The sequence below is a fragment of the Microbacterium sp. genome (genome assembly GCF_036566905.1).
In the GTDB taxonomy this organism is placed as follows: domain Bacteria; phylum Actinomycetota; class Actinomycetes; order Actinomycetales; family Microbacteriaceae; genus Microbacterium.
This window is the reverse complement of sequence record NZ_DATCVK010000114.1, coordinates 1-41,024: the sequence shown is the minus strand read 5'-3', so window position 1 is coordinate 41,024 and position 41,024 is coordinate 1. Positions and strand designations below refer to the sequence as shown.

The 41,024-nt window shown below is 71.0% G+C and carries 42 protein-coding genes and 3 tRNA genes; 17 read left to right on the top strand and 28 right to left on the bottom strand.

Going from position 1 to position 41,024, the window contains the following annotated elements:
* A partial coding sequence (locus tag VIP82_RS08620) for a chromosome segregation SMC family protein (protein WP_331907631.1) occupies positions 1–2,451 on the bottom strand: 2,451 nt, incomplete at its 3' end.
* A gap of 485 nt (positions 2,452–2,936) precedes the next feature.
* Here VIP82_RS08620 and VIP82_RS08615 point away from each other — a divergent pair.
* From VIP82_RS08615 to VIP82_RS08600, 4 genes are all read left to right on the top strand, one after another.
* Positions 2,937–3,191 (top strand): hypothetical protein, encoded by a 255-nt coding sequence (locus VIP82_RS08615; RefSeq protein WP_331907629.1) that lies wholly within the window; start codon positions 2,937–2,939, stop codon positions 3,189–3,191.
* Positions 3,192–3,274: 83 nt separating this feature from the next.
* The gene (locus tag VIP82_RS08610; RefSeq protein ID WP_331907627.1) at positions 3,275–3,931 is read left to right on the top strand and encodes a GNAT family N-acetyltransferase; all 657 of its coding nucleotides are present in this window, start codon (positions 3,275–3,277) and stop codon (positions 3,929–3,931) included.
* Positions 3,932–3,939: 8 nt separating this feature from the next.
* Positions 3,940–4,356 (top strand): hypothetical protein, encoded by a 417-nt coding sequence (locus VIP82_RS08605; RefSeq protein WP_331907625.1) that lies wholly within the window; start codon positions 3,940–3,942, stop codon positions 4,354–4,356.
* Positions 4,349–5,449 carry a GNAT family N-acetyltransferase gene (locus VIP82_RS08600; RefSeq protein WP_331907623.1) on the top strand — a complete coding sequence of 367 codons (1,101 nt, stop codon included), beginning with the start codon at positions 4,349–4,351 and terminating at the stop codon, positions 5,447–5,449. The genes VIP82_RS08605 and VIP82_RS08600 overlap by 8 nt, the downstream gene beginning before the upstream one ends.
* 36 nt (positions 5,450–5,485) lie before the next feature.
* Here VIP82_RS08600 and mutM read toward each other — a convergent pair whose 3' ends face one another.
* From mutM to VIP82_RS08570, 6 genes are all read right to left on the bottom strand, one after another.
* Positions 5,486–6,418, bottom strand: coding sequence for a bifunctional DNA-formamidopyrimidine glycosylase/DNA-(apurinic or apyrimidinic site) lyase (gene mutM / locus VIP82_RS08595; RefSeq protein WP_331907621.1), 933 nt, complete (start codon positions 6,416–6,418; stop codon positions 5,486–5,488).
* Complete coding sequence (gene rnc / locus VIP82_RS08590; protein WP_331907619.1) at positions 6,411–7,112, bottom strand: ribonuclease III; 702 nt, start codon at positions 7,110–7,112, stop codon at positions 6,411–6,413. The genes mutM and rnc overlap by 8 nt, the downstream gene beginning before the upstream one ends.
* A 16-nt stretch (positions 7,113–7,128) precedes the next feature.
* Positions 7,129–7,338, bottom strand: coding sequence for a 50S ribosomal protein L32 (rpmF, locus tag VIP82_RS08585; RefSeq protein ID WP_163617368.1), 210 nt, complete (start codon positions 7,336–7,338; stop codon positions 7,129–7,131).
* 32 nt (positions 7,339–7,370) lie between these two features.
* Complete coding sequence (locus tag VIP82_RS08580; protein ID WP_331907617.1) at positions 7,371–7,853, bottom strand: YceD family protein; 483 nt, start codon at positions 7,851–7,853, stop codon at positions 7,371–7,373.
* Positions 7,854–7,978: 125 nt separating this feature from the next.
* Positions 7,979–8,476, bottom strand: coding sequence for a pantetheine-phosphate adenylyltransferase (gene coaD, locus VIP82_RS08575; RefSeq protein ID WP_331907615.1), 498 nt, complete (start codon positions 8,474–8,476; stop codon positions 7,979–7,981).
* Between the two features lie 40 nt (positions 8,477–8,516).
* The gene (locus VIP82_RS08570; protein ID WP_331907613.1) at positions 8,517–10,679 is read right to left on the bottom strand and encodes an ATP-dependent DNA helicase RecG; all 2,163 of its coding nucleotides are present in this window, start codon (positions 10,677–10,679) and stop codon (positions 8,517–8,519) included.
* Between the two features lie 70 nt (positions 10,680–10,749).
* On the opposite strand from VIP82_RS08570, the gene VIP82_RS08565 reads away from it, so the two are divergent.
* A complete protein-coding gene (locus VIP82_RS08565) occupies positions 10,750–11,337 on the top strand; it encodes a 1-acyl-sn-glycerol-3-phosphate acyltransferase (protein ID WP_331907611.1) in 588 nt (195 codons plus the stop codon).
* A complete protein-coding gene (rsmD, locus tag VIP82_RS08560) occupies positions 11,334–11,894 on the top strand; it encodes a 16S rRNA (guanine(966)-N(2))-methyltransferase RsmD (RefSeq protein ID WP_331907609.1) in 561 nt (186 codons plus the stop codon). The genes VIP82_RS08565 and rsmD overlap by 4 nt, the downstream gene beginning before the upstream one ends.
* Here the strand turns inward: rsmD and VIP82_RS08555 are convergent.
* Both VIP82_RS08555 and thiL read right to left on the bottom strand, forming a co-directional pair.
* A complete protein-coding gene (locus tag VIP82_RS08555; RefSeq protein ID WP_331907607.1) occupies positions 11,852–13,222 on the bottom strand; it encodes a serine hydrolase domain-containing protein in 1,371 nt (456 codons plus the stop codon). The two genes, rsmD and VIP82_RS08555, sit on opposite strands and share 43 nt — an antisense overlap.
* Positions 13,223–13,257: 35 nt before the next feature.
* The gene (gene thiL, locus VIP82_RS08550; protein WP_331907605.1) at positions 13,258–14,253 is read right to left on the bottom strand and encodes a thiamine-phosphate kinase; all 996 of its coding nucleotides are present in this window, start codon (positions 14,251–14,253) and stop codon (positions 13,258–13,260) included.
* A 57-nt stretch (positions 14,254–14,310) separates the two neighbouring features.
* Here thiL and VIP82_RS08545 point away from each other — a divergent pair, with 57 nt between their 5' ends.
* Positions 14,311–14,808, top strand: coding sequence for a DUF3515 family protein (locus tag VIP82_RS08545; RefSeq protein ID WP_331907603.1), 498 nt, complete (start codon positions 14,311–14,313; stop codon positions 14,806–14,808).
* Between the two features lie 49 nt (positions 14,809–14,857).
* On the opposite strand, the gene VIP82_RS08540 is transcribed toward VIP82_RS08545, so the two are convergent.
* From VIP82_RS08540 to VIP82_RS08505, 8 genes are all read right to left on the bottom strand, one after another.
* On the bottom strand, positions 14,858–15,976 hold the full coding sequence (locus VIP82_RS08540) for a D-alanine--D-alanine ligase family protein (RefSeq protein WP_331907601.1): 1,119 nt from the start codon (positions 15,974–15,976) through the stop codon (positions 14,858–14,860).
* Positions 15,876–17,012: an NAD(P)H-dependent glycerol-3-phosphate dehydrogenase gene (locus tag VIP82_RS08535; protein WP_331907599.1), complete on the bottom strand. Its 1,137-nt coding sequence runs from the start codon at positions 17,010–17,012 to the stop codon at positions 15,876–15,878. Before VIP82_RS08535 ends, VIP82_RS08540 begins: the two co-directional genes overlap by 101 nt.
* Complete coding sequence (locus VIP82_RS08530) at positions 17,002–17,766, bottom strand: lysophospholipid acyltransferase family protein (RefSeq protein ID WP_331907597.1); 765 nt, start codon at positions 17,764–17,766, stop codon at positions 17,002–17,004. Before VIP82_RS08530 ends, VIP82_RS08535 begins: the two co-directional genes overlap by 11 nt.
* 4 nt (positions 17,767–17,770) lie before the next feature.
* Positions 17,771–19,153: a UDP-N-acetylglucosamine 1-carboxyvinyltransferase gene (gene murA, locus VIP82_RS08525; RefSeq protein WP_331907595.1), complete on the bottom strand. Its 1,383-nt coding sequence runs from the start codon at positions 19,151–19,153 to the stop codon at positions 17,771–17,773.
* Positions 19,154–19,228: 75 nt separating this feature from the next.
* The gene (leuD, locus tag VIP82_RS08520; RefSeq protein ID WP_331907593.1) at positions 19,229–19,849 is read right to left on the bottom strand and encodes a 3-isopropylmalate dehydratase small subunit; all 621 of its coding nucleotides are present in this window, start codon (positions 19,847–19,849) and stop codon (positions 19,229–19,231) included.
* Position 19,850: 1 nt separating this feature from the next.
* Positions 19,851–21,323 carry a 3-isopropylmalate dehydratase large subunit gene (leuC, locus tag VIP82_RS08515; protein ID WP_331907591.1) on the bottom strand — a complete coding sequence of 491 codons (1,473 nt, stop codon included), beginning with the start codon at positions 21,321–21,323 and terminating at the stop codon, positions 19,851–19,853.
* Between the two features lie 201 nt (positions 21,324–21,524).
* Positions 21,525–22,244, bottom strand: a complete 720-nt coding sequence (locus VIP82_RS08510) for a hypothetical protein (RefSeq protein ID WP_331907589.1) — start codon at positions 22,242–22,244, stop codon at positions 21,525–21,527.
* A gap of 51 nt (positions 22,245–22,295) precedes the next feature.
* A complete protein-coding gene (locus tag VIP82_RS08505; RefSeq protein ID WP_331907587.1) occupies positions 22,296–23,327 on the bottom strand; it encodes a TerC family protein in 1,032 nt (343 codons plus the stop codon).
* A 246-nt stretch (positions 23,328–23,573) separates the two neighbouring features.
* Here VIP82_RS08505 and VIP82_RS08500 point away from each other — a divergent pair, with 246 nt between their 5' ends.
* The 4 genes from VIP82_RS08500 to VIP82_RS08485 are packed head-to-tail and all read left to right on the top strand — an operon-like array spanning position 23,574 to position 26,060.
* Positions 23,574–24,143, top strand: a complete 570-nt coding sequence (locus tag VIP82_RS08500; RefSeq protein WP_331907585.1) for an RNA polymerase sigma factor — start codon at positions 23,574–23,576, stop codon at positions 24,141–24,143.
* Complete coding sequence (locus VIP82_RS08495; RefSeq protein ID WP_331907583.1) at positions 24,140–25,312, top strand: DUF4349 domain-containing protein; 1,173 nt, start codon at positions 24,140–24,142, stop codon at positions 25,310–25,312. Before VIP82_RS08500 ends, VIP82_RS08495 begins: the two co-directional genes overlap by 4 nt.
* Before the next feature lie 32 nt (positions 25,313–25,344).
* Entirely contained in the window at positions 25,345–25,707 is a 363-nt protein-coding gene (locus VIP82_RS08490; RefSeq protein WP_331907581.1) for a YidH family protein, read from the top strand.
* Complete coding sequence (locus VIP82_RS08485) at positions 25,704–26,060, top strand: DUF202 domain-containing protein (RefSeq protein WP_331907579.1); 357 nt, start codon at positions 25,704–25,706, stop codon at positions 26,058–26,060. The genes VIP82_RS08490 and VIP82_RS08485 overlap by 4 nt, the downstream gene beginning before the upstream one ends.
* A gap of 52 nt (positions 26,061–26,112) precedes the next feature.
* Here VIP82_RS08485 and VIP82_RS08480 read toward each other — a convergent pair.
* Both VIP82_RS08480 and VIP82_RS08475 read right to left on the bottom strand, forming a co-directional pair.
* Positions 26,113–26,185 (bottom strand) — tRNA-Glu (locus VIP82_RS08480).
* A gap of 42 nt (positions 26,186–26,227) precedes the next feature.
* Positions 26,228–26,303, bottom strand: a tRNA-Glu gene (locus tag VIP82_RS08475).
* 118 nt (positions 26,304–26,421) lie between these two features.
* Between VIP82_RS08475 and VIP82_RS08470 the strand changes: the two genes are divergently transcribed.
* Positions 26,422–27,060 (top strand): MBL fold metallo-hydrolase, encoded by a 639-nt coding sequence (locus VIP82_RS08470; protein ID WP_331907577.1) that lies wholly within the window; start codon positions 26,422–26,424, stop codon positions 27,058–27,060.
* 112 nt (positions 27,061–27,172) lie between these two features.
* Here VIP82_RS08470 and VIP82_RS08465 read toward each other — a convergent pair whose 3' ends face one another.
* The 4 genes from VIP82_RS08465 to VIP82_RS08450 all read right to left on the bottom strand — a co-directional run bounded on the left by VIP82_RS08465 (position 27,173) and on the right by VIP82_RS08450 (position 31,315).
* Positions 27,173–27,442, bottom strand: coding sequence for an HPr family phosphocarrier protein (locus VIP82_RS08465; RefSeq protein WP_331907575.1), 270 nt, complete (start codon positions 27,440–27,442; stop codon positions 27,173–27,175).
* Between the two features lie 65 nt (positions 27,443–27,507).
* On the bottom strand, positions 27,508–29,568 hold the full coding sequence (locus tag VIP82_RS08460; protein ID WP_331907573.1) for a PTS fructose transporter subunit IIABC: 2,061 nt from the start codon (positions 29,566–29,568) through the stop codon (positions 27,508–27,510).
* Between the two features lie 29 nt (positions 29,569–29,597).
* Positions 29,598–30,539, bottom strand: coding sequence for a 1-phosphofructokinase (pfkB, locus tag VIP82_RS08455; protein ID WP_331907571.1), 942 nt, complete (start codon positions 30,537–30,539; stop codon positions 29,598–29,600).
* Positions 30,536–31,315, bottom strand: coding sequence for a DeoR/GlpR family DNA-binding transcription regulator (locus VIP82_RS08450; protein ID WP_331907569.1), 780 nt, complete (start codon positions 31,313–31,315; stop codon positions 30,536–30,538). The genes pfkB and VIP82_RS08450 overlap by 4 nt, the downstream gene beginning before the upstream one ends.
* A gap of 87 nt (positions 31,316–31,402) precedes the next feature.
* Here VIP82_RS08450 and VIP82_RS08445 point away from each other — a divergent pair, with 87 nt between their 5' ends.
* A complete protein-coding gene (locus tag VIP82_RS08445) occupies positions 31,403–32,329 on the top strand; it encodes an aminoglycoside phosphotransferase family protein (RefSeq protein WP_331907567.1) in 927 nt (308 codons plus the stop codon).
* A 39-nt stretch (positions 32,330–32,368) separates the two neighbouring features.
* Here the strand turns inward: VIP82_RS08445 and VIP82_RS08440 are convergent, their stop codons facing one another.
* The 5 genes from VIP82_RS08440 to VIP82_RS08420 form a co-directional block, all read right to left on the bottom strand.
* The gene (locus VIP82_RS08440) at positions 32,369–32,875 is read right to left on the bottom strand and encodes a hypothetical protein (RefSeq protein ID WP_331907565.1); all 507 of its coding nucleotides are present in this window, start codon (positions 32,873–32,875) and stop codon (positions 32,369–32,371) included.
* 29 nt (positions 32,876–32,904) lie between these two features.
* The gene (locus tag VIP82_RS08435) at positions 32,905–34,182 is read right to left on the bottom strand and encodes a serine/threonine-protein kinase (RefSeq protein WP_331907563.1); all 1,278 of its coding nucleotides are present in this window, start codon (positions 34,180–34,182) and stop codon (positions 32,905–32,907) included.
* 267 nt (positions 34,183–34,449) lie between these two features.
* Positions 34,450–34,524, bottom strand: a tRNA-Gln gene (locus tag VIP82_RS08430).
* 105 nt (positions 34,525–34,629) lie between these two features.
* Positions 34,630–36,162 (bottom strand): glutamate--tRNA ligase, encoded by a 1,533-nt coding sequence (gene gltX / locus VIP82_RS08425; protein ID WP_331907561.1) that lies wholly within the window; start codon positions 36,160–36,162, stop codon positions 34,630–34,632.
* A gap of 11 nt (positions 36,163–36,173) precedes the next feature.
* The gene (locus VIP82_RS08420) at positions 36,174–37,178 is read right to left on the bottom strand and encodes a LysR family transcriptional regulator (RefSeq protein ID WP_414684640.1); all 1,005 of its coding nucleotides are present in this window, start codon (positions 37,176–37,178) and stop codon (positions 36,174–36,176) included.
* Positions 37,179–37,259: 81 nt separating this feature from the next.
* Here VIP82_RS08420 and VIP82_RS08415 point away from each other — a divergent pair, with 81 nt between their 5' ends.
* From VIP82_RS08415 to VIP82_RS08400, 4 genes are all read left to right on the top strand, one after another.
* On the top strand, positions 37,260–38,327 hold the full coding sequence (locus tag VIP82_RS08415) for an aminotransferase class V-fold PLP-dependent enzyme (RefSeq protein ID WP_331907558.1): 1,068 nt from the start codon (positions 37,260–37,262) through the stop codon (positions 38,325–38,327).
* A 77-nt stretch (positions 38,328–38,404) separates the two neighbouring features.
* Positions 38,405–40,072: an N-acyl-D-amino-acid deacylase family protein gene (locus VIP82_RS08410; RefSeq protein ID WP_331907556.1), complete on the top strand. Its 1,668-nt coding sequence runs from the start codon at positions 38,405–38,407 to the stop codon at positions 40,070–40,072.
* Complete coding sequence (locus VIP82_RS08405) at positions 40,069–40,455, top strand: RidA family protein (RefSeq protein WP_331907554.1); 387 nt, start codon at positions 40,069–40,071, stop codon at positions 40,453–40,455. The genes VIP82_RS08410 and VIP82_RS08405 overlap by 4 nt, the downstream gene beginning before the upstream one ends.
* Positions 40,452–41,024: type III PLP-dependent enzyme domain-containing protein (locus tag VIP82_RS08400; RefSeq protein ID WP_527250128.1), on the top strand; the 573-nt coding region annotated here is incomplete at its 3' end. The genes VIP82_RS08405 and VIP82_RS08400, both read left to right, overlap by 4 nt.

Here is a 41,024-nt window from a genome sequence, read left to right as displayed (position 1 = left end):
GCGTTCGCGCTCCCGTTGGCGTTCGAGGGCGACAACCCTCGCCTCGCCGGCGCGGATGCGCTCGCGCAGCGTCTCGACGTCCAGCCGGGAGCCCATCTCGGCGTCGCGGGCGGCTTCGAGCGCGGCGAGCATGCCGTCGCGCGCCGACGCATCGAGGATGGGCCGGGGAGCTTCGAGCGCAGCCGTGAGCTGATCCTCCGCCGAGCGCGCAGAGCCCTCGGCCTCCTCGACCGCCGCGGCGGCCTGCGCCAGACCGGCGGCGAGTCGTTCGCACTCGGCGACGGCCGATTCGTGGCGCACTGTCGCGCGGTTCACCTGCTCCGCGTGTGCGGCGAGGGCCGCGTCGTGTTCACGGAGAGTCGCCAGCGCCGTCTTGGTGCGCAGGCGCGCGGAGTCCAGGTCGCGGGTGGCATCGCCGAGCGCTTCCCGCAGGGACTCGGCCACCACGGTGATCTCGTCGCGGCGCTCCGCCGCGGCATCCCGCTCCGCCGCCAGCTCCAGCCGGGAACGCGACGAGCCGGCACCTGCGCGGAGCGAGTACTCGGTGTACACCTCGCCACGGCGGGTCACGAGGGTGAGCGGTCCGCCGAGTTCGGCGCTCGCCAGCGCCGGTCCGGCTTCCCGGGCCGTCTCCAGGTCGTCGACGACCACGACGTACGCGAGCAGACCCAGCACTCCCTCGGGTGCCGTCACTACTTCGCGCGCAGGGACGACACCCCGAAGGTCGGGGAACTCCGGCCGCATCATGCCCGCCGAAGCGATCACGATGTCGACCATGCCGGCCTCGGCGTCACGCGCCGCGTCGGCCACGGCGAAAGCGCTCGCCCGATCGGCGACCAGGACGCCTTCGGCGATCGGACCCAGCACGGCCGCGATGGCAGCCTCGAACCCGGATCGCACCTGCACCGCGTCTCCGACGAGGCCGCGAACACCGTCGCGGCCTTGCGCGATCAGTGCGGACGCGCCGTTCTTGACGTCCAGCGCGCGGCTCAGCGCGGCCGTCTGCGCCGTCAGGGCCTCGCGCTCCCGCTCCGCCGCGTGCAGCCGCTCACGCAATGACGCCACCGATGCCTCCGCCTCGGCGGCATCGCGCTGAGCACGCTCGTAAGCGGCGGCATGGTCGGCCGTCGACGCGTCCGGCACGAGGTCGGGGTCGACACCGGCGAGGGTCTCTTCGGCCTCGGCGCGACGCGCGAGCGCGGCATCCAGCGCCTTCTGCTGTCGCTCGACCGCGGTCCGCACGGCGGCGAGGGCGGATGCCGCAGCCTCGGCGGTGCCCCGCAGCGCCGTGATCCTCATGTCGTGCTCGGAGACGAGGGCGCTCTGCGCGGCGATGTCGGAATCGAGGGCGTCGAGCTCGGCACGGGCGCGCACGACGTCGCGGGCGGCCGCGGCGGCGGCGTCCTGTGCGGCGCCCAAGCCGTCCGACACGTCGTCGATCTCGGCGCGGGCCTCATCGATCATCGCCTGCGACACGGTGGTGAGTTCGAGGCGCTCCTCGTCCTCGGCGTCCCCGAGCAGTGCGAGACGCTGGCCGGCGAGGGCGTACAGGCTGCGCAGGCGATCCTGCGCACGCTCGAGCCCGAAGGCGACGCGACGAGCACGGTCGACGCTCTCGGATCTCTGGTCGTTCTCCAGCTGCTCGATGCGCACCCGCACGTTGTCGAGCCGGTCCTGCAGCACCATCCGCTCGGCGTGACGCTCCTGCTCGCTCTGCGCATGCGACGCCAGCTCGGCGCGGAGGCCCGAGATCTCGTCCGCGAAGAGCCGCGCCTTGGCGTCGCGCACCACGGCGGCGATCGTGGCCGCCTCGCGGGCGATCTCGGCCTGCCGGCCCAGCGGCTTGAGCTGCCGGCGCAGTTCTCCCGCGAGATCGCTCAGGCGCGTGAGGTTGGCCTCCATCGCGTCGAGTTTGCGGAGGGTCTTCTCCTTGCGACGCCGGTGCTTGAGGATGCCGGCGGCCTCCTCGATGAAGCCTCGCCGATCTTCGGGCGTCGCCTGCAGCACACTGTCGAGCCGTCCCTGCCCCACGATCACATGCATCTCTCGGCCGAGTCCGGAGTCGCTCAGCAGCTCCTGCACGTCGAGCAGACGGCACGACTCGCCGTTGATGGCGTACTCGCTCGAGCCGTTGCGGAACAGCGTGCGGCTGATCGTGACCTCGGCGTACTCGATGGGGAGTGCGCCGTCGCTGTTGTCGATCGTGAGCTGCACCTCGGCACGACCGAGGGGGCCGCGTGTCGCCGTGCCGGCGAAGATGACGTCCTCCATCTTGCCGCCGCGCAGCGTCTTCGCGCCCTGCTCTCCCATCACCCAGGCGAGCGCGTCGACGACGTTGGACTTGCCGGAGCCGTTGGGGCCGACGATGCATGTCACCCCGGGCTCGAGGGCGAAGGTCGTGGGCTGGGCGAACGACTTGAACCCTTTGAGCGTCACGCTCTTCAGGTGCATGGATCCACCCCCGCCCCGGTCGATTACCCGCCTACGCTACCGGAGCGCGGCCCCGTCGCCCGGCAGACCGGCCGCACGAATCGGATGCCGCGACACGCCATGCGAACAGCGAATCTGCGAATTCGCTTGACGCGGACATCTCGCACCCGCTAGCGTGACTCTCCGCGTCTGAAGTCGAGAAAGGAGGTCCCCCGATGATGCTGATGAATCCCACTGGAATCGCCGCCCGTGATGGCGGAGCGATTCGTGCCGTCGCGTCGGGGACCCACTCCTTCGGCGCTGTGCTGAGCGGCCGCTTCCCCGCCGCCATCTGACCCCCGCAGGGGACGAGTCTGCCCGGTTTCGGGCGATACCCGTCTGTTGCGCCGCATCCGCTTCGCGGTGCTGAGCGCGCACCCCTGCCTTCGTCCCGTCGTGCTGCGGCATGACATCCCCCGCCTCCGGCGCCTGCCGAGGCATCCCTTTCACAATCGGAAAGAGCAATCATGAATACTCTCCTTGCGCCGCAGCGCCCGTCGGGGCTTCCCGATACGCTGCGGCTCCCGAGCCGCGACACCCGGACCTCGCTCCTGGACCGTCTCGCCCTCCACCTGGGTCTGAGGCTGCTGCTGTGGAGCACCCGCACCCCGCGACTCGCGGACGACCGCCGCCGGCACGCTCACACGTTCCGGCACCAGGAGGCCACCGCGCAGCGTGAACGCGCCTACCTCCGCGAGGCCAGCCTCGCACCCCGGCCGTGACGGCCACCGGGTCCGCCGCCCGCACCCGGGCGGCGGACCCCACCCCCTCAGCCACCGCATCGACCTCGCAAGGACGCGCTGACATGACCACCATCACGGGGCTGGAATTCCGCCCCCTCGTCGTACCCGCCTCGATCGACGCACCGGACGCCGCCGACTTCGTCGAGATGGTCCGGGTGCGCAACATCATCTACCGGGAGATCTCCGGACACGACGACCACCGCATCGCCGCCGACGAGCTGCTCCCCCACTATCGCCCCACCGAGTACGAGACCCGCCTCTCGTGGGTGATCGTCGACGACGGGGCCATCATCGGCCGCGTCGGCGTCGACATCCCTCACGAGGAAGGCTCGAACGCCGCGTTCTGGCTCATCGAGCTGCTGCGCGAGACCTGGGGACGCGGTATCGGCTCCGCCGCGTACGAGCTCGTCGAGAAGACCGCGCGTGAGCACGGCCGCACCGTGCTGCAGTCGTGGGCCGAGCATCCCGCGGCCCCTGGCCCGCAGCTGGCACCGCCGACGGGGTTCGGCGCGATCCCCGAGGACCACGTCGCGCGGTTCTACCTCCGTCACGGGTACGCGCTGGAGCAAGTGGAACGCAACAGCGCCTTCGATCTCACCGGCTCCTTCACCGGCGTCGAACGGCTGCTCGCCGAGGCGCAGGCCGCCTCACCCGACTACCGCGTCGTTCAGTGGTTCGCCCCGACCCCCGAGGAGTTCGTCGCGGGCTATGCCGGATGAAGTCCCGGATGTCGACCGACGCGCCCTCGGCAGCACTCGAGTTCGCTGAGGAGACGTGGGACGCCGCCCGCATCGCCGAGCACGACGGCCGCTACACATCATCGGGCCGCACCATCCAGGTGACCGCTGCACAGCACATCGAGACCGGTGAGCTGTGCGCCTTCAACGAGCTCGTGATCGGCAAGGACCGCACCGAGGCATCCCATCAGGAGGACACCCTCGTCCTCAAGGAGCACCGCGGCCACAAGCTCGGCACGCTCGTGAAATGCGCCGGGCTCCTGTCCTGGCGCGACGTGGCGCCCGCGTCCGCGCGCGTCATCACCTACAACGCAGAGGAGAACCGACCCATGCTGGACATCAACGAGGCGATCGGCTTCGAGCCGGTCGCGTACGAGGGCGCATGGAAGAAGGTGCTCGATGACTGATCTCGCCGAAACCACCGTCGTGACCGTCCAGCGGATCCCCGTCCCCGAGACGGCCGACGCCGCGGACGCACGCTTGTTCCTCGAGATGGTGCGGATCGCCAACGCGGTCTGCCTCGCGGACGCAGGCCACGACTACCTGCACGAGGAGCCCGACGAGATGCTCGGGTTCTGGCAGGACCAGTCCGACTGGACCCAGCTCGGGTTCGCCGCGCTCCGCGGCGAAGACGTGCTGGGCGCCGTGAAGCTCATGACCTCGAACCAGCCGGACGCGAGCACGGTCGAGTTCGACCTCATGGTCGACCCGCCGCATCGCGGCCGGGGCATCGAGGAGCTCCTCCTCGCCGAGGTCGAGCGCGAGGCCCGTGAACGCGGGCTCACCACGATCCAGACGTGGACGCTGCATCGCCCGCACACGGACGGTGCACGTCTCGAGCCGTCGACCGGGTGGGGTTCAGTCCCGGCAGAGGACCCGCAGACGCGGTTCCAGCTGACGAGCGGCTTCACGCTCGAGCAGGTGGAGCGCAACAGCGTGTTCGATCTGACCGGCGATTTCTCCCCCGTCGAGCGCATGCTCGCCGAGGCTCTGGCCGTCGCAGGTGAGGACTACCGGTCGATCCAGTGGACATCGCCCACACCGCCGGAGTACGTCGACGGGTTCGCCTACGCGATCTCGCGCATGTCGACCGACGTGCCAGCCGGCGGCCTCGTCATCGACGAGCAGCACTGGGATGCCGCACGCGTCGAGCGTCGTGACGCCCGATTGAAGGCGCAGGGGCTCACCGTCTCGGTGGCCGCCGTGCTGCACGTGCCCACTGGGCGGATCGCGGCGTACAACGAGCTCGCGATCGGCGAGGACCGTGCCGGGGCGACCCAGCAGTTCGGAACGCTCGTCGTCAAGGAGCACCGGGGCCACCGCCTCGGGACCATCGTGAAATGCGCGAACCTGCTGCGCTGGCGGCGGCTCGTGCCCGAGTCTCCGCGGGTATCGACGTTCAATGCCGAGGAGAACCGCCACATGCTCGACATCAACGAGACGATCGGGTTCGTACCCGCCTCGTATGCGGGTGCGTGGAAGAAGGTTCTGGCGGTGTGATCGCACCGGCGGCCGCCGCGTTCCCTCCCGACGCCGTCAGCGCGTCGCCGGCAGGGGGCGCGGCATCCGCTGGCAGTGCGGGCAGAAGTGACTCGAGCGATTCGTGAACGACACGCGCACGATCGGACGGCCGCATCGGGGGCAGGGCTCCCCGGTGCGGCCATACGCGTTCAGGGAATGCGCGAAGTAGCCGGCTTGGCCGTTGACGTTCACGTACTGCGCGTCGAAACTGGTGCCGCCCTCGGCCAGCGCCTTCTCGAGCACGTGCCGCACTTCCGCGAGAAGCCGATTCACCGCACGCGTGGACAAGGCGCGCGCGGGCGTCTCGGGATGGATGCGGGCAGCCCACAGCGACTCGTCGGCGTAGATGTTGCCGACGCCGCTCACGACCGTCTGATCGAGCAGCACGCGCTTGATCGCCGAGTCCTTGCGGCCGACGGTCCGCCGGAAGGCAGCATCCGAGAACGCCGGATCCAGCGGGTCCCGCGCGATGTGGGCGACCTGCGCGGGGACGGATGCCTCGGCCCACCCTTGTCCGCCGGGTGCGGCATCCGGAGTCGGGATCAGGTCGTCGATCGCCAGAGATCCGAACGTCCGCTGATCCGCGAAGACGACGGACAGCTCGCCGTGCACGGGGTGCGCCAGGTCGATGCGCACACGCTCGTGGCGTTCGACCGGTGCGCCGGGAGCCCGCAGCAGCATCTGACCGCTCATGCCCAGATGACCCACCACGGCCTCGGTCGCCGCGGTTCCGTCCGTCGCCGGCTGCAGCGGCAGCCACAGGAACTTGCCGCGCCGTGCGGCGGAGAGCACGACTCGTCCGGTGAGGCGTGCTTCGAACTCCGCGCCGTCGCCGGTGTTCCGGGTCAGCGCGCGCTCGTCGAGCACGGTGGTTCCCAGCACGAGGGCGCCGGTGACCGCAGGGGCGAGGCCCGCTCGGACGACCTCGACCTCGGGAAGCTCAGGCACGCCCGCTGAGTTCGCGCCATGCGGTGAGCGCCGCGGCCATCTCGGCGTGCTTCTTGCTGGTCCCGCCGCCCTCGGCGATGAGGTCGCCGACGGTGACGGCCGCGGTGAAGCGCCGGTCGTGGTCGGGTCCGGTGGAGGTCACGGCGTACATCGGGGGCTGCAGACCGCTGTGCGCGGCGAGCTCCTGCAGCGCCGTCTTGGGATCCATCGCCGCGCCGTAGCGCTCGGGGTCTGAGAGCAGCGGCTCGACGAGCCGCAGCACCAGGCCGGTCGCGGCATCCGCCCCCGCCGACAGGTAGGCGGCTCCGAAGATGGCCTCCATGGTGTCGGCGAGGATCGAGTCCTTGTCGCGACCACCGGTGAGGATCTCGCCCCGCCCCAGCATGAGGTACTCGCCGAGGCCGATGCCGCGTGCGATCTCCGCGAGGGCGACCGTCGACACCACGCCGGCGCGGCGCTTCGCGAGCGCGCCCTCTTCGAGATCGGGGTGACCGGTGAACAGTCGCACGGTCACCGCCAGACCCAGGACGGAGTCGCCCAGGAACTCCAGGCGCTCGTTGTTCGGCACCTGCCCGTTCTCGTACGCCCACGACCGGTGCGTGAGCGCCAGCGACAGAAGCTCGGGGTCGATGACGACTCCGAGCTTCTGCGTGAGGTCTGCGTGAGCGGTCCGCTCGGCAGCGACGTCTGTCACGTCAAGTGCACGACGATCAGACGTCGGCGACCTTGCGGCCCTTGTACTCGAGGAACAGCTCGGTGCCCTGCGAGTCGGTGACGACCTTCGCCTGGTGCGGACGGCTGTAGACCTTCTTGCCGTTCTCGATCGTGGTGGTCAGCGTGATGGGCGCCGCCTTCCACTGCGCGCGACGCGAGCGCGTGTTGGAACGGGAGACCTTCCGCTTCGGGGGGTTGCCTGCCATGGCTAGCTCTCTTCTGTGTTCTCGATGGCGTGTCAGCCGCGGGCGCGCGGTGATTCGTCGTCGTTGGTCGTGGTGAAGTCCTGGAGCGCGGCCCATCGTGGATCGAGGGGCTCGCTCTGCTGCGATCCGGCGTCATCAGCCAGTCGCTCGCCCGTGACCGGATCGAGGCCGGGGCAATCCGGCTGGCACACCGGCTGAAACGGAAGCGACAGGACGACCGCTTCCCTGACCAGAGTTTCAAGATCCACGTGGTCGTCTTGAACCTCGAAGTCAGCTTCTTCCTCCCCAGGATACGCGAAAAGCTCCTGAAACTCGACTTTGAGCCCCTCGCCGATGTCGATGAGGCACCGGCTGCAGATGCCGGTGTACTCGGTGTCGATCTCTCCGGAGGCGAGAATGCCCTCGTGCACCGACTCGAGACGCACGTCGACGACGACGGGCTCGCCCTCGGCGACCGCCACCAGTCCCTCGCCCCACTTGGTGGGAGCCGGGGCTTCGATGGTGTGCTCGCGCATCTCCCCCGAGCGGTGGATGATGTCGCGGATCGGGAGGGCGAACGGACCCGTCACATGCTTTCTGACCACGCCTCCAGCCTAGCCGCGGTTCCTGGTGAGAAGCCCCGTGGTCAGATGCCCCGTGGTCAGATGCCCCGTGCGCCGGTGTCCAGGAACCGGGCCACCGCCGACGGCACGTACGGCGAGACGTCGCCGCCGAGTGCGGCGACTTGGCGCACCAGCGAGCTCGAGACGAGCGCGTGCGCGGGATCGGGGAGCAGGAACACCGTCTCGACATGGGCGAGATGGCGGTTCACGATCGCCATCGGCGTCTCGTACGCCACATCGATCTGAGAGCGGATGCCCTTCACGAGGACACCGGCGCCGACATCCGTCGCGTAGTCGACGAGGAGCCCCATGCTCCACGAGGCCACGACGACGTCTCCGTCGATGCCGCTCTCGGCGATGGACTGCTCCAGGAGCGCCTGACGCTGCGCGATCGGCAGCATCGCCTCTTTGCCGGGGTTGTGCACGACGAGCACGTGGAGCTGGTCGTACAGTGACGCCGCACGACGGATCACGTCGAGATGCCCGAGGGTCGGCGGATCGAACGATCCCGGGACGACGGCGATCCGGCTGCTCATGCCGACCAGCCTACTGGGCGGCGCGGAGCGCCCGGCCGCGTCAGTTCTTCGCCAGTGCGGCGCGTTCGGCCATTCCGACGTTGCGTTCGAGGGCGGCCGCAAGACCGGGATGCTGCTGCAGCGCCGGATCGTCGGCGAGCACCTGCTCGGCGGCCACACGCGCCTCGGAGATGATGTCGGCATCCTTCACGACGCGCAGCAGTCGCAGCGACGACCTCGCGCCGGACTGCGCGTCGCCGAGCACATCGCCCTCTCCTCTCAGCTCCAGGTCGACCTCGGCCAGCGCGAAGCCGTCGAGCGTCGAGGCGACGGCTTCGACGCGCTCTCGTGCCGGCGTGCCGCCCGGTGCCTCGGTGACCAGCAGGCACAGGCCGGGCACCCCGCCGCGACCCACGCGCCCGCGCAGCTGGTGCAGCTGCGACACACCGAACCTGTCGGCCTCGAGGATCGCCATCGTCGAGGCGTTCGGCACATCGACGCCCACCTCGACCACCGTCGTGGCCACGAGCACGTCGATGTCACCACGGGCGAATGCCTGCATCACGGCATCCTTCTCGTCGGATGGCATCTTGCCGTGCAGCTTCTCGACCCGGATGTCGGAGAAGGACGGATGCCGCGACAGCAGGTCGGCGACCTGCACGACGCCCCAGCGGGTGCGGCTGGTCTCACCCTCGGTGTCGCCCGGCGGCTCGTCGGCCGTGTCGTCCTTGGTGAGCGCCTCGGCGTCGATGGCGGCGCACACCACGAACGCCTGGCGCCCCTGGCCGACCTCCTCGGCGATGCGCTCCCACACGCGCCCGAACCAGCCGGGGCGCTCCGCCAGCGGAGCGACGAAGGTCTCGATCCCGGCGCGACCGGCGGGCATCGTGCGGATCGTCGATACGTCGAGATCACCGAACACGGTCATCGCCACCGTGCGCGGGATGGGCGTCGCGGTCAGCACGAGGGCGTGCGGCGACGAGCCCTTCGCGCGGAGGGACTCGCGCTGCTCGACGCCGAACCGGTGCTGCTCGTCGACCACGACGAGTCCGAGGTCGGCGAACGTGGTGCTCTCGCTGAGCAGGGCGTGCGTGCCGACCACGATGCGCGCCTGCCCCGACGCCGCGCGCAGCGCGGCCTTGCGCCGCTCGGCAGCGGGAAGCTGCCCGGTGAGGAGCGTCGGCATGAGCTCGGGCGCGAGCTGCGGCCCCAGCATCCGGGCGATGGAGCGCACATGCTGCGCTGCCAGCACCTCCGTGGGAGCGATGAGCGCCGACTGGCCGCCGTCCTCGGCGACCTGGAGCATCGCGCGGAGCGCGACGAGCGTCTTCCCGGAGCCGACCTCGCCCTGCACCAGCCGGTTCATCGGCCAGTCGCCCTGGAGGTCACGCGCCACGTCGTCGCCGACGGTCACCTGGTCGGGCGTCCTCGGGAACGGCAGCGCCGCGTCGAACCGCTCGAGGAGCGCACCCGGCACCCGACGGGTCGCCGACAGCGCCCGCACGAATTGGCGCTGCTGCAGCAGCGCCACCTGCAGGACGAAGGCCTCCTGCATGCGCAGCGTCTCCCGCGCCGGCTCGATCTCCTCGAGCGCCTTGGGGCGATGGATGCGCTCGATCGCCGTGCGGGCGTCGAGCAGCCCGTGCCGCGCGCGCAGCTCGTCGGTGAGCGGCTCCGGCACGTCGCCGAGCCCATCGAGGACCAGGTCGACGATCTTCTGCAGCTGCCAGCTCGCGACCGTGCTGGTGGCGGGGTAGATCGGGATGGGGAGGTTGATGTTGGCCTCGGCCGTGAGGCGCGCCTGCTCCTCGTCGTCGAACAGCTCGTAGTCGGGGTGCGCGAGCTGCTTCGCCCCGCGGTACTCCCCCACCTTGCCCGCGAAGATGCCGCGCCGCCCGGGCCGGAGATCCTTGACGCGCCACGCCTGGTTGAAGAACGTCAGCGACAGCTCGCCGTTGCCGTCACTGATCACCACCTCGAGCAGCGATCCGCTGCGATTCTTCATGCGCCGCTCGTTGACGCGTCGGACCTCGGCCACGATCGTCACCGGCTCACCCACGGGCAACGAGGAGATCTGCGTGAGCTCACCGCGGCGCGCGTAACGGCGGGGATAGTGGACCAGCAGATCGCCGACCGTCGTCATGCCGAATGCGCGTTCGAGCGCCGCCGCCGTCTTGCCGCCGACCGCGCCACCGAGGCTCGAGTCGAGGGTGAAGGACGCCATGAGACGAGTCTAGGAGCCGTCACCGACCCACTGTCGGCCGAACCCCAGCGGCGGCCCCTAAGGTTGCGAGATGCTCCGACGACTCCTCTCCCGTGTCTACTGGGCCTGCAGTCGCTGGACGCTGTCCACCGCGCCGGCTCCCGATCGTCCCACCGTCCTGCTGGGGGCGCCCCACACCTCGAACTGGGACTTCGTGCTCATGCTCGGCATCGCGTGGCGACTCGGCATGCCGGTGCGGTGGCTCGGCAAGGCGAGCCTCTTCCGCGGCTGGAGGGGCCCGCTCATGCGCGGCCTCGGCGGCATCCCCGTCGACAGGTCGGATCCCTCACGGGTGGTGGGCGACGTGGTCGCACGGATCCATGCCGGCGAGGTGTTCGGCCTCGTCGTCACCCCGGAGGGCACCCGCGGCTCGGGCTCCTACTGGAAGTCCGGCTTCTATCGCATCGCCCGCGAGGCGCAGCTGCCGGTCACCCTCGGCTACGTCGACCGCACCACGATGACGACGGGCCTCGGCCCCACCATCGAGCTCACCGGCGACGTGCGCGCTGACATGGATGTGATCCGCGCCTTCTACGCCGACAAGTCGGGCCTCCGCCCCGAGCTGCGCACGGTCCCCCGCCTCAGGGAAGAGGATGCCGGAGATATCGTGAGGGGATGACGCGCATCATCGCGGGCCGCGCCGGCTCCCTCGTGCTCGATGTGCCGGACGCCGGCACCCGGCCGACCAGCGACCGGGTGCGCGAGTCCCTGTTCGGGGCGCTCGAGTCCGCGGACGCGCTCCGCGGGGCTGCCGTGCTCGACCTCTACGCCGGATCCGGCGCGCTCGGGCTCGAAGCCCTCAGCCGCGGCGCGGCATCCGCGGATCTCGTCGAGAAGTCGCAGCGGGCGGCGACCGTCGCACAGCGCAACGCCACGCGTGTGGCGAAGGCCGTGGGTACAGCCGCGGTGCGCGTGCACCGCAGCTCGGCCGACGCGTTCCTGCGGACGGCGCGGGAGTCGTTCGACCTGGTGTTCCTGGATCCGCCCTACGACGTGAGCGAGGCCGAGCTCTCGTCGACGCTGGCACTACTGGTGACCGTCCTGTCACCGGGAGCGGATGTCGTGATCGAACGCGCTGCGCGCTCACCCCAGCCGACCCTTCCGGACGGGCTCGTGGCCGGTCGCTCGAAGCGCTACGGCGACACCGCACTGTGGTGGGCCGCGATCGCGGACTGAGACGCCGGCACACCCTCCCAGACCTCGGAGCCGTCGAACCCCACATCGCGCGTGATGCGCAGCCGGCCGCTCGGCTGCAGCTCGAGCCGGAACGTCGGCGCGTCGCCCAGGATGCGCAGCTCCGCGACGAACACGTCGCCCTGCCAGCCTCCGGCGACCGCCACCTGGTCCCCGTACCACTCTCGCCCCGTCGCAGGGTCGCCGGCGAACGTCGACACCGACCACGTCGTGGGGACGCACGGCAGTTGCCGGCCGTCGATCTCGATCACGCCGTGGGCGATGCGCAGCTCGCCCACGGGACCGTCGTAGCGATGGCGGGCCACTCCTCCGCGAAGGTCCCCGCCCGGAGCGGGGATCGGCGTGGGGACGGCTTCGAGCGCTCCGGCGTCCTCCGTGTCGAAAGCCGGCAGCAGCTCGTCCCAGACGGCGTCGAGCGTCACCTGCATATCGGGCAGCCCTCCCGTGATCGCGACGACCGCGTCGGCGTCCGGGAGGACGACCACGTACTGGCCGAAGGCGCCGTCGCCGCGGTAGGCGCCATGCCGGCATCGCCAGAACTGGAAGCCGTATCCCTGGCGCGAGTCGGCATCGTCGGATTCGTTCGCCACCTGGTGGGCGGTGGCCTGGTCGATCCACTCGGCCGGGACGAGCTGCCTCCCTTGCCATTGTCCGCGTTGCAGCAGCAGCTGACCGAACGCGGCCAGCTCCTCGGGGCGGATCGACAGGCCGAAGCCGCCCGCGTCCACGCCGGTCGGGCTCTGCAGCCACTGGGGGTCGCGGAAGCCGAGCGGATCGAACAGCCGCGGGTGGAGGAAGTCGAGCAGCCGCTCGCCGGTGCGGGTCTGGATGATCTGCGACAGCAGGTACGTGGCAGGCGTGTTGTAGAGCCAGTGCGTCCCGGGCTCGTGGGCCAGGTCGGCAGCGAGGGCGGTGCGCGCCCAATCACGGTCGTCGAGCGGCGGCTCGGCGGCATGACCGGTCGTCATCGTCAGCAGATGCCGCACGCGCAGCGCGGCGAGCCGGTCGGAGGGATCCTCGCCAGCGGCATCCGGGATGAGGTCGACGACCCGGTCGTCGATCGCGAACCGGCCCTCCGCGATCGCGAGACCGACCGCGATCGAGGTGAAGCTCTTGCTCACGGAGTACATCGCCGTCGGCAGATCGCGGTCGTACGGCGCCCAGGTCGTCTCGGCGATGACGTGTCCGTGTCGCAGGACCGTCAGTGTGTGGACGTGGTCGATGCGGTCGAGCGCGGCGACGAGGCGGGAGATCGCCGCCGATGGCACGGACTGCGATTCGGGGGTCGAGCGGGGAAGCAGATCGGTCACCGTGTCACGGTAGCGTCCGCCGGCGACAGCACACATCACCCCGTTCGGGCGTCCCAGTCGAGATAGGGGTCCCAGCCGCCCCGACCCTCGTACGGCCGGCCGTCGACCAGCACAGCGTCCGTGCCCCGGGGCTGCACCACGCCCACCCGCACGAACCCGTGCGGCAGCGGACGGCGAGCGGGGAAGGTCGCCAGGAGGGCATGATCCTCGCCGCCGGACAGGGCCGACGCGGGATCGGCGCCGAGCAGCGCAGATTCCAGCGCGAGGGTGACTCCGGATGCCGAGGCCAGCCGGGTGGCGTCCAGCACGAGCCCGTCGGACACGTCCATCATCGCCGTCGCGCCCGCATCCGCGGCATCGGGGCCGAGCCAGACGGGAGGCGACGGCCGCAGCTGCGCCGCCAGGTCGGTCAGCTCGGCAGGCTCGAGGACGCGCTCGTCGACGGCGACCGGAGCACCGTCGGCATCCGTGAAGCGCGTGAACAGCGTGCGCAGCCCGCGCGCGGCACGGCCCAGTTCCCCGGCCACGGCCACGACGTCGCCGACCTCTGCACCGGAGCGGAGCACGGGTGCGCGTCCTGCCAGAGCCCCGAGTGCCGTCACTGCGATCGTGAGCGTGTCCGACACGGTGAGGTCGCCGCCCTCGACGCGGCAGCCGGGGGCCAGGTCGCGACATGCAGCGCGGAGCCCGTCGGCGATGCCGGTGACGAACGACAGCCGCGTCTCGTCGGGCATCGCGAGGGCCACCAGCAGCGCGGTCGGCGTCGCCCCCATCGCGGCGATGTCGGCGAGGTTGACCGCGGCCGCCTTGTAGCCGAGGTCATACGCGCTCGACCAGGCGAGGCGGAAATCCGGCCCGTGGACGAGCGTGTCGACGGTGGCGACCACGCGACCGTCGGCGGCGGCGATCACGGCGGCGTCGTCGCCCGGGCCGACGAGTGCGTTGGACTCGCCGAGCCGTTCGAGGATCCGGCGGAGGATCCGTCCCTCGCTGAGCTCGCCCACCGTCGGATCCCCGCGCTCGTCGTCCACATCACCACGCTACCGCCGGCGGCGGGGGCGACCGTCCTGCCGGGTTAGCCTGGAGCGGTGCGTGTTCTCCCCTCACTGGCTGCGTTCGGACTCGCCGCGGTCGCCGCGCTGGGACTCGCCGGCTGCACGTCGACGGTCGACCTCGATCCGGCCGAGGCTGCGAACGATCCCCAGTGCGCCGAGATCACGTCCCACCTGCCCGACACGCTGAGCGGGCAGCCCCGCCGCTGGACGGACGCGCAGGCGACCGGCGCGTGGGGCGAGCCGACGAGGGTCCTGCTGACGTGCGGGGTCGAGCCGCCGGGGCCGACCACCCTCCGCTGCCAGAGCGTCGCCGGTGTCGACTGGATCGTGGACGACTCCGATGCGCCGCGCTTCCGGATCACGACGTTCGGCCGCACCCCCGCCGTCGAGATCTATCTCGACACCACCGCCGACGAGGACGGGAACGGGGCGTCGAGCCGCGACGTCCTCGACGCGCTGTCGCCGATCGTGAGCGTGCTGCCCGTGGACGGCGAGTGCCTCGACCGCGCCGAGGCGACGCCGGCACCCTGATCATCGTGGCCGGATGCTCGACGAGCCGACGCTCGCCGAGCACGCGGACTCAGCGCGCGACCGCTTCGACCGTCGCGCGCGCCGCGCGCTCGAGCGCCGTGTCGATGAGCTCGGTGATCAGCTGCGGGTACGAGAGGCCCGACGCGATCCAGCACTTCGGGAACATCGAGATCGGCGTGAAGCCGGGCATCGTGTTGAGCTCGTTGACGTAGAGGCCGTCCGCCGTGAGGAAGAAGTCCACACGCGCGAGGCCCTTGCCGTCGACCGCCTGGAACGCCCGGATGCCGAGCTCCTGGATCGCCGCGATCTCGCTGTGCGTGAGATCGGCGGGGCAGACCACCTCGGCGCCGTCGCCGCCGAGGTACTTGCCCTCGAAGTCGTAGAACTCGCGGGTCGTGAGCACGATCTCGCCGGGCAGCGACGCTCGCGGGGCGCCGCCGCCGCGTCCCTCCAGGATCGCGACCTCGACCTCGCGGCCGACGATCGCGGACTCGATGAGCACCTTGTCGTCCTCCGCGAACGCGATCGCGAGTGCGTCGTCGAGCTCGGAGGCGTCGTGCACCTTCGACACGCCCACGCTGGAGCCGGCGCGGGCCGGCTTCACGAACGTCGGCTCGCCGAGGGGCGCGGCATCCGCCCGCACGCCCTCCGGGTCGCTCTCCCAGCGGGCACGGGTGACCGTGATCGACGGCGACACCGGCACGCCGGCCGCGGCGAGCACGATCTTCATGAAGTGCTTGTCCATGCACAGCGCGGAGTCGAGCACGCCCCCGCCGGCGTACGGGATGCCGAGCGTGTCGAAGAAGCCCTGAACCGTGCCGTCCTCGCCGTGGAGGCCGTGCAGGATCGGGAGCACGACGTCGAGCCGGCCGAGATCGTCCACCGAGCCGTCGGCGCGCCGGACCCGCAGCGTGCGGTCGGCGCCGCCCTCGGGCCACACCACGCGCGTGCCGTTGTCGACGACCTCGGGAAGCCGGTCGGCGTCGAGCGCGAACTTGTCGGGGTCGTCCTCCTCGAGGACGAAGACACCCTCGCGCGTGATCCCGATGGGGATCACGCGGTAGCTGTCACGGTCTATCGCCCGGAGCACCCCGCCCGCCGTTGCGGAACTGATCGAGTGCTCGCTGGATCGACCGCCAAAGAGCACCGCCACCGCCGGCTTGTCCATTCGTCGTCCTCTCGCCCTGGGGGGTGTCGTCGTCTGTCGTGAGATGCGGCGCGATGTCGCGCGGATTCATGGTCCCGTCGAGCACCATCTTGACCTGCTCGACGATGGGCATCTGCACGCCCACATCGCGCGCCAGCTGCAGGATGGGTGCGACGGAGGCGAGTCCCTCCGCCGTCTGGTTCATCTGCTTGACCACGTCGTCGAAACGATAGCCCTGGCCGAGCAGGCGCCCGGCGGTGTTGTTGCGGCTGAGCGGCGACTGGCACGTCGCGATGAGGTCGCCGAGACCCGCGAGGCCCTGCAGCGTCTCGTGCTGCGCGCCGAACGCGACCGCGAAGTCGGTCATCTCGACGAGGCCGCGCGTGATGATCGACGCCTTCGTGTTCTCGCCGTAGCCCACCCCGTCGACGATGCCGATGGCCACCGCGATGAGGTTCTTGAGCACGCCGCCGAACTCGGTGCCGATCACGTCGGTGTTCACGAAGGTGCGGAAGTACTGGTTGCGGGCACGGCGGGCGACCGCCTCCGCCGTCTCTTGGCTGGTCGACGAGATGACGGCCGCCGTCGGCTGCTCACGTGCGATCTCGAGCGCGAGGTTCGGTCCCGATGCCACGGCGATGCGCGAGGGATCGCAGTGCAGCTCCTGCTCGATCACCTGGCTCATGCGAAGGCCGGTGCGTCGCTCGACGCCCTTCATCAGCGACACGATGGGCGCGTCGCTCTGAGCGATCAGCGGCCGCACGGCCTTGAGGTTCTGGCGCACCGCCTGGCTGGGGATGGACAGGTAGATCTGCTCGGCGCCGTCGAGCGCCTCGGAGAGGTGATGCGTGGCGTGCATGTCGCGCGGCAGGTTGATGCCGGGGAGGTACTCGCTGTTGCGCTTGCCCTCCTGGATCTCGCTCGCAAGCTCCGGGCGACGGGCCCACATCGTGACATGGGCTCCGCCGTCGGCGAGGATCTTGCCGAATGTCGTGCCCCAGCTGCCCGCGCCGACGACGGCGACTCGCGGACGTGCGGCATCCTGCCTACGGCTCAAGGCGCCCCGTCTCCTTCTGACCGTGATCGGCCGGGTTCCAGCGCTCCGGCGGCGCCGGCTCGCCGCGCAGCTGCGAGAGCAGCCCGGCGATGTCGGCCATCACGGCGTCGGTCGCTTCGACGAGCGCGCTCTGCGACGACGCACGCCCGGCGTAGGCCGACAGGTCCACGGGGTCGCCGACGATCACCCGCACGCGGCGGCGCAGCGGCCACAGCTTGAGCTTGCCGTAGCGGGGCAGCACCTGCTGGGCGCCCCAGTGCGCCATCGGGATGACGGGGATGCCGCCGGCCAGGGCGAGACGCACGGCGCCGGTCTTTCCGCGCATGGGCCACAGGTCGGGCTCGCGCGTGAGCGACCCCTCCGGGTAGACGATCACGCCGCGGCCGTGCTCGACGAGCGTCTCCGAGGCCTCGAGGGTCGCTCGGGCCGAGGCGGCCGACGTCGCGCGCGCGACCGGCACCATCCCCGTGGCCCGCAGGACGGCGCCCAGGACCGGCACGCGGAAGAGGCTCTCCTTGGCCATGAACCGGGGGGCTCGGCCGCTGCGCCACACGGCGAGGGCGACGACGAGCGGGTCGATCTCGCTGACGTGGTTCGGCGCGAGCACGTAGGCGCCGTCGCGCGGGAGCTTCTCGGCGCCTTCGACCTCCAACTTGAACAGCAGGCTGAGCAAGGGCACGGCGATGGCTGCCAGCGGCCAGAAGACGCTCGGGCGGGTCTTCTCGGCCGATGCGCGCCGACGATCGGTCGCCACCGGGCTATCCGATGACGTCGAAGTCGGCGCCGAGCATGTCGAGCTTGGCGAGGAACTTCTCGTAGCCGCGGCGGATGATGCCGACGTTGCGCACGATCGACTCCCCTTCGGCCGCGAGTGCTGCGATGACGTAGCTGTATCCGCCGCGCAGGTCGGGCACGACCACGTCGGCACCGTGGAGCGCGGTCGGGCCGTTGATCACCGCTGCCTGCTCGAGCGCGCGCCGCGGGACGCGCCGGTCAGGAGTATCGAGGCCACGCGGGTGCACGACGATGTCGGCACCCATCTGGTTGAGCGCGTCGGTGAAGCCGAGGCGGTTCTCGTACACCGTCTCGTGGACGATCGAGGTGCCCTCCGCCTGCGTCAGCGCGACGATGAGGGGCTGCTGCCAGTCCGTCATGAAGCCGGGGTGCACGTCGGTCTCGACGACGACGGGCTTGAGGGCGCCGTCACGACGGAACTGGATGCCGTCCTCGCGCACGTCGAACCAGCCGCCGGCCTTGCGGAAGACGTTGAGGAACGTCAGCATCTCCTGCTGCCGCGCACCGCCGACGAAGATGTCGCCGTCGGTGGCGAGAGCGGCGCACGCCCACGAGGCGGCCTCGTTGCGATCGAAGATCGCGCGGTGGTCGTAGCCCTGGAGCGTGTCGACGCCCTCGATGAGGATGACGCGGTTGGGCTCGTACGAGATGATCGCGCCCATCTTCTGCAGCACCGCGATCAGGTCCATGATCTCGGGCTCGATGGCGGCGTTGCGGAGCTCCGTGGTGCCCTTCGCCTTGACGGCGGTCAGCAGCACCTGCTCGGTCGCGCCCACGCTCGGGTAGGGCAGCTCGATGTTCGCACCGTGCAGGCCGTTCGGGGCCGTGATCCGGATGCCCTCGTAGCTCTTGTCGACGACGGCGCCGAACGCGCGCAGGGCGTCCATGTGGAAGTTGATCGGCCGGTCGCCGATGCGGCAGCCGCCGAGGTCGGGGATGAGCGCCTCGCCGAGGAGGTGCAGCAGCGGACCGCAGAACAGGATCGGGATGCGGGAGGCGCCGGCGTGCGCGTCGATCTCCTCGAAGTGCGCGGAGACGGCGCCGCTGGGGTCGAAGTGGAAGGTGCCCTCCTCCTCGCCGTCCTCGACGCGCACACCGTGCACCTCGAGAAGCGACCGCACGACGTGGACGTCACTGATGTCGGGGACATCGCGCAGCGTGCTCACCGTCTCGCCGAGGAGAGCGGCGACCATCGCCTTGGTGACGAGGTTCTTCGCGCCCTTGACCTCGACGCGACCGGTCAGCGGTCGCCCGCCCCGGATCGCGAGGACTTCTCCGGTCACTTCTTGTTCTCCCGCCTCGGTGGCAGTGCTCTCGCCCGCGGCGACATTCAGAAGTGGCTTCATCCGGTGGTCCTCACTTGGTGTGCACGAGGGGGCTTGAAAGGGTCGGGCGCCCGTGTTGTGGGCGCCCGGCCCGGCTTACGGAACGGGTAGCGTCCGCGGCCGCCACGCCTCTCGGCGAGCCTCGAACTGCGCGATCTTGTCTTCGTCGCGCAGCGTGAGCCCGATGTCATCGAGCCCTTCGAGAAGCCGCCACCTAGTGTAATCATCGATCTCGAAAGCGAATTCCAGGCGCTCCCCCGCACCCATCGCGGGGTCGCTGATCGTCGCCGTGCGCGCCGCGAGGTCGACCGTCATCGCGACTCCCGGGTTCGCCTCGATGGCCGCCCACGCCGCTTCGAGGTCGGCCTCCGAGATCACGCCGGCGACCAGTCCCTGCTTGCCGGCGTTCCCGCGGAAGATGTCGGCGAACCTGGGGCTCAACACGACCTTGAAGCCGAAGTCCCGCAGCGCCCAGACGGCGTGCTCGCGGCTCGAGCCCGTGCCGAAGTCGGGTCCTGCGACGAGGATGCTCGCACCCGCGTAGACCGGCTGGTTGAGGACGAACTCGGGGTCCTGGCGCCAGCTGGCGAACAGGGCGTCCTCGAAGCCCGTCTTGGTGACCCGCTTGAGGTACACGGCGGGGATGATCTGATCGGTGTCGACGGCCGACCGCTTCAGCGGGGCGGCGATGCCGGTGTGCGTGGTGAACGCGTCCATCTCAGGCCTCCGAACCCTGGGCAGCGGCTGCGACGGGCGCAGGAAGATCACTCGGGCTGGCGAGGCGTCCCATGACGGCGGTGGCCGCCGCCACCAGCGGTGACACCAGGTGCGTGCGCCCGCCCTTGCCCTGCCGGCCCTCGAAGTTGCGGTTGCTCGTCGAGGCGCATCGCTCCCCCGGTGCCAGCTGGTCCGGATTCATGCCTAGGCACATCGAGCACCCGGCGAAGCGCCACTCGGCCCCGAAGTCCTGGAAGATCTTGTCGAGGCCCTCGGCCTCCGCCTCGAGGCGGACGCGAGCCGAGCCGGGCACGACCATGACGCGCACGCCGTCGGCCTTGTGATGGCCTTCGATGACGGATGCGAACGCGCGGAGGTCCTCGATCCGGCTGTTGGTGCACGAGCCCATGAACACCGCGTCGACGGGCACCTCCTTGAGCGGGGTGCCGGGGGTGAGGTCCATGTACTCGAGTGCGCGCTCCGCGGCGGCGCGCTCGTTGGGGTCGGCGAAGTCGTCGGGCGAGGGCACGGCGTCGCTCAGCGACACGCCCTGCCCCGGGTTCGTGCCCCACGTGACGAACGGCTCGAGCTCGTTCGCGTCGAGGAACACCTCTGCGTCGTAGACCGCGCCCTCGTCGCTCGGCAGCGTCCGCCAGTAGGCGACGGCGTCCTCCCAGTCCCGGCCCTTCGGCGCGTGCGGCCGGCCCTCGAGGTAGGCGAACGTCGTCTCGTCGGGCGCGACCATGCCGGCACGGGCTCCCGCCTCGATCGACATGTTGCACATCGTCATGCGGCCCTCCATCGACAGCGCCCGGACGGCGCTGCCGCGGAACTCCAGGACGTAGCCCTGGCCGCCGTTGGTGCCGATCTTCGCGATGACCGCGAGGATGATGTCCTTGGCCGTGACGCCGGGCTTCAGCTCGCCCTCGACCGTGATGGCCATGGTCTTGAAGGGCTTCAGCGGGAGGGTCTGCGTGGCGAGCACGTGCTCGACCTCGCTGGTGCCGATGCCGAACGCCATCGCGCCGAACGCGCCGTGCGTGGACGTGTGGCTGTCGCCGCAGACGACGGTGATCCCGGGCATGGTGAGCCCCAGCTGCGGACCGACCACGTGGACGATGCCCTGCTCCTTGTCGCCGAGCGAGTGCAGGCGCACTCCGAACTCGGCCGCGTTGCGACGCAGCGTCTCGATCTGCGTGCGGCTGGTGAGGTCGGCGATCGGCTTGTCGATGTCGAGCGTCGGGGTGTTGTGGTCCTCGGTCGCGATCGTGAGGTCGAGCCGGCGCACCGGCCGGTCCTCCGCGCGCAGGCCGTCGAAGGCCTGGGGACTCGTGACCTCGTGCACCAGGTGGAGGTCGATGTAGATCAGGTCCGGCTGGCCGTTCTCGCCGTGGACCACGACGTGGTCGTCCCACACCTTCTCGGCGAGGGTGCGGGGGCGGTCGGGAATGCCGGATGTATCGGTCGTGCTCATTGCTAGTCGTTCTCCTCTGGGGGACTGTGCCCGCATGGGGTGGGGCCCGCGACGAACTCCGCGACGAGAGAGGCCTGGAAACTAGGACTCGTCGCGGCCGCTAAGGAGAAGGCGAGCGATCCGCACGTGGCCAGGTTACCACCGCCGCCGCGGAGACCGGCTCGCCGAGGTCACCCGGCGACCCCGGGTGCGAGGGAGCGCTCACGGGGTTCCCTCGAGGATCCAGACGTCGACGGCGTCCTCGGTCAGGAGGAATCGCACCACGGTTCCGGTCGGGAAGCGCTCCGTCCACTCCTGCGTCCAGGCGACCGGCACGTCGTAGATCTCGACGCCGGGCTTCGCCGGCGGCGGGACGCACCCGACCGCGAGGAGATCGTCGGTCGCCGGTTCGAACACGAGGAGGCAGCTGTTGCCGAGGCCGCTGCGTGCCGACCACACCTCCAGCCCGAGGATCGGCTCGAAGCCGCGCAGCGTGGGCTTCAAGACCATCTGCCGACGGGCGTGATCGGTGAGGCGGAGCACCTGCTCACTCGGCGCCGCCCCCGTCGGACGCAGCGTGACGTCCGGCCGCGGGCCGGTCCACAGCATCCACCCCGCCACGGCCACTGCCGCGGCGGTGGCGGTGGCGATGCCCGCCAGGAAGGCGCCGGTGCGGCTCCTGCGCCACGGGCCGCGTCGGAGGGCGGAGCCGGAGGCCGGCTCCCCCGCCTCGGCCGACATCACCGCACGATCAGCGCCCGAAGTCCCTGCGTCGTGAACGGCCTTCGCCATGGTGGCCGCGTGCAGCTCCTCGAGCTCGGCCAGCCGTGCGGCCGCGACGGGGTCGGCGTCGATGTCGGCGTCGACCCCATATGCACGTGCCCTCAGGGCGGTCAGCTCTGCGTCCAGAGAGCCGTCCGCGAGGAATCCCCCGCTCCCCATGGCGGCAGTATCGCACCGCCATGGGTCGCCGACAATGAGGCGTCGTGCGCGTCAGCCGTGCGCTTCCGGGGTGCCCCCGGCTGCGGCATCCGTCAGTCCCCGGCGCTTGTCGCGCGCCGAGGCGATGACGCTCGCGACAGTCGCCACCGCCATCGAGATCACGATCACGCCGAGCGACATCCAGGTCGAGATCTCGGGCGCCCACTCGATCGGCTCGCCGCCGTTGATGAACGGCAGCTCGTTGACGTGCATCGCGTGGAAGACGAGCTTCAGACCGATGAACGCGAGGATGAACGCGATGCCGTAGTGCAGGTAGCGCAGGCGGTCGAGCAGGTCTCCCAGGAGGAAGTACAGCTGGCGCAGACCCATGAGCGCGAAGATGTTCGCCGTGAAGACGATGAACGCGCTCTGGGTGATGCCGAAGATCGCAGGAATCGAGTCGATCGCGAACAGCAGATCGGTGACGCCGATCGCCGCGAACACGATGATCATCGGCGTCCACATCTTCTTGCCGTCCACGACCGTGCGGATCTTCGCCCCGTCGTAGTGGTCGCTGATGTCGATCGTGCGACGCAGCATGCGCACGACGAAGTTCTCCTGCTTGACGTCGGAGTCGTGATCCCCGCCCGGGAACGCCTGGCGCCACGCCGTCCACACGAGGAAGGCGCCGAAGATGTAGAAGACCCAGCTGAACTCCTCGATGATCGCCGCGCCGAGGAGGATGAAGAGGCCGCGCAGCACGAGGGCGATGATGATGCCCACCATGAGCACCTCCTGCTGATAGCGGCGCGGCACCGCGAACTGCGACATGATCAGCACGAAGACGAACAGGTTGTCGATCGACAAGCTGTACTCGGTGAGCCACCCGGCGACGAACTGGCCGGCGTATTCGGGGCCTGCGAAGACCCACATGAGTCCTGCGAAGAGCAGCGCGAGGCACACGTAGAACACGACCCACAGGGTCGACTCCTTGGCGGAGGGGATGTGCGGCCGCTTCAGGATGAGCAGCAGATCCGCCAGGAGGATCAGGGAGAGGATCACGAGGGATCCGATTTCGAACCACAGGGGGAGTTCGAGGTCCATGCAGGGCCTTTCGAAAGGGGCGAACGAGGGGTCGGTCGTGGCCGAAAGTCTCTCCCCCGCGACCTGTCGGCCTGCGGCGCACACCCGGGGTCACTCTGTCGGGACCCGTGATGACGGATGCGCGGTGTCGGGATACTCCCTCTCGCTCGCAACAGGATACAGGGTCGGGATGCCGGACCCGGCGTCCGTGAGACGATGCGCGCGGTGCGGACACTGTCACGGTGAGAGACAATTCGGAGGATGGGCATGCCCGACGACGACCTGCCGCGCGACGCCACCGGCGACGCCGAGCTCGTGGTGCTGGCCGCGGGCGGGAGCGAGCACGCCTTCCGCACGCTGTACCGCGCGTACGTGCGCCCGGTGTACTGGCTGGCGCACGGGCTCGTCGGCAATCCCGCGGACGCCGAGGAGGTCACCCAGGAGACGTTCCTCGTCGCCTGGCGGAAGCTCCCCGACCTCGACCTCGCCGGCGACTCGCTGCTGCCGTGGCTGGCGACGATCTGCCGCTTCCAGTCGGCCAACCGCGTGCGTCGGCAGCGCCGCGACCGGCTGCACACCACCGCGGCCGCCGACGAGGATCTGCCGGCCACGGTCGACGTCGAGCAGCAGGTGATCGACGAAGGGCTCGCGGATGCGATCCTGCGCGAGGTCGCGGGGCTCGGTGAACTGGACCGGGCGATCTTCCGGCTGTGCGCCACCGAGGGGTACGCCTACCAGGCCGCCGCCGACGAGCTCGGCGTCGCACACGGCGTCGTCCGCAACCGTCTCTCCCGCATCCGCACCCGTCTGCGGACCGTCGTGAAGGAGAGCACATGAACACGCAGCCCACGGGAGCCGGCACCCCGCCACCCCTCCCCGACCTCAGCGCGGAGCGCATCGACGAGATCGAGCACGCGCTCTTCGCCGACATCGCGCAGGACCGCCTGCGCCGATCGACCCGGCGTACGCGCCGCGGCCGCCTGTGGATCGCGGGCGGCGCCGCGGCGGCGATCATCGCGGTCGCCGCGGTCATCGCACCGTCCGTCGGCTCGCTCGTGGGCGGCGCCGGCGGCGCCAGCGACGAGTCCGCCGTCGCCCCGGTCGCCCCCGCGGATTCGGGTGGCGGCTCCGACGGCTCCTCGGACTCGTCGACCACGACCGAGTCCGCACCCCTGACCATCGCACCCGACGCCGCCAGCGGCGACAAGTCGTCCGGCGCGGTCGCTTCTGACCGCGACATCATCACGACCGCCTCGGCCACCGTCTCGGTCGACGAGGTCGACACCGCCACGCGCTCCATCGCCAACTCCGCCGTCGCCCACGGGGGCTACGTCGAGTCCATGAGCATCGGCAGCGACGGCACCGTCTACCCGGTCGCGCCGACCGACGGAGGCGTCGTCTACGACACGATGCCGTACCCGTCGCCCACCGACGGCGCCTGGATCACCGTCCGCGTACCGGCCGATCAGCTGTCGGACGTGGTCGACGAGCTCGACGACGTCGGCGAGGTGACGGCGACGAACCTCTCGCGGCAGGACGTCACCGAGCAGACGGTCGACCTCGAGGCTCGGATCGACGCCGCGCAGGCGTCCGTCGACCGCCTCACCGAGCTGATGGGCCAGGCGCAGAGCGTCGCCGACCTGATCGCCGCCGAAGCGGCGCTGTCGGAGCGCCAGGCACTGCTCGAGTCGTACCAGCAGCAGCTGGAGATGCTCGACGATCAGGTGGCGATGTCGACCCTCTCGGTCACCGTGGTGCCCGATGTGGAGACCGTGATCGCCGATCCAGCCGGCTTCGGCGACGGTCTCGCCGCGGGCTGGAACGGGCTGGTCGCCACGTTGAACGGCATCGTCATCGCGATCGGCTTCCTCCTGCCCTGGCTCGCCGTTGCGGCGGTCGTCGCCCTCATCGTGTGGGGCGTCGTACGCCTCGTGCGCGGACGGCGCCGCAGTCGGGCGGATGCCGTGCCCACGGCACCGGAGTCCGTCGACGACCCGAGGGACTGAGCCGCAGTCGGCGCCGCCGATACTGTGGAGCGGTGACTCGCAGCAGATTCCCCCGGTCGGTCTACCGGACGGGGACTGATCCGGACGCGCGGTTCAGTCTGGCCAACGAGCGCACCTTCCTGGCGTGGAACCGCACCGCCCTGGCGCTGCTCGCGGGCGGTGTGGCGCTGGAGGCGCTCGGCCTGGATCTGCAGCCGGATCTCCGCCTCGCGGCATCCCTCATCCTGATCGCTGCCGGCGTGGTGATCCCTGTGCTCGCCTGGCTCGAATGGGGCCGCACGGAGCGCGCCCTGCGCGCCGGCTCCCCCCTTCCCGGCTCGGTGACCAGCGCCGCGCTCGCGGCCACGATCGTGCTGGTCGGGGTGCTCGTCCTCCTCGGCGTCGTGCTGGCATGAGCGCGCAGCGGCTCTTCGATCCCGGACTGCAGCCCGAGCGCACTGAGCTCGCGTGGCGGCGCACAGCCCTCGCGATCGGGGTCGGATCGCTGCTCGCGCTCCGCGTGCTGCCGGCGATCGCGCCCACGCCCGAGCTGCAGCCGGTGTGGCTCGCTCCCGGCATCCTCGGGCTGGTGTTCGCGGTGCTGCTGTGGGCACGGGCGCGGGCGCGCCAGACGGACGTCAGCCGGGCACTCCTGCAGGATCCGCCCGGCGACCTGCCGGGCGCCGGCCTCCTGCTGCTCCTGACGGTCTTCGTCATCGGGTGCGGTGCGGTGTCAGCCCTGATCGTGCTGCTGCCGTACGTGCTGTAGCCGCTGACGCGAGAAGCCCGGTCCTGGTGGACCGGGCTTCTCGACTCATCTGTGACCCCAGCGGGATTCGAACCCGCGTTACCGCCGTGAGAGGGCGGCGTACTAGGCCGCTATACGATGGGGCCGTACAGCGTGCCGCAGTGGCTGCTGCGACGTTGCTGCCTGACTGGTGACCCCAGCGGGATTCGAACCCGCGTTACCGCCGTGAGAGGGCGGCGTACTAGGCCGCTATACGATGGGGCCGTTCAGGCAACCGTTCGATTATGCCACGTCGCATATGCCCGGTCCAAATCGACACGGGTCGCGGCGCCGACCTCGCGTGCGGCTTGCCCGCGCGGCCCCGGGGCGCTTGACTCGTCGCATGCGAGTCACGAAGTTCGAGCACGCGACACTCACCCTCTTCAACGCCGGGAAGACGCTGGTCGTCGACCCTGGGTCGTTCACCGCCCCCCTCGGTGAGCTCGAGAGCGTGGTGGCGATCGTCATCACCCACGAGCACCCCGACCACTGGACGTCGGACCACCTCGACCGCATCCTCGGCACGTTCCCGGGCATCCCTGTCTACGGACCCGAGGGCGTGGCCAAGGCCGCGGCCGAGTACGACATCACCGTCGTGCACCCTGGCGACGTCGTGGAGGTCGAGCCGTTCCGCCTCGAGTTCTTCGGCGGCCGCCACGCGCTCATCCACGAGTCGGTGCCGGTGGTCGACAACGTGGGCGTGCTCGTCAACGACGAGTTCTACTATCCCGGCGACTCGTACGCCGTCCCCGAGGGACGCGAGGTGAAGCTGCTCGCCGCGCCCGTCGGGGCGCCGTGGCTCAAGATCGGCGAGGCCATGGACTTCGTGCTGGCTGTCGCACCGCGCCGCGTCTTCGGCACGCACGACCTCACCCTGTCGGTGGCGGGCCGCGACAGCGGGCGATTCCGCCTCGGCTGGGCCGCCGAGCAGCACGGCGGCGAGCTCGTGAACCTCGATCCGGGCGACTCCACCGACGTGTGACCCGACGGCGGCCGCGAAACGCGGACGACGGATGCCGCAGCAGCTTCGATCTGCGGCATCCGTCGTCCGGGTGCGATCCGCCTGGCGCTGACGCCGTGCGGACGGTCGGGGCCTACTGCGCGTCGAGGTCCGTCTCGAGCAGCGCGACGAGTGCGTCGAGGGCGTCCTCGGCGCCGTCGCCGTCGGCCTTCAGCGTGACGACGGTCCCCTGCGAGGCGCCGAGTCCCATCAGCGACAGGATGCTGCCGGCGTTGAGGTCGGCGCCGCCCTCGACGGCGATGGTCACCGGGACCGACTGCGCCTGCACGGCCTGGACGAAGAGCTTCGCGGGGCGTGCGTGGAGTCCTGAGCTGCTGGCGATGGTGGCCTGACGTTCTGCCATGGTTCTCTCCTGTCTGCGTCGGACCTCTGCGCGGTCGACGATTCCGATTCTGTCGGACGAGGGCCTCAGGCCGCCACGGGTAGGCCAGACTCGAGCGCTTCGGCCTGCTCGAGCTCCTTGCGGCCCACCCACTTCTTCAGCGCGATGACGGCGAGAGCGCTGACGACCGTACCGGCCGCGATCGCCACCAGGAAGCCCCAGACGGGGTTGATGGCGAAGAACACGAAGATGCCGCCGTGGGGCGCGAGCGATTGGACCGCGAACACCATGCTGAGGGCGCCTGTCACCGCGCCGCCGACGAGCGAAGCCGGGATGACCCGCAGCGGATCCGCGGCAGCGAACGGGATCGCGCCCTCGCTGATGAAGGCCGCGCCGAGCAGCCACGCCGCTTTGCCGTTCTCCCTTTCGACGGGCGGGAAGAGGTCGCGCGCGAGGACCGTGGATGCCAGGGCCATCGCGAGCGGCGGCACCATTCCCGCAGCCATCACCGCCGCCATGATCAGGTAGGGCGTGGTGTTCTCGGGAGAGGCGGTGGCCAGCCCCGCCACCGCGAACGCGTAGGCGACCTTGTTGACCGGCCCACCCAGGTCGAAGCACATCATCAGACCCAGCACGATCCCGACGACGACGATCCCCGACGTGCCTGCGAGCTCATTGAGCCAGTCCGTCAGCCACACCATCAATGTCGCGATCGGACGGCCGAGGAAGAGCACCATGAGCCCGGAGGCCACGATGGATGCCAGCAGCGGGATGATCGCGACGGGCATGAGCCCGCGCAGCCAACGGGGCACGCGCCACGTGCCGATCCACCACGCGGTGACACCCGCGAGCAGACCACCCACGATGCCGCCGATGAAGCCGGCATTCATCGTGACCGCGATCGCTCCGGCGACGAAGCCCGGGGCGATGCCCGGTCGATCCGCTATCGCGAAGGAGATGTACCCCGCGAGTGCCGAGACCAGGAAGCCCATCGACGCGGCGCCGATCGCGAAGGCGACCGAGCCCAGATAGATCCCGAGTCCGCCTTCGGGAAGGTCCCACAGCGAGTTCGTGACGATCACCGTGGTCGCATTGTCCGGCGCTGAGTAGTCGTCCCCGAAGAACAGGAAGCCGAGGGCGATGAGCAGACCGCCGCCGGCGACGAACGGGATCATGTAGCTGACGCCGGTGAGCAGGATCCGCTGGATGCGGGCGCCCCACGAGAGCTTCTCACCCGCGACGGCCGTCGCGGCGGCGGCCTCACCGCCGACGCGGGCCGCGTTCGGGTTGTTCGCCGCGGCCACCGCCTCGGCGATGAGCTGATCGGGCTGTTCGATACCGCGCTTGACGCCGGAGCGCACGACGGGCTTGCCCGCGAACCGCTGCGGCTCGCGCACGTCGACATCGGTGGCGAAGATCACGGCGTCGGCTCCTTGGATGACGTCCGCCGGGAGTGCCTGGTAGCCGCTCGAGCCCTGCGGCTCGACGACGAGGTCGATTCCGGCCTTCTTGCCCGCCGCCGTCAGGGCGTCGGCCGCCATGAAGGTGTGTGCGATGCCCGTCGCGCAGGCCGTCACCGCGACGACACGGGCGGGGCGGCCGTCGACTGCGAGCCCGGCTGCGACTGCAGGCTGGGTCGAACCTGCGGCGATGGGCGCCGAGGCCTCGGGCGCCGGCGGTGCGGCAGCGGCATCGCGCTCCCCGATCGCCGTCTGCACGATCGCGACCACCTCTTCGTCCGTCGTCGCTGCGCGCAGGCCCTCGGTGAAGTCCGCCTGCATGAGACTGCGAGCGAGCTTCGACAGCACGGCCAGGTGCGCCTCGGCGGCGTCGGCCGGCGCCGCGATGAGGAACACGAGATCGGCCGCGCCATCCGGAGCGCCGAAGTCGACGCCCGGAGTCAGCCGTGCGAAGGCGAGCGAGGGAGTGGTGACGGCCGCGCTCTTGGCGTGCGGGATCGCGATGCCGCCGGGCAGCCCGGTCTCGTCCTTCTCCTCGCGCGCCCAGGCGTCGTCGAAGAGCGCCTGCGCGTCGGTCGCGCGACCCTGTGCGACGACGCGTGCGGCGAGAGAACGGATGACGTCGGACTTGTCGGCGCCCAAGGGGACGTCGAGGCTGACCAGGCCTGTGGTGATGGTGTCGGACACGGTGACCTCCTGCGGTCGTGGGGTGGGTTCTAGGCGAGACGGGCGACGGGCACGTCGCCCGTCGGAAGATCTGGGGGCGTCGGCGCTTGCGTACCGGGGAGGGATGCCGCCGCCGCGCCGTAGCGGATGGCGAGGCGCAGCCGTTCCTCGTGGTCGGCTCCCCGCGTCGCGGCGAGCACGTAGCCGGCGAGCGAGCTGTCACCCGCGCCGACGGTGCTGCGCACCTGGATCCGTGGCGGCCGCGCCAGCCACGCGCCCTCGGCGGTGACCAGCACGGCGCCGCGAGAGCCCAGTGTGATGAGGGCAGCGCCGACGCGCGCGGGTACGAGCGATCGGGCGACCTCGAGGACGGCGGCGGTGTCGGCGCCGTCGAGCGGCATGCCCGCGAGCTCGCCGAGCTCGTCGTCGTTGGGTTTGATGAGGTCGGGGGCGCCGTCGGCGACGACGGCCGCGAGAGCCGGTCCTGAGGCATCCACGGCGATGAACGGGGAGGCCGTGCCGTGGGTGGCCCGCACGGCGCGCATGATCCGGACGTAGAAGTCGTCGGCGACACCGGGCGGCAGCGAGCCGGCGAGGACGAGCCATCCGGCACCGGCGGAAGCGCCCACCACGGCGTCGACGACTGCGGCCGCCTCATCGGTCGACAGCTCGGCACCCGGCAGGTTGAGCTTCGTGGTCACTCCGGCGGGATCCGTGATCGCGAGGTTCGCGCGGACGTGGCCACGGACGGGCACCGGCCGCGTGCGGAGCACGGCCTCGCGCAGCGCCGCCTCGAACGGGTCACCCGCAGCGAGCGGCAGGACGGCGAGGCAGTCCTCACCCGCGGCGGCGATCGCGCGGGCGACGTTGATGCCCTTGCCGCCGGCATCCTCACGCGCCGAATCGGCGCTCTGGACGTCGCCGACCTGCAGCGGAGCCGGCAGCACGACCGTGCGGTCGAGTGAGGGGTTGGCGGTCAGCGTGACGATCATGCGAGCCAGACCTCCACGTCGGCGTCCGCGAGCGCGTCGGCCAGTTCGGGGTCAGGTGCGGCATCCGTGACGAGCACGTCCACGTCCGACAGGGACGCGAAGCCGACGAGCAGCTCCGCGCCGAGCTTCTCGGCGTCGGCGACGACCACCACGCGTCGCGCCGATGCGACGATCGCGCGCTTCACGGCCGCCTCGTCGGGATCCGGCGTGCTGAGGCCGAACGAAGCCGACACCCCGTTCGTGCCGATGAACGCGACGTCCGGCCGCATCCCCCCGATGGCGTGCACGGTGTCGGCGCCGACCGCGGCGGCGGTGAGTCCGCGCACCCGCCCGCCGACGAAGGAGAGCGAGGCGCCGGGGACGCCGGCGAGGGCGTTGCCGAGAGTCAGCGAGTGGGTGACGACCTCGATCGGCGTGCCCGCGAGGCGCGGAATGAGCGCCGAAGCGACCGCCGCCGTGGTCGTGCCGGCGTCGAGGAACACCGATCCGGTGAAGTCGCGGCCGAGAGCGTCCAGTGCCCGTCGCCCGATCGCCTCCTTGGCGCTGCCGTGGTGCTCGAGTCGCTCGGCCAGCGACGGCTCGCGCGTGCTCGCGCGCTCGCGCCCGACCGCTCCCCCGTGCACGCGGCGCAGGGCGCCTGCGGATTCGAGGTGGTCGAGGTCGCGGCGGACGGTCTCCGTGGTGACGTCGAAGCGGTCGGCGAGGTCGACCACGCTCACCCGGCCCTGCGCGGCCAGCAGGCTTTCGATCTGCTCGTGGCGCTCCGTCGCGTACATCTGCACACCCTTCGTTGGATTCCCACACAATACAACACATTCCAACATAAACACAACCACGCCACGAACGGCGAGTATCTTCGTACGGTGCCCGACAAGCCCGCTGCCAAGCTCGACATCGACAACTCGCTCATCCGCGCTCTCCTCGCCGAGCAGGCCACGCACGCGATTCCCGATGCCGTCACGCTCCCGCTCGACAAAGTGGCCGAAGGCTGGGACAGCGAGGTCTGGAGGCTCGGAGAAGACCACGCGGTGCGACTTCCCCGGCGGGCGCTGGCCGCCCCGCTGGTGAGGCACGAGCAGCTGGTCCTTCCGGCGATCGCGGAGAGGCTCACGCCGATCGGCGTGCGGGTGCCGGCGCCGGTCGTCCGCGGTGTCGCGGGCAGCGGGTACCCGTGGGCCTGGTCGATCGTTCCGTGGATCGACGGCGACCGCGCGCTCGACGAGCCGGCAGCCGAGCGGGGCGCCTGGGCGGAGACGCTCGCACGTGCGCTCGGAGCCCTCCATGTCGATGCTCCCGCGGACCACCCGGTCAACCCGTTCCGGGGGGTTCCGCTGGCGGCGCGTACCGGGGCGGTCACCGAGCGACTCGACGCCCTGCGCGCGGCAGGCACGCTGGACGCGGCGTCCGCCACCGCACTCGAAGACATCTGGCGGCGGGGCCTCGAGGCGGCCCCATGGAGCCGCGCCCCCGTCTGGATCCACGGCGACCTGCACCCCGGCAACCTCATTTCGCACGAGGGCGCACTGGCGGGCATCATCGACTTCGGCGACGTGACCGCCGGCGATCCGGCGTACGACCTCGCCGTCGCCTGGCTCGCGTTCGATGCGCCCGGCCGCGCCCGCTTCATCGCCGCGACGGGCGGGCGCTACGACGCCGCGACCTGGCGACGCGCGCACGCGTGGGCAGCAGCCGTCGTGCTCATGCTCGTCGCCCACAGCGACGACAATCCCGACTACTTCGCCTTGGGGACGGATGCCGCTGCCCAGGTCATCGCCGACGGCAGGGGGTGACGCCACGCGACGCCGGTGCGCGGTTCCGGCTCGCCGGCGTCATCGGCTGCTCAGCACCTCGGTGGCAGCGATCTTCAGGACGCCGCCCTCGTCCGCGAACCGGTAGGCCGTGACCTCCTCCACCACGCGGCCGTCGCGGAAGTAGTACGTCAGCGTCGCCTGCCCGCTGTCGGGTCCGGTGGCGCTGACCTCTGCGATCGAGACATCCGAGATCGCAGACCAGAACTCCTCGTACCCGCCGCGACCGCCGGCATGGTTCTCCTGATAGTCCGCGGTCATCAGCGGCCAGGCGCCGTCGCGATTCTCGGGCATCAGCGCGTAGTACCCCGAGATCGTGTCGACCACGCGCTGCTCGGGCGACACCGGAGCGGGGTCGGGCTCAGTGTCCTCCTCCGGCGGCGCCGAAGCCGCCGGCGCGGGCGGCACCGCCTCCGGCTCGGGCGACTCCTCGGCAGGGCTCGTCTCCTCGGCGGGAGTCGACGACGAGGCCGGCGCCGGCTCCGCGTCGGGCTGGACCCCCGGCCTCGGCAGGGTGAACAGCAGCACGGCACCGACCCCGACCGCGACCAGGAGGATCAGCGCGGCGGCGATGACTCCCGCTCGGCGCCGCGGGGCGGGGCGAGGATCCGCAGGCGACGCCTCTGTCGTCCATGACGGCGCCTCGCCGTGCCCACCGCCGCACCGGCGGGCACGGCCGGCCGCAGCCGTTCCGTCTCGGCCGTCGGAGGCTCGTATCGGGTCGGCTGATCGACCGGGACCGTCTTTCCGGTCGGCAGTCGTGCCGTCGCAGAATCGGCGGGCGTGCGAGGAGCCGTCTCGGGGTCCTGATCGGGGCCGAGGTCGGCAGGGATGGTCGGCGGTGTGGGTGGGGGCTGCTCGGCGTCTTCGTCCCACGCGTCCTCGAGCGGGACCGTCGGCGGCGTGGATGTGTCGTGTGCCACGGTCTCCGCGTCGGTCTCCCCTGACCCTCCGGCAGTCGCGGCGTCGAAGCCGAGCGCGAGCAGACCCGCCGAGACGGCCCGGTCAGCGGCACTCTCGCGCTGAAGCGATCCCAGCGCCTCGGCGACCCACTCCATGGCCGGTCGCCGCTTCGGCTGGGTTGCGAGCATCTTGCGCAGGATCGGCGCCAGCGGCCCCGCGTGCTTCGGCGGCGGATATCCGCCGCGGGCGACCCGGTGCAGCAAGGCGATGGAATTGCGGTCGATGCCGAACGGCGGCTCGCCCTCGAGCATCGCGTACAGAGTCGATCCGAGCGAGAACACGTCGGAGGCGAAGCTCGTGGGCAGTCCTCGCGCCGCCTCGGGGGCGAGGTAGGCCGGCGTGCCGTGGACGATCCCCGTCGCGGTGATGGTCGCGTCGCCCAGGGCGTGCGAGATGCCGAAGTCGCTGATCAGTGCCGAGCCGTCGGCCGCGACGAGGATGTTCCCGGGCTTCACGTCTCGGTGGACGATCTTGAGGGCGTGTGCTGCGGCCAGAGCGGACGCGACTTCCGCGCCGATGCGCGCCGTCTCGGCCGGCGTGAAGGTGCCGTGCTCGCGCAAGAGCTCGGAGAGCGGTGTGGACTCGATCAGTTGCATCACGATGCAGGGCTGACCGTCGTGCTCCACGACGTCGAACACGGTGACCGCATGAGGATGATGAAGCCCCGCGGTGATGCGCGCCTCCCTCATGGCGCGGTCCGTCGCGACCTGGCGTTCGTGGTCGGTGAGCTCCGGCTGGGTGCGCAGCATCTTCAGGGCGACCGGCCGGCGCAGGAGGGAGTCCCACGCCTGCCACACGATGCCCATCCCGCCCGCGCCCAGCATCTTGACGAGCCGGTAGCGGTCAGCGACGAGGGCGGTAGGAGTACTCATGGGTGTGCCGCCCCTCGAACCTCCCGTGAAGGCTACGCCGCCGTCAGCGGTGTCAGAGGGGGTTGCGCTGGGCGGCTCCGTGTGGAAGCAGAGAGGTCCTCCGTCGACGACGCGGCTGAGCGCTGGGGAAGATCTGTGAGATCACGGATCTTCGCGCCGGAGAAGGATGCGGCAACCCGAGGGATCGCCGGCGCCGGAGGGCGCACGAGCCTGCGTACGCCGCTCTCAGAGAAACGAAAAACCCCCGCTGAGCGGGGGTTTTCTCGTTGGCTGGGGTACCTGGACTCGAACCAAGAACAAAGGTACCAGAAACCTCCGTGTTGCCAATTACACCATACCCCAAGGCTGTCAGCCGAAGCCGTGCCGAGGACCAAGTCTACGCGACTTCGGCGGCTCTTCCAAACCGACACGGCCCGCTGCGCATCCCGGGCGAGTCACGCTGAGCGACTACGCGACCCGGAACGCCACCAGTGCCTCGAGTCGACGGATCGACTCGGACTTGCCGAGCAGCTCCATGGACTCGAACAGCGGCGGCGACACGCGACGGCCGCTGAGGGCGACGCGCAGCGGGCCGTACGCCACGCGCGGCTTGAGCCCCAGGCCCCCGTCCTCGACGGGTGAGATCAGCGTGCCGGCGAGGGCATCCTGCACGGCGGCGGCGGTGAACTCGGTGTCGGGCACGAGCTCGAGCGCGCCGACCGACGCGATGAGCACCTCGTTCGCGTTCGCCGGCAGGGAGGCGAGGGCATCGTCCTGGTACGTCACGACGTCGGTGAAGAGGAAACCCAGCAGGCCGGGAGCGTCGCCGAGCAGCTGCATCCGCTCCTGGACGAGCGGGGCGGCTGCCGCGAGCATCGCCGCCTGCGTGGGCGTCGGGCTCGCGTCGATCACGCCGGCGGCCGAGAGGTAGGGCACGAGCCGCTCGGCGAAGTCCGCAGGCTCCAGCATCCGGATGTGGTCGCCGTTGATCGACTCCGCCTTCTTCTGGTCGAAGCGGGCGGGGTTCGGGTTCACGTCGACGATGTCGAACGCCGCGACGAGCTCTTCGAGCGAGAAGACGTCGCGATCCGGTGCGATCGACCAGCCGAGGAGGGCGAGGTAGTTGAGGAGGCCCTCGTGGACGAAGCCCTTCTCGCGCTGCAGGAAGAGGTCGGCCTTCGGGTCGCGCTTGGAGAGCTTCTTGTTCCCCTCTTCGCCCAGCACGAGAGGCATGTGCGCGAAGCGCGGGATGAACGTCGTGATGCCGGCATCCACCAGCGCGCCGTACAGTGCGAGCTGGCGCGCGGTGGAGGGCATGAGGTCTTCGCCGCGGATGACGTGCGTGATGCCCATGAGCGCGTCGTCGACCGGATTGACGAACGGGTACAGCGGCACGCCGCCGGCCCGCACGAGCACGAAGTCGGGGAACGATCCCGCTGGGAACGTCACTTCGCCGCGGATGAGATCGACGTAGGTGAGGTCCTCGTCGGGCACGCGCAGACGCCAGGCGGGCTCGCGGCCCTCGGCGCGGAACGCCGCCTTCTGCTCGTCGGTGAGCTCGCGGTCGAAGTTGTCGTAGCCGAGCTGCTTCGCTCGCCCGTTGGCCTCGTTGCGCGCGTCGATCTCTTCAGCTGTCGAGTAGCTCTCGTACACGGCGCCCGCGGCGATGAGGCGGTCGAGCACCTCGCGATAGATGCCGTGGCGCTCGGACTGCCGGTACGGCGCGTGAGGCCCGCCCACCTCGACGCCCTCGTCCCAGTCGATCTTCAGCCACCGCAGGGCGTCGAGCAGCTGCAGGTAGCTCTCCTCGCTGTCGCGCGCCGAGTCGGTGTCTTCGATGCGGAAGACCAGCTTGCCGCCGTTGTGGCGCGCATACGCCCAGTTGAACAGCACCGTGCGGATCAGGCCGACGTGTGGCAGTCCCGTCGGTGAGGGGCAGAACCGGACGCGGACGTCGGCGCCGGTGGCGGTGGTGGTGCGGGGATCAGGCGAAGAAGGCATCGCGTCCGAGTTTAGTTGGCCGAGGCGGCGGCGGTCGGCCCTGCACTGTCGTGGGATGCCGCCGCCGCGCGCTCATCAGCGGCGCCCGCGATGAGGCGTGCCAGGGCGTCGAGCGTCGCCCGCACGGCGGGCACCCGGTCGGCACCGCGCGCCGTGACGGTGTGGATGCGCCGCTGCTCCCCGATCGGAAGCGGCACGATCGCCACCCCGGGCAGCTGCGGGAACGACTCCACGGCCATCCGCGGCAGCGTCGCGACGCCGATGCCCTGGGCGACGAGCCCTTCGACAGCGACGAAGTTGTCGGTCTCGAAGGCGATGCGCGGAGCGAAGCCGGCCCGACCGCACAGCTCGAGCAGGTGACCGCGGCACCGAGGACAGCCGGCGATCCAGTCCTCGCCGGCGAGCACGGCGACGTCGAGTGCACCGGCGGTCGCCGCGGGGTGCCCGGCCGGGAGGACGGCGAGCAGCTCATCGGCGCCGACGGTGGTGACCGAGAGCCCCCGGGCACTCGATCCGTGCGGGTCGTCGCGGTCGCCCGGATAGCTGAAGGTGAGGGCGATGTCGGTGCGGTCCTCGCGCACCGCCTCCACGGCCTCGGGCGGCTCGGCCTCGACGTACGTGAGCGAGATCCCCGGATGCCGCTGCGCCAGGTCTGCGAGCAGGCGCGGGACGATGGTGGGAGACGCCGACGGGAACGCCACCAGCCGCACGCGTGCGGCGCGCAGTCCCCGCAGCTCGGCCAGTTCGCCGGCCGCGGCATCCAGAGCCGTCGTCACGGCGGGTGCATGCCGGGCGAGGACCCTCCCGGCATCGGTGAGTCGCACGGTGCGCCCGACCCGCTCGACGACGGCGACACCGAGCCGCTGCTCGAGGCGCTTGAGCTGCTGGCTGACCGCGGGCTGGCTGTACCCGAGAGCGAGGGCGGCACCGGTGATGGACCCGGCATCGGCGACGGCCTTCACGATCCGCAGTTCGCGCGCGTCGAACCCGGGGTCGTCCTCGAATACGTCGGTCACCCGCCAATCATAAGTCCCTGTTATGTGTCGCATGGGACACCTGCCATAGACATGAGCAATCCGCGGGTTCACTCTGGATGCATGCCCGCCCTCACCGACTCCCCCGCGCTCACCGCCGCGCGCCGCGAGTTCGACGGTGGCCGCGACTACCTGGCCGCGTGCACGGTGGGCCTGCCCAGTCGCGCGACGCGACGCGCCGTCATCGCGGACTTGGATGCCGCCGGAGGCGGCCGACCCGACCTCGCCGCATACTGCGCGGCGGTCGAGCGATCGCGGGGACTGTTCGGGTCGCTGGTCGACGTGGGCGCCGAGCGCGTCGCGATCGGCTCGCAGACGTCGGTCGCGGCCGGCCTCGTCGCCTCGGCACTGCCCGACGGAGCCGAGGTGCTTGTCCCCGACGGCGAGTTCTCGTCGATGGTGCTGCCCTTCGTGCACGCCGGCAGAGGCCTCGTCGTGCGCACGGCGCCCCTCCACGATCTCGCGGCGCACGTGCGGCCGAGCACGGCACTCGTCGCATTCTCCGTCGTGCAATCGGCCACCGGAGAGGTGGCGGATGCCGCCGCCATCGTCGCCGCCGCGTCGCGGCACGGCGCACTCACGCTCTGCGACGCGACCCAGGCTGTCGGCTGGCTGCCGGTCGCGGCATCCGACTTCGATGCCGTGGTGTGCCACGCCTACAAATGGCTCTGCGCGCCGCGTGGTGTGTCGTTCCTGACCGTCTCGGACAGGCTCGCCGCGCGTATGACCCCGCTCAACGCCGGGTGGTACGCCGGCGACGATCCGTGGGCGTCGTGCTACGGCGGCGATGTCGAGCTGGCCCCGGACGCCCGCCGGTTCGACGTGTCGCCGGCCTGGCAGGCGTTCGTCGGAGCTGCACCGGCGCTCGAGCTGTTCGCCGCACTCGAGCCGGCCGAACTGCACGCGCACGCGACCGGGCTCGCCGCCGCCTTCCGCGCCGGACGCGGCATCCCGGAACCCGAGCGGGCTTCGGCGATCGTCACGTGGGACGACCCTGACGGCGAGGAGCTCGCCCGGCTCACCACCGCGGGGATCACCGCGTCGGGTCGATCCGGCCGCGCACGCGTGGCGTTCCACATCTTCAACGACGAAGACGACGTCGACCTCGCGCTCGCGGCGCTCGGCCACTGACGCCTGCGCCGCTCGGCGCCGACTGCGTAGACTGCCCCCGCGGGTCAGCCGGGGCCTGCGCACCCACGGAGACCGCGATGACTGCCCACCCCCACCGCACGGTGCTGCGCGGCGGGACTGTGATCGACGGGACGGGTGCACCGAGACGGGTCGCCGACGTGGAGATCATCGGCGACGTCATCGGCCGGGTCGGCGGCGACATCGAGCCGCGACACGCCGACCACACCGTGGACTGCACCGGCCGTTTCGTGATGCCCGGCTTCATCGACGCCCACGCGCATGCCGACGGCGCGGTCTTCCGGACCGACGTGCAGCTCGCACTGCTGCGTCAGGGCGTCACGACCGTGATCGGCGGCCAGGACGGCGTCTCGTACGCCCCCGGCGACGGCACGTGGGCCGGGCGCTACTTCGCGGCCATCAACGGCTCGCATCCGACGTACACGGGCGGCGGGGTCGGCGAGCTGCTGCGCTCGTATGACGCCACCACGCCCGTCAATGTCGGCTACCTCGTGCCCGCCGGCACCGTCCGTCACGAGGTCATGGGCATGAACGCCGGCCGAGCGGATGCCGCACAGCTCGCCCGCATGCGGCAGCTCGTGGCCGACGGTCTCGACCACGGCGCACTGGGACTGTCGACGGGTCTCGACTACGTCCCCGGTTTCTTCGCCGACACCGCGGAGCTGGCCGCGCTGTGCGCCCCCGTCGCCGAGGCGGGCGGCCTGTACGTGACGCACATGCGGGGCGGCTACGAGGCGAACACCGCGGCCGGCCTCCGCGAGGTCGTCGCGATCTGCGCCGCCGGCGACGCGCACGCCGGCGTCCGCGGCCACGTCTCGCACCTGCACGTGGACGCGAGCGACGCCGAGCGCCTGCTCGCCGAGGCTGCGGCATCCGGTGCCGATCTCTCGTTCGACATGTACCCGTACACGCGGGGCTGCACGCTGCTGTCGATGGCGGTGCTGCCGCCGGAGTACAGCGCCCTCGATGTCGAGCGGGCCGTCACGCGACTGTCCGATCCCGCCGAGCGCGCGCAGCTGCGCGAGGAGTGGTTCCCCTCCGTCGCGCACAAGCCGAGCCTCGGGCCGCAGTGGCCCTCGATGATCCGCGTCGCGCATACGCCCGCCGTGGGGTGGGCATGGACGCCCGGCCTGACGCTGGCCGAGATCGCCGCCCGGCGCGGGACCTCCGTCGAGGACGCGACGCTGGATCTCCTGGTCTCCGGACGCCTCGAGGTCAGCGCGGTCATGGCCGTGCGCGACGAGCGACCGGTCGAGAATCTCGCACGCCTGTTCGCGCATCCCGCGCACACCGGAGGCTCGGACGGCATCTTCGTGGGTGCGGTCCCCCACCCGCGCGCGTGGGGCGCCTTCGCCCGTTACCTCGCCGCCTACATCGGCCGGTCGTTCACGTGGGAGGCCGCGGCGGTCCATCTCGCCGCCCACACCGCCGACCGCTTCGGCCTGCACGATCGCGGCATCCTGCGTATCGGAAACGCGGCCGACATCGCGATCGTCGATCCATCGACGGCGACGGATGCCGCGACCTACGACGCGCCCCGGCAGCCGGCCCGCGGCATCGACGACGTGTTCGTCAACGGCCGGCAGGTGCTCCGCGGCGGCACGCTCACCGGCGTCCATGCCGGAAGAGGACTGCGCCGTTCTCCCGCTCCCCTGTCGCGAACGGCGGGTGCCGCGCACCGATCGCGACAGGCGAGCCCTCAGACCTCGACGAAAGGAACACCATGACCAAGCACGCCGTCCTCATCGAGAACGCGCCCTCGCCCGCCGGACCCTACAGCCACGGCGTCGCGGCGGCAGGGCTGCTGTTCACCGCGGGCTTCGGCCCGCAGGACCCCGCGACCGGAGAGGTCGTGCCCGGCGGCGTGTATGAGCAGACGCAGCAGGTGCTGCGCAATGTCGGCAGCGTGCTCGCGGCCAAGGGTGCCTCGTTCGACGACGTCGTCAAGGTCACCGCGCACCTGCAGCACCTCAAGCGCGATTTCGCCGAGTACAACCGCGCCTACGCCGAATTCTTCCGGGAGCCGTACCCGGTGCGCACGACCGTCGGCTCGGACCTGTACGACATCCTCGTCGAGATCGACGTCGTCGCGGTCCTCCCTGCCGAATGACGGCCTCGTCGCCGCGCGAGGTCGCCGGCCGCGTGCTCGAACCCCGCGACAAGGGTCTGCCGGCGGATGCCGCAGGGCTCACCGTCGCCGAGTTCCTGACCGGTGAGCCGCGGCTGGCCGACCTGTGGACCCCGCTTCTCGTGCTCGACGACGGCGCTCTCGACGACAACATCGCCTTCCTCGCCGGCTGGGTCGCCGAACGCGGGCTGGAGCTGATGCCGCACGGCAAGACCACGATGGCGCCCCAGCTCTGGCGGCGGCAGCTGGATGCGGGCGCGACGGGCATCACGCTCGCGACGCCGTCGCAGGTGCGCGTGGCCGTGGACGCCGGCATCCCGGCCGTCATGCTCGCGAACCAGCTGGTACAGCCCGATGCCATCCGGTGGATGGCGGACGTCGTCGCCGCCGGCACGCGGGTGTGGAGCTGGGTCGACGATCCCGCCGGCATCGACGCCATCGAGCGCGCACTGGGCGCCTCCGCCACGCGTCCGCTGGAAGTGCTCGTCGACGTCGGGCGCCCGGGCGGACGCACCGGCGCCCGCTCGCTCGACGCGGCGGTCGCGGTCGCG

What these genes read in the sequence shown, in the direction of transcription:
- murA (WP_331907595.1), bottom strand. Translation starts at nt 19,153, where the DNA reads ATGAAGCCACTTCTGAATGTCGCCGCGGGCGAGAGCACTGCCACCGAG.
- VIP82_RS08410 (WP_331907556.1), top strand. Translation starts at nt 38,405, where the DNA reads ATGACTGCCCACCCCCACCGCACGGTGCTGCGCGGCGGGACTGTGATC.
- VIP82_RS08570 (WP_331907613.1), bottom strand. Translation starts at nt 10,679, where the DNA reads ATGGCGTCCTTCACCCTCGACTCGAGCCTCGGTGGCGCGGTCGGCGGC.
- rsmD (WP_331907609.1), top strand. Translation starts at nt 11,334, where the DNA reads ATGACGCGCATCATCGCGGGCCGCGCCGGCTCCCTCGTGCTCGATGTG.
- VIP82_RS08580 (WP_331907617.1), bottom strand. Translation starts at nt 7,853, where the DNA reads ATGCGCGAGCACACCATCGAAGCCCCGGCTCCCACCAAGTGGGGCGAG.
- gltX (WP_331907561.1), bottom strand. Translation starts at nt 36,162, where the DNA reads ATGCCTTCTTCGCCTGATCCCCGCACCACCACCGCCACCGGCGCCGAC.
- VIP82_RS08610 (WP_331907627.1), top strand. Translation starts at nt 3,275, where the DNA reads ATGACCACCATCACGGGGCTGGAATTCCGCCCCCTCGTCGTACCCGCC.
- rpmF (WP_163617368.1), bottom strand. Translation starts at nt 7,338, where the DNA reads ATGGCAGGCAACCCCCCGAAGCGGAAGGTCTCCCGTTCCAACACGCGC.
- VIP82_RS08435 (WP_331907563.1), bottom strand. Translation starts at nt 34,182, where the DNA reads ATGAGTACTCCTACCGCCCTCGTCGCTGACCGCTACCGGCTCGTCAAG.
- pfkB (WP_331907571.1), bottom strand. Translation starts at nt 30,539, where the DNA reads ATGATCGTCACGCTGACCGCCAACCCCTCACTCGACCGCACGGTCGTG.
- VIP82_RS08540 (WP_331907601.1), bottom strand. Translation starts at nt 15,976, where the DNA reads ATGGACAAGCCGGCGGTGGCGGTGCTCTTTGGCGGTCGATCCAGCGAG.
- leuC (WP_331907591.1), bottom strand. Translation starts at nt 21,323, where the DNA reads ATGAGCACGACCGATACATCCGGCATTCCCGACCGCCCCCGCACCCTC.
- leuD (WP_331907593.1), bottom strand. Translation starts at nt 19,849, where the DNA reads ATGGACGCGTTCACCACGCACACCGGCATCGCCGCCCCGCTGAAGCGG.
- VIP82_RS08500 (WP_331907585.1), top strand. Translation starts at nt 23,574, where the DNA reads ATGCCCGACGACGACCTGCCGCGCGACGCCACCGGCGACGCCGAGCTC.
- VIP82_RS08465 (WP_331907575.1), bottom strand. Translation starts at nt 27,442, where the DNA reads ATGGCAGAACGTCAGGCCACCATCGCCAGCAGCTCAGGACTCCACGCA.
- VIP82_RS08600 (WP_331907623.1), top strand. Translation starts at nt 4,349, where the DNA reads ATGACTGATCTCGCCGAAACCACCGTCGTGACCGTCCAGCGGATCCCC.
- VIP82_RS08565 (WP_331907611.1), top strand. Translation starts at nt 10,750, where the DNA reads ATGCTCCGACGACTCCTCTCCCGTGTCTACTGGGCCTGCAGTCGCTGG.
- VIP82_RS08505 (WP_331907587.1), bottom strand. Translation starts at nt 23,327, where the DNA reads ATGGACCTCGAACTCCCCCTGTGGTTCGAAATCGGATCCCTCGTGATC.
- VIP82_RS08605 (WP_331907625.1), top strand. Translation starts at nt 3,940, where the DNA reads ATGTCGACCGACGCGCCCTCGGCAGCACTCGAGTTCGCTGAGGAGACG.
- VIP82_RS08450 (WP_331907569.1), bottom strand. Translation starts at nt 31,315, where the DNA reads ATGTACGCGACGGAGCGCCACGAGCAGATCGAAAGCCTGCTGGCCGCG.
- VIP82_RS08615 (WP_331907629.1), top strand. Translation starts at nt 2,937, where the DNA reads ATGAATACTCTCCTTGCGCCGCAGCGCCCGTCGGGGCTTCCCGATACG.
- VIP82_RS08495 (WP_331907583.1), top strand. Translation starts at nt 24,140, where the DNA reads ATGAACACGCAGCCCACGGGAGCCGGCACCCCGCCACCCCTCCCCGAC.
- VIP82_RS08485 (WP_331907579.1), top strand. Translation starts at nt 25,704, where the DNA reads ATGAGCGCGCAGCGGCTCTTCGATCCCGGACTGCAGCCCGAGCGCACT.
- VIP82_RS08415 (WP_331907558.1), top strand. Translation starts at nt 37,260, where the DNA reads ATGCCCGCCCTCACCGACTCCCCCGCGCTCACCGCCGCGCGCCGCGAG.
- VIP82_RS08470 (WP_331907577.1), top strand. Translation starts at nt 26,422, where the DNA reads ATGCGAGTCACGAAGTTCGAGCACGCGACACTCACCCTCTTCAACGCC.
- VIP82_RS08510 (WP_331907589.1), bottom strand. Translation starts at nt 22,244, where the DNA reads ATGGGGAGCGGGGGATTCCTCGCGGACGGCTCTCTGGACGCAGAGCTG.
- VIP82_RS08405 (WP_331907554.1), top strand. Translation starts at nt 40,069, where the DNA reads ATGACCAAGCACGCCGTCCTCATCGAGAACGCGCCCTCGCCCGCCGGA.
- coaD (WP_331907615.1), bottom strand. Translation starts at nt 8,476, where the DNA reads ATGAGCAGCCGGATCGCCGTCGTCCCGGGATCGTTCGATCCGCCGACC.